This window comes from Exiguobacterium sp. s39, from assembly GCF_018618925.1.
GTDB classification, from domain to species: Bacteria; Bacillota; Bacilli; order Exiguobacteriales; family Exiguobacteriaceae; genus Exiguobacterium_A; species Exiguobacterium_A abrahamii.
The window spans coordinates 922,747-978,536 of the sequence record NZ_JACSNA010000001.1; the positions used below are offsets into that span (position 1 = coordinate 922,747).

Consider the following 55,790-nt stretch of genomic DNA (forward strand, 5'->3'; position numbering starts at 1 on the left):
AGAAACGCGGTCCAGGCGACGAAGACAAGGGCTAAGACGCTAGCTACGGGAGAGAGGAAAAACAAGGATCCCGCCACGAGTAACTGTAATCCGATTCGAATCGAACGATGTGGCACGAAGGCGAGTGCCGGAAGAGCGAGCGCGAGATAGAACGGAACCGGTAACAGACTCGCAAGGAATATCCACCAGAGAATCATGCGCTCACTCCTTTCTGCCGGTGACCGAGATGAATCTCCGCCGTCGTCGACGGCACACTACGTTGCAGTCGCTTCGTGAAGTACCGGCGCTCGAGCGGTAGATCGTATTCGGAAATCCGGGCAAGGCATTCCATCGTCCGTAGGAATTGATGTTTTCCCATACCAGACGGAACATGGTACCACTGACCGGATCGATTGACCATCGAAATCCAGAGGCTGTAGGAAGCCCCTTGTTTCTCGAGTTCACGGATGATCGTCGCGGCACGCGATAGTAGTTTCTCGAAGTCCGAGCGGAGGGCGAGTCCGTCTGCGGACAAGCCATCGACGATGACGGCATAATCATGGTTACGTTTCCGATCATATTGATACGAGTACAGCTCATTCGTCTTCGCATAAGCGGACCAGTAGATCGACTTCGCATCTCCGGAGTAGGGAACGACGGAGTGGAAACTCGAGCGATCGGTGAACGGACTCGAGCGATCAATCGTCTCACCGGGAATCATCCGCTCATTCCACTCGACTGACGCTGGTGCAAAGTCAGGGAAGACGTGACCCAGCTCTTGGATATCAAGCGTCACATAGGTTGTGATCAAATGAAACGGATCCGAGATCATGACGTCAAACGACTGAATCCGAATCGTTCCTCGGTGAGCGGCAATGACATCGATTGAAAACGGCACGATCGTCTGTTTGCTGACATATAAGTGTTGACGCCAAAATTGACTACTCGCATCAGGAAGCTTGATCTGATCCCCGAGCAACCCAGAGATCGTGATGCGACCGAGTGGTAACTTCGTTGGGTTCGACAATTCGAACGGTATCTGGATCGTTTCCTCTCGAAAAGCGCGAACCGTCTCAAGGAGGCGGACGCGAATCCGCTTCGCAACGTATTCGAGATAATACGGCATCACCCAGCCATATAATGTATAGGCGAGTAATAAAGCCGCAATCCAGACAGGACCATAGAGTCCCACGATGACGCCGCTTGCACCTGTCATCGTAAGAATGATGAGGTTAAAGCCTTTTGGTATGATCAATTGCATGATTACACCTCAGTCGGAACAGTGAGTGAATCGAGGACCTGCTCGACGAGACGTTCGTTCGATAGCTTCAGCGTCGCTTCGAGCGTTAAGACGAGACGGTGGGCAAGCAATGGCGTCGCCAAGTGCTTGACGTCCTCTGGTGTGACGTACGTCCGCTCCTGCATCCAGGCCCGTGCTTTTGCTGCTTTTAAGAGTGCGAGCGTCGCTCGTGGACTCGGTCCGATCTCAACGTCACGATGGGCGCGGAGTGCGTCACAGACATCAAGTAAGTAGTTTTCGACGCTATCCTCGATTGAGACGGCAACGACTTCCTCTTTCCAGTCATTGAGTTGTTCGAGCGGAATCTGTAGTTCGGCTGCTGTTAAGTGCGCCCCGCGTAATAATGCTTTTTCCGCTTGACGTGTCAGGGGAGCGAACGATAATTTGAACAAGAAACGGTCGAGTTGGGCATGCGGTAATGGGAATGTACCGTGTCCATCGAACGGATTTTGTGTCGCGATGACAAGAAAGTGTTGCGGTAACGTATAAGATGTATCCCCGATCGTCACTTGCCCTTCCGCCATTGCCTCGAGCAATGCTGACTGTGTCCGTGGAGTCGTCCGGTTGATTTCATCGACGAGGACGATGTTCGCGAACAGCGGACCAAACCGTTGTTCAAACGATCCTGTCAGCGGGTTGAACAGCTCCATCCCAAGTAGGTCGGTCGGTAACGTATCCGCTGTACATTGAACACGTGAGAACTTCGCTTCGAGTGTCTGCGCCAGTGCTTTTGCTAATGTCGTCTTACCGGTCCCCGGACGGTCTTCGAGCAACACATGACCTTCTGCGAGCAAGCCCATCAATAAATGATCAATCACATCGTCCTGACCAAGGACAGATTGTTTGAGTGATGTACGTAACGTTTGAAACATGGATGATTCCCCCTTTAAGATGCATCGTATTTCTAAAGTGTACGAAAATTCAGAAAAAACTGCTAGTGATTTTCCAGGAATCACGCATAAAGAAATACGTCTATCTTTTATACTACCAGTTTCATCCAAAAGTTTCGTAAAATATCAAAAAAATTGAAACAGGATTATGAAGTTACTTAGCGAATAGAAGGATATAGTCATTGGAATAGAGAGGATGGACAGATGAAACCACATACTACCGAATCGAACTCTACTCTAAACCAGCAACAGGATGTTGCTCACAGTCCTATTGACGAGTATCAACGTATTGTTGCCGGAGGACCTCCGAATCGCCGAGCCTTTGCCGCGATTCGTCGGCTCCCATTCGGATTACGTTTGCTGACGTATACGCTCGGTTCCTTATTCACAGCAGGCATCATCGCTGGTCTCGTCATCAGTCTACTGGGTTAAAAAAGACTCCCTCAGCGTTCTAAGGGAGTCCCATCATTCTTCAAAGAGATCATCCATCAAATCGGTGATCTCTTTTTTACGTGCGTTCGTCTCATCGCGTAAGATCCGAATCGAGCGCCCGGTCCAGTCGAGTCGGTCGCCAATCGTCGCCTGGCGCGGCAAACGACTTTTCGGTAATGTGATCGTCTCGCGGTCGTCCGTCTCGCAAATCGCTAGATCGTCTTCAAAATCAGCTAGGGTCAATCGCATCTGATGCACCTCCACGTCTTGTTATTCCGGTCGTAAGTCGGTCCGGTTCGATTCCTTGATGCCGTCACCAGTCGAGATATACTGGATCGTTCCGCTTTGATCGGTTCGATCAATCGTAATCCGTTCTGTCTTCAGCTCCTGTAAGACGGAGGGACGTGGGTGACGATAGGCATTGTCCTTCCCGGCTGAGATCAACGCTCGCTTCGGATCAACGGCTTGTAGGAAGGGCAGGGAGGACGATGTGTCTGCTCCGTGATGTCCAAGCTTCAAGACATCGGCGCTAAGATCGGCATCTGACTCGAGCAATTGTCGTTCCGTCCGGATCGGTGCGTCGCCCATGAAGAGGAACCGGTCCTGTCCATGTTCGACCCGCAGGACGGCACTCCAGCTGTTGAGATCCTGTGTCCCGTCCGTTAGGGGAGCAAGGAACGTAAAGCGTGCAGCTTCACTCGGTATCTCAAGACCTGCCTTAACCGACTTGATCGTCACCCCTTCGCGTTTGACGGCAAGGAGGAAATCGCGGTATGTCTCTGTCGTATGCGTGACACGCGGGGCATAGACGCTGTCGACTGGAAAGGCATCGAGGACGGTATCAAGTCCACCGATATGATCGGCGTCCGGATGTGTCGCAATGACTGCTGTTAAGCGTTTGACACCCAATTCTTGCAGGTAGCGGACGACATCCTCGCCTTTGCCGTTATTCCCGCCGTCAATCAAGATCGCGTCTTCCTTCGTCCGGATGAACGTACTATCTCCTTGACCGACGTCAAAACCATAGACCTCCATTTGTCCCGCGGTTGGGGCTGGGGGCTCTTCGTCCCGTGTCGTATAGAAGATGACGATCAGGCAGAGTGCTAACAGAATCGTTGATCCCCATTTCAACATGTCGGTTCCTCTTTCTCGAACAGATACAGCATGCCGTTACGCGGATGACCGAACCGTGGCCCCCGGTAACCGCGCCGTTTCAAGGCAGCACGCATCAAAATCATCATACCGCCATGCCCGACGAGTAAGACCCGTTCATCATCCTCGAACATCAGTTGATTCAACAGGACCTCAATCCGTTCATTCGCTTCCTTGATCTCCGCTTGAATCCGTTTGCTGAACGGGGCTGCGAGTCGACCGAGGACCGCCCAGCCAAGAAACGGTAACCGTAGATTCGACTGAATCGTCGGAAACGGTACTTCCCGTAGTAGATCCGTCACGATGATCTCTTTATCGTAGACACTCTTCGCCGTCTGGACGGCGCGTGGCATGCTACTGGCATAACAGACTGTCCAGTCGATCTGACCGAGCTCGACCGGTTGAATATCGATGTCTGACGTATCATACCGTTCAATCCATTTTTCAATATCGCTGGCGCTGATCCAGCCTTTCGTCGGGTATCCTTCCGTCACCCGGTGATGTCTCACTAATCCAATTTGTTTCATACTTCGTGCGACGGTCAAGACCGTCTCCCTCACTTTCATTCATCGTTTAGAGTGCGACGCGAATCGCGAGTCCACATAAAATCGCACCTAAGATACTGAGCAAGCTCCCGATGATGTAATATTCCGCAAAGCGGCGATCTTCAAACTGTTTAAAACGTGCCAGTGCCTTCAAAGCAATGATGAACCCGATGGCTCCGGTTGCGTTCGTGACGACGAGCAGGGTAATGATCGCCCGTTCGACGAGACCGATATAACGCCCGATTCCGTTTAATTCCGTCGTATAACTGCGCGCAGAATCTTCGACTTCATGTGTGACGGTCCGCGAAACGCCGTCTAATTGCTCCTTACGTGTCACTTTTCGCTCGAAATGCGCTTCGATCAAGCGCGGAGCAAATGGTGCGAGCATTAAAGCAATCCCGTGACCGAGTAACTCCGTCGTCACTAAACTAAAGCACAGAATCCACAAGACCTGCTCGGGTCGCGCGAACGACAACGACCAATCGATCGGGATGAATATCCATGTCAAAGCGATGATGGCAGCTATATGTAACGCTTGATCGATCCAGTACGCCGCCGCTTGCTTGACGCGACGTTTGAGCGGGGAGGCATCGAGTAGGGCGTGAAACACGAGAATACTTCCTCCAAGCCATCCGGCGATGTCGATGGTTAATACCCCTCGGATGACGAAGAACGCAAGGACAAGTAGCATCAGAGCCGCATGAACGGCAAGATGTTGGAATAAGATGCGTTGGTGTCGGTGTTTCAGTAGCGCCATCCGTCTCGTCTGTAATGGGAAATCAGCAAGTAGATGGACAAGTATAAGGCTAAGTAAGACGGTCACCGAATCGCCTCCCAGACTTGGAATTGCTCCAGTGCCTGTGTCAAGGCAGCTTCAAGTCGCTTCCGTTGCTTACGCTGCGAGCGGGAAACGAGTTTTGCGACATTCGCGCGGGCATCCTGTTCCTTAAAGCCCATCTTCAAACCGATCTCTTCATACGTATCATCCGGATATTGATCCATCAACCGGTGCAGTTCAATCTGACGGTCCGTCTTCCCGAAATACGCTGGATAGAGCATCTCGAGATAGCCATTCAGCAGGGCGGTCGGTAAGTAGGGCGGTCCAGCAAAGGCGATCCGTGACGGAAGCGTCTTCGCCAATTCCTGTGCTTCAAAGGCATGAATGATCGCACTGCCATTGGCTTCTTCGGCTTGGGTCGTTGAAATCGTCTCATATTGACCAAATCCGATCCCGATGTAACCTGGCAATTCTTGATTCAATAAGTGCAGCATGACCGGATAACTAACCGGATAATCCGCAAATACCGCCAGTAAGCTATCACCGGATTTGATTTGGAACGGAACGATACTCGTAGGAAATGCCGTATTCAGATCGTTCGCGAGTTCTCGGAGCGCTTGAAGTAATGCTTCTTTGCTCGGATAATCGCGGGAGCCTTTGACATCAAACGACAAGGCAACAGCTTGCATGACGATTCCTCCTGTTCATTTGTTGCCACAATCATGGAAACATTTGATTTGTTACCGTTAAAAAGGTAACATTCGCGGTGTTACTGTTATTAGAGTAACAAAGAATGAGGAGGAAGACCAACAGGACGATAGACCGATTTTTACACGACAGGGGGAATGGATGAATCTGACTAAAAGATCATTTTTTTATTCAAGTTAACATAACATATATTATCAATAGTTATAAGATTTTGTCTCATAATCAGGGTAAACTTAAGATAGTGAGACAAAACAAAAAAACACGGAATTAACCGTGTTTTCGACAATCATACGGACGTGTCCGTTCCAATCGATGAATCAAACGATCCAGGAATATATGATGGCGGCGTTCAAGTTGCGTGATCCGATCAAGTGGCAACCACGCGAAATCAAAGAAATCACCGCAATCCTGACCGTCACCAGCCACACAATGCGTCCAGCGGTTCTCTTGGCATTCGATGTGCGCATGGTAGAAATACGTGTAATGCACCCGCATTCGCTCCGGATAGCGCATCTCTTCTTCGCCGATGTACTGGACGGATGCTAACGAGAGACCACTTTCCTCAAGCGTCTCACGGACAGCCGCTTCTTTTGCGATTTCAGCATCTTCGATCGTACCTGCGGGGATCTGCCAATCACTCTCAGGAGCCGATTGTGGATGAAAAACAAGTAGTTCCCATCCGTTAGGTTTTTCCCGAGTGATATAGATTGCTACTTTTTCGCGACGTCTGAATTTCATCTTCATCACCTCTCCAAGGTCGGCAGATTGCACAACAAGCAGCTAAAGGGACGGTCCCGTAGCTGCTTGATCAATTGACGCTATAAGCAAAGCTGCGGAGACGCGTGACCCGACGCTTGTTCGTGACGAATCGTGACCTGACTATTTCTTCTATTGTAGCCGTTATTGGTCAGTGTTTCAATTTGTAAACGATATTTATAGCGATAAATCTCAAAATTCCGAGCATTCGTCTCAAAATTCCCCCTCTCCTGCCCCGCTAGATCTAAAAAAGCTCCCCCGTTATCCGGAGGAGCCTCGTCTTATCGTGTATACCAGTCGAGTAAGGGACCGAATTTCTCTTCATCGTAGGCAAATGAACCGTTCGATAAGCGGTCGAGGAACGATAACGAACCGATTTGGATCGTTTTCTCCTGCTCTTTTCCGCTGAGGACCAATTCTTTCGCTTGTGTGACGTCGATCAATGCTGAGACTTGGTGTGGTTTCGATTTCAAATCACGGAGCAACTGTAAGCCACGGAGCGCACGGCTCGAGACTTGGAACTGATCCGCGAGACGCATCTTCTTCAAGGCACCCCGTTGCGTCAAGAGGACGATTTGTGGTGCTTCCTTGAAGCCAATTGCACCCGCGACGACATCTTGATCCTTCAGGTTGATCGCTTTAACACCGGCAGCCCGGACACCAACGACAGGAACGTCGTCTTCCGTGAACCAGAGACCGAAACCGTTCTGTGTTGCAAGGAACAGCTCCGTTTGACCCGTTGAGACCTGAGCATACAAGACTTCATCGTCTGCCTTCAAACGAACACCTTGAAGTGGTTTTGACTTCCGCTGGGCGTTGTAGTCACTCAGTTTCGAACGTTTGACCATCCCTTGACGGGTGACGAACAAGCAATGGTGCGCTTCGTCGAACGAACGGACGAGATCTGCGGAGAGGACCCGGTCACCCGGTTCGAGTGGGACGAGGTTCGCGACGTGTTGACCGCCATCCTTCCATTTCGTATCCGGTAATTGGTGGACCGGAATCAGCAAGTAATTCCCGCGAACGGTCCAGACGATCAAGTGATCCGTCGTCATCGCTTGCCCTTGGAGCAACGGACGATCCTGTTCCTTCAAGTCCGGCAAGTCGTTCGAGGCACCGAATGAACGGAGCGACGAACGTTTGACGTAACCGTTTTTCGACAGGAAGACCATCGTTTCTTCGACAGCGATCATGACTTCCGTCTTCAGCTTCAGTTCTTCAACTTCCGCTTCGATCGTCGAGCGACGCTTGTCCGCGACTTGTTCCTTCAAGACTGTCAATTCCTTGATGATGAGACGATTCCGTGTCTTTTCATCGTTGAGGATCTTCTCGAGACGAGTGATTTCCTTCTCGAGTTTCGCAGCTTCTTCCTGCAACTCGACGATATCGGTATTCGTTAACCGGTACAGCTGGAGCATGACGACGGCTTCTGCTTGGCGATCCGTAAAGTTGAAGCGCGTGATCAGCTTCTCCTTCGCGTCCGCTTTGTTCGACGCAGAACGGATCAAGGCAAGTGTCTCATCGAGGACAGAGATTGCTGTCATCAAGGCAGAAACGACTTCCTGACGGCGTTTCGCTTGTTCGAGATCAAACGCTGTCCGGCGGATGACGACTTCCTTGACGTGTGCAAGATACGCATCAAGCAACGTCAAGACACCCATTTGCCGCGGTGTCCGTTCATGGATCGCGACCATGTTGTAGTTATAGGCAATTTGTAAGTCAGTCTGTTTGAGGTAGAAGTGTAAGACACCTTCTGCGTCCGCTTCCTTCTTCAACTCGATGACGACCCGTAAGCCGTCGCGGTCGGTCTCATCACGGACTTCAGCAACCCCTTCGACCTTTTTATCAAGACGGAGTTCTTCCATCCGTTTAACGAGATTGGCTTTATTGACCTCATACGGGAGCTCCGTGATGACGATTTGCTGACGACCACCCCGCAGTGTCTCAATCGTTGAGCGCGAGCGGATGATGACTTTCCCGCGTCCTGTCTCGAACGCCTTCTTGATGCCGTCAAGCCCTTGGACGACACCACCAGTCGGGAAATCAGGACCTTGCATGTGCGTCAACAAGTCATCGACGTTCTGGACCGTACCGGAAATCCGACCAATCGCAGCATCGAGGACTTCTCCCGCGTGGTGCGGTGGAATCTCGGTTGCATAACCAGCGGAAATCCCCGTCGAACCGTTCATCAGCAAGTTCGGCAGTAGTGACGGTAAGACGAGCGGTTCTTCCGTCGTATCATCGAAGTTGAGCGTGTAATCGACGGTTTGTTTGTTGATCCCGTCGAGAATCAGACTCGAAACTTTTGATAAACGGGCTTCCGTATACCGCATCGCTGCCGCGCTATCGCCGTCGATTGATCCATTGTTCCCTTGCATATCGATCAACGGGTAACGCAGTTTCCACTCTTGGCTCAAGCGGACCATTGCTTCATAGACCGATGAATCACCGTGCGGGTGGTAGTTACCGATGACGACACCGACCGTCTTCGCCGATTTCCGGTAAGCACGGTCGAACAGGTTGCCTTCCGTATGCATCGCATACAAGATACGGCGTTGAACCGGTTTCAGACCATCCCGGGCATCCGGTAAGGCACGATCTTGGATGATATATTTCGAATAACGACCAAACCGGTCGCCGACGACTTGCTCGAGCGACAGGTTCAGGATGTTTTGTAGATTAGACATGTTCGTTCACACTCTCTTTCGTCACGTGCTCATTCTCGATGATCGAGAGGTCTTCCGCGAGACCGAAGGCGACATTGTCCTCAATCCACGTCCGGCGGTGACCAACGTTATCGCCCATTAAGACCGAGACACGTTTTTCCGCAACAGCAGCATCGTCGATCGTGACCCGAATCAATGTCCGTGTCTCGGGATCCATCGTTGTTTCCCAGAGCTGTGGTGCATTCATCTCCCCAAGTCCTTTGTAACGTTGGATCATATAACCTTTACCGAATTTCTTCGTCGTTTTCTTGAGTGTCTCTTCGTCCCAGACATATTCGAACTTCTCCGATTTGCCTTTCCCTTTGGAGACACGATAGAGCGGTGGTAAGGCAACGAAGACCTTCCCGGCATCGATCAACGGACGCATGTAGCGGAAGAAGAACGTCAACAGCAAGACTTGGATATGCGCGCCATCGGTATCGGCATCCGTCATGATGATGACTTTGTCGAAATTACAATCCGACAAGTCAAAATCGGCTCCGACACCGCCACCAATCGCATGAATGATCGTATTGATCTCTTCATTTTTCATGATGTCAGCGAGTTTCGCTTTTTCCGTGTTCAAGACCTTACCACGGAGTGGCAGAATCGCTTGGAACGTCCGGTTTCGTCCTTGTTTCGCAGAACCACCGGCAGAATCACCCTCGACGAGGAACAATTCATTCTTGTCTGCGTTTTTCGAAGCAGCAGGTGTCAGTTTTCCGTTCAAGATGCTCGAACGTTTCTTCTTTTTCCCATTTCGTGCTTCTTCGCGGGCTTTGCGTGCTGCTTCACGAGCTTGCGCTGCGCGGATCGCTTTTTTGATCAACAGCGTCGCCGTTTGCGGGTTCTCTTCCAAGTACGTCGAGAGACGACGACTGATGACAGCGTCACAGCTCGTCCGCGCTTCCGGTGAACCGAGTTTCGACTTCGTTTGTCCTTCGAACTGAAGGAATTCTTCCGGAATTCGGATCGAGACGATCATGGTCAACCCTTCGCGGATATCATTTCCGTCAAGGTTCTTATCCTTTTCCTTCAAGAGCGTGTTCTTTCGGGCATATTCATTCATGACCCGTGTCATCGCCGTCTTCGCACCAACTTCGTGTGTTCCACCGTCGCGTGTCCGGACGTTGTTGACGAACGACAGGACGTTTTCCGAGTACGCATCCGTGAACTGGAAGGCGATATCGACTTCGATCTCGTTTTCCGTTCCTTCGAACGCGACCGTCGGATGAAGCGTATCTTTATCATCGTTCAAGTACTGGACGAATTCGCTGACACCGTCTTGGTACTGGAAGATATCTTGTTTATCAGACCGTTCGTCCGTCAGCGTAATCTTCAGACCTTTCAGCAAGAAAGCTGATTCGCGTAAGCGTTCCGCGAGCGTATCGTAGTTGTATGTCAACGTACTGAAGATCGAGCCATCTGGTTTAAAGTAAACGCTCGTTCCTTTTTGACGCGTCGTACCCGTTTCAAGCAACGTCGTCTTCGGAATCCCACCGTTTTCAAACGTTTGCTCATATTGTTTCCCGTCACGGAAGATCGTTACTTTCAAATCCGTTGATAAGGCGTTAACGACCGACGCCCCGACGCCGTGTAAGCCACCGGACGTCTTATAGCCACCTTGACCGAACTTACCGCCAGCGTGAAGGACCGTGAAGATGACTTCAGCAGTCGGCTTTCCCGATGCATGCATCCCCGTTGGCATTCCACGTCCATGGTCACGGACGGTGATTGCATTATCTTTATGAATCGTGACGTCAATTTGTTCCCCGAATCCTGCAAGTGCCTCATCGATTGCGTTATCGACGATCTCGTAGACGAGATGGTGAAGTCCACGGTGATCGGTTGAACCGATATACATACCTGGGCGCTTTCGGACTGCTTCGAGTCCTTCGAGCACCTGTATGGCATCATCATTGTAGTTATTTAAGTCTGTCGCCATTCATTTCACCTCAAAATTCGAAATTACGACGTCGTTTTTACAAACGTTCGTTCGTTATTTCGAGTAGTCTGTCTCTAATTGTAGGCATCTTCTTGCTTCCTGACAAGCATAACCTGTAAAGCGCATGAAAAAAGACACCTTCACGAACGGGTGAAGATGCCTGAAATCGTGCGGTGACTCACAGATATTGATGCTCGATTTTGATGCAACGATTCTCAATATATGGAATACCAGCACCAAGTGCGAGACTTTCTGCTTCGACACTCGAGAGACCAAGCTGATTCCAAATCATCCCGACGTCACCGTGAGCAACAGCATCTTTGGCGACATCCGCTAAAAACTCAGACCGACGGAAGACGTCGACGATATCGATGTGTCCTGGAATGCTTGCGACGCTCGGATAGACTTTTTGACCGTTCCACTCGTTTAACGTCGGATTGACTGGAATGACTTCGTATCCATGTTGGACTAAGTAGTCCGCAATCCAGTTCGCGGTCTTTCCGGAATCACTCGAGACACCGACGACGGCAATGCGTTTGGCATCCTTCAAATACTGACGTGCTTGTTGATCGGTAATCATCTAGAACTCCCCCTTATGAAAATAACTCTTACCTAACACTCTATACCCGAACCAAGATGAAGTATGCGAAATCGAGCACGTTTTCGACGTTTTTCAGAAATCGTCTTGAAATCAAATGAGTCGACCAATGACCCGTCGAACGACTTCTCGATGCAACTGAGAGCGAAATTGAATATTCATTCTTTTTTGATGATTTAGGTGACATAATACTATTATTGTTATTAAAGAGAATGTTGTAGCTCAAAAACCATAAAAATAGGCTAAATTCTCACGTGCATCGAGTTGATCAACGACCCGTCTGATGCGTTGTCGATGCAACTGAGGGCTCCCTGTCTGACAATTTAACGTTGCGTGAAATAACTATTTCACGCAAACAAGTGTCTGACGTACCAACGTTTGGTATACTACTACTAGAGGGGTGATTGTCGGATGAGTTTATTTAAAAATCTAGGAAAAACGATACATAAAACGACCGTTTCGGCTACAGCACCAGCGATTCCTGGTTATGAGCGGATGCCACGCTTCATTCAGTCCTATTTGGATCAGTTAGCAGCAAAACATTTCTCATTAGCAACGATGCGTCGCTACGTCTACGACTACGAAGCGTTCTTTCAATTCGTCGCTGCGGCGTCCGGTGAAAAAGTAACGGCGCGAGATATTCCGCTTGAAGCGTTCGTCGAGATCGATGCATCAGGAATCGAAGCCTATGCCGAATACCTTGCCTTAACGAAACAAAATGCACCAAGCGTGATCAACCGAAAGCTATCGGCGTTACAGTCGTTGTTCCGTTATTTGGTCGATACAGGTCAGCTGTCAGAAAACCCGGTCGCAAAAGTCAACCGACCAAAACAAGCGAAACGGGAACCGGTCTACCTGACGAAACGCGAGTGGGACGAATTGATTCAGTTGTTACCGTCGAACGTCGAGATGAATGCCCGGGAAGCGTCGCATTATGAACGTGATCGCGTCCGCGACGTGACGTTATTCCAACTACTCGGCTATAGCGGGATGCGTTTGAGTGAGATGACCCAATTGGTCTGGAATGATGTCGATTTCCATGAAAACACGCTCCGTGTCATCGGAAAAGGCAATAAAGAGCGGCTGATTCCACTCGCGAAACCAGCACGGATCGCCTTACGCAAATACGCGATTCATTATCAGATGCCAACGAGTGGCGCCGTGCCTGTCTTCCAAAAACACGGGAAACCACTCAGTCCACGGGCAGTCCAGCATATTTTGCAGCGGCACACCGAACGATTAAAACCGGTCCTACCCTTTTTAGAGCGCAAAAAAATTACACCGCATAAATTGCGGCATACGTTTGCGACACGTCTTGCGACCGGTGGGGTCGATGTTCTGACGATCCAGCAGTTACTTGGTCATGAATCCGTCGCGACGACACAAGTCTATGCCCATATCGGCGATTCGGAGAAAAAACGCGCCGTCGATTTATTCGATGGTGAACGATAATAACATTATGTCAACTAAAGGAGGAATAGCATGAATTATGGGCTCAGTGAACGCAAAATCAAACAAATGTCTGATGCCTATGCCTTTCGACGGGGAAAGAAGTATGTCGCCGCCCGCAAGGTCACGTTGCACAATTACCGAATGGGTGACGAGCTGATCGAAGCGAGTGTCGACGGTGAGGAACGATTCACGGTGACGGTTCGCGTCAAGGCGCACGGTGTCGACGCCGGCTGTAATTGTCCGTCGCTTGCGATGGATACGTCATTTTGCGGACATATCGTCGCCGTTTTACTGGCGATGCATCATGTACAGGCGCACGGTACACCGACGCCGCTATCGCCGCAAATCCGTCCCTTCACGGCGTTTCAAGTCGATGACGCTGGCGCGCGCCATTATTTACGCAGTCTCACACCTGATCGTCGGGTGGCAATTCATTTCGAACTGACTGGACCTGTCGTGACGCTCAAACGATTGACGGACAATCAGCAGCATCAACTGTCCCTGCCCTACTTCGATCGTCTGCTTGGACAGACCGAGTATTTGCAGCGAGTCGCCGATGTTTCGTTCAGTCCTGATTTGCAAGAACGAATCGTTTCCGGGACACCAATCGCCAAACTCCATCTCGACCGAACGCCTCAAGAAGTCGAAGTCCGCGTGTCGTTTGATTATCAAGGGATTCAGCTGAATCCACTCGATGAGACGATTTACGCTGGACGGGATCAAGTAACGGAGCAAAGTGTCTTACGCTTCTTACGTGAATTCCAAGCAACGCCACGTGACATGCGCTACATCATCACGCGTGACGCCGCACAGTATGCCTTTTTGCGGAGTCTGCTTGACGAACGGGTTGCGCTCGGTCAACTGGAGTTATTTGCAACACAAGCGATCCGGACGACGTTACCAAAAGGTCCGTTCCATCCGCGAATCGAAGTCGACGTAACGGACCGCCTCGACTGGCTCGTGTTCAACTTTTCAATGGACGGGATTCCGGAAGATGAGCTGAAACGTGTCCTGAAGTCGCTCGTCTTACAAAAACGGTACCACCGCTTGAAATCCGGACAGTTCGTTTCTTTAGAAACAAGGGCTTTTCAGCAGTTACAACGGGTCCTCGCCCAGATGGAAGCAAGTGAACGCGACTTACGCGACGGACGGATCGTCTTACCTGCTGTCCGGAACATGAAGCATCTAATTGGCGCTTCCGTCCTCCATCTTCACGCCGATTTGCTCGAGAAATGGCTTGAATTGAAATCCGGACAAGGATTCCAGCTCGACTTGCCGAATTCTTTAGAGTCACGACTCTATCCGTATCAACGAACGGGCATTCAATTTCTGAAGAATTTAGACGCGCTAGGATGTCACGGGATTTTAGCCGATGAGATGGGGCTCGGGAAGACGATTCAAGCGATTGGTTATGTCGCGACGATTCCTGACCGTCGCGCGCTCATCGTCGCACCGGCATCACTGCTCCGAAACTGGGAGGCAGAACTGAAACGCTTTTTACCCGGTCGATCGGTTCATGTCGTCACTGGTTCTCAAGCCAGCCGACTCCGCGAACTGGAGCACTTACCTGACGATACGGTGACGATCGTCTCCTATACGACGCTTCGGACCGACGTCCGTCGCCACCCTGTATATGACGTCATCTTCTTTGATGAAGCACAGCATTTGAAGAATCCGCAGTCACAAACGGTCAGTCAACTGCGGCATCTGCAAGCAAAACGACGGTTCGCCTTAACGGGCACACCGCTCGAGAATCGACCGCGCGACATCTGGTCGATCTTCCATGTTCTGTTTCCAGAATTACTGCCGGATTTAGCGACGTTTGAGAAATGGTCGTTTGATGACATGCAACAGTTCATCCAACCGTTCTTATTACGGCGCGAGAAACAAGATGTCTTACAGGACTTACCGAAGAAACAGATCGAGCATCATTATGTCGAGCTCGGTCCGAACCAAAAACGGTTATATGCGTCGTATCTCGCCAAATTGCAACTCGAGACGCTGCAACACTTAGACGAGACGAAACGCGAAGATCGTTTGAAGTTACTGGCTGGATTAACGCGGTTGCGGCAAATTTGCAACGATCCAGGTTTATTCGTTGAGGGATACACAGGGGAAGCAACAAAACGAACGCGTCTGCTCTCATTAATTGCCGAAAAACGGGCAGCCGGAAAGCGGATCTTGATTTTCTCGCAGTATACACAAATGCTCGAACGCATTCGCTCGGATCTCGCGCAACGTCACCTCCCCCACTTCCTGTTGACGGGTGAGACACCACTCGAAGACCGGTTGGCGTTATGCGATCGGTTCAATGACGGTGAAGTCGATCTCTTCTTGATTTCCCTGAAAGCGGGTGGGACGGGATTGAATCTCGCAACTGCTGATACCGTCATCCTCTTTGACAGCTGGTGGAATCCGGCCGTCGAACAGCAAGCTGCCGATCGTGCTCACCGGCTTGGACAACAGTCCGACGTGACGGTCATCAAATTGCTGACACGCGGAACGATCGAAGAAAAGATGACGGAATTACAAGATCGAAAAGCTCAGATGGTCGATGCCGTCCTGACGGCTCCAGACAGTGATGCCCTGACCGTCAAGGAACTCGTACATCTCGTAGAAACAAAGGAGGAACATCGGTGATCCTTGATCTCCTGCTTGGTTACCTTATCGGTAGTATTCTTGGCGGTACGCTCTGGAAGTACGTCAGTCGTACCGATTTGGCACAGGTCGGTTCCGGAAACATCGGTGCCCGCAACGCCCATCGCGCTGGTGGGCTCCCGGCTTTTTTATTCGTGTACCTGTTTGATGCCGCGAAGACGGTTCTTGCACTACAGCTAACAGACGCATTTTATCCCGTCGCTCTTGCCGTACTTATCGGTCACTTGTTTCCGTTGTTTCATCCGCGACGCGGCGGTAAAGGGTATGCCGTATTTTCCGGAATCGTCTTCGCCATAACGCCGTGGGCATATCTTGCCGGACTAGGCATACTCGGTCTGTCTTATCTCGTAACGAAAGATAGCGTCAAAGCGGGGCTGATTCCGGTTGTTCTGCTCCCGTTACTCCCTGTCTACTTTAACGCGGGACCCATCAATATCTTGTGTACCGTTGCTGTAAGTCTACTTGTCCTGTGGGCTCATGATGCACTTCACAAGCCAGTCATTACATAAGGAGGACGTCTCATGATCGACTTTTCCATTGCTACCGCTTCGGACGCGGAAGCAATCCATGAACTGAACTACCTCACCTTCACGGAAGAGATTCCGCAACATCAACCGAACACCGAACGGAAACGGATTGACCGGTTTCATGATCAAAATACCTATCTGATCGGCAAGGAAGACGATCGACTCGTCGCGATGATTGCCATTCGGAAGCATCGCCCTTTTTCACTTGAAGAAAAAGGCGTGACGTTAGATGAGACACTGACGGACCCAGCGGAAATCCGCTTACTCAGCGTTCGTCCCGAGTACCGCAATAGTCGTACGTTCATGCAATTGATGCGCTTTTTGATGGTCTACTTGGAGCGGGAAACGATTGATCATGTCTATATCAGTGGTACGACACGGGAAGCTAAACTATATGCGCGGTTCGGCTTCACACCAATCGCAGCAACGCTTGGTAGTGGCGATGCCCAGTTCGTACCGATGTTGTTGTCGCGCGCAACATATGAACGATCCGTCATCGCGGACGTTTTACGTCCTCTGCATTTTCTAGCCGGTCCAGTCGAGGTTGCACCAACAGTCCGCCAAGCGGCACAACAAGCACCGCGTCCGCATCGGACGGCCTCGATGCGTCAGCTCGATCAAGATTTACGTGGTCGGATGTGTCAGTTGCTGGATTTGCCATATGTCTCGATGGCTGTTGGCAGTGGCACCCTCGCCAATGATATTGTCGCACAACAACTGAGTGGACATGGATTGATTCTAAACGGTGGCGAGTTCGGTCAACGCTTGATCGATCACGCGGCACGAGCAGGAAAGTCATTTGATATCCACCTGCTTCCGTCCGGTCACCCGATCGACTTGGAACAACTCGCAAGTCAACTGCATCAAACGGAGTACGACTGGATTTGGTTGACGCATTGTGAGACGTCTACGGGCGTTCTCTACGATCTCGATGCGGTAAAATCGCTATTAGATCAACGAACCGCACTCATCGTCGATGCGATCAGCGCCGTCGGGACCGGACGTTTCTCATACGCTGGCTGCAGATTCGTCACGACCGTCTCCGGAAAGGCAATTGGGGGTTTACCGGGTCTTGCGTTCATCGGTCATACAGACTGCATCCTACCTTCTCCACGTGTTCCACGTTATCTGGATCTCGGACTCTATGCGGAAGGCGTCGCCTTTTCCGGCTCATCGAACTTGTTGCTGGCTTGTCAGGCAGCGCTCGATGCCCTTGATCTCGATCAAGCAGCCATCAAGATGACCTATCTCGAACAAGCCGTTCGCGCTACTGGTTTCAACCTGCTTGCGACTCAAGAAGCGCAAGCGCCGGGAATTCTGACGATCGTTCATCCGTCGGCAACCGCTTTAGGAGACGCTCTTCGGATTCAGGGCTATCACGTCCAGTATGAAAGCGACTATCTCGTCCATAATCAATGGCTCCAAATCTCAACGATGGGACAGACGACGATGCGGCACATCGAACGTCTCATCCGTGTATTAGTCCGTGAAAACCAACGCATCACCATAAAAAATGAAAAAAATGAAAGACCTCTTAACCCTTGATTTCAAGCGGTTTGGAGGTCTTTCGACTTTAAAAAATAAAAATTAGAGGTTTAAGGATTTAAAACATAGGGGTATAAACTCACTAGCACCGCATCAAACCGGTGACTTACTCACACATGTTTCTCAATATCAGCGTAATGACCTGGGAGAGAAATGCAAAGTCACGAAAGCGTCAGATTCAAAAGAGTCTGAAACCGATTGTCTTAGCATATTTAAATTGTTCAGGACTTGTCCTGCTCCTACATTCATTACCTTTTGAGGGCTATACCAAATTCAAGGGGGAAATGAACATGTCAGTTAAATTAACAGCCGAAAAACGCGAGGTACGTCCACGCTCACTCCGTAAACAATTACGTCATGAAGGAAAAGCTCTTGGTGTCGTGTATGGTTACAAAGTGGAAAGTACACCAATCGCATTTGAAGAAAAAGAATTGCTTAAAATCGTTCGAGAAAACGGTGAGAACGTCTTGATTTCACTGAAACTCGACGGTAAAAATATTAACGTCTTGATCAACCGTCGTGATATGGATGTCTTCACACCAACTGTCGATCACGTTGAATTCATCGCCGTTAAAATGGATGAAGAGACAGAAGTTGAAGCAGATGTCGTACTCGTCGGCGAAGCAGCTGGCGCTAAAGTCGGTGGATTCCTGTCACAGACACTCTTTAAAGTAACAGTCGCAGCTACACCAGATAAATTACCAGAGAACGTCGAAGTCGACGTCACGAACCTCGAAATCGGCGATTCGATTTCTGTTGCTGATCTTCCAGAACAAAAAGATTTCCGTATCGTCACAGAAGGCGACATTCAAGTCGCAGCTGTCGTCGAATCAACGCTTGAACAAGAGCTTGAGGAAATCGAAGAAGCAGAAGCTGAGGCACAAGCGGAAGCTGGTGAAGACAACGAAGCGGAAGCTACGGAAGAGTCTTCAGAAGAAGCAAAAGAAGAGAACGAAGACAACAAATAAGTCGTTTGACGATACGCCCTTCGTGGCGTATCGTTTTTTTGTGTCTTGACAATAGACAGAAGATTGCCTAAAGTGAACAGCGTATCACCTATTACCATATCCACTAGGGGAGCCCATTTGGCTGAGACGATTCACTTCGGACCCTTCGAACCTGATCTAGTTCATACTAGCGTAGGAAAGTGGAGCGATCACATCCAATGACTCCTGCTGCGCGCAGTTTTTCTGAGGACCGCTCTCTTTTTTACGGAGGGCGGTCTTTTTGGCGTCTCCCCCATTCTAAGGAGGACGTACCTAATGCAAAACTGGAAAATGAAAGAAATCATGGTCATGATGATGCTCGCCGTCGCTTGCGGGGTCATCTATCTCGGTTGGTCAACACTCTGGTTACCGATGTCTGCGATCTTCGGACCTGTCGGTGCCAACTGGATGTTTGGGATCTGGATCATCGCGAGCCCGCTCGTCGCAGCAATCATTCAAAAACCAGGTGCCGCTCTCATCGCGGAAATCGTCGCGGCAGCCGTCGAGCTGTTCACGGGTAGTCACTTTGGTTTATCGGCTCTTCTCATCGGGGTATGCCAAGGGCTTGGTGCGGAACTCGTCTTTGCGATGACGCGTTATCGCCGTTATGACACCTGGACATTGATGTTATCGGGTGTTGGAGCCGCGATTGGTAGCATTGTCTATAGTCTGATCGCGAACGGATTCGGTTACTACACGACGACGACGTTGCTTGCGACAACTGGCTTACAATTGATTAGTGGCGCATTACTGGGCGGCTTGCTTGCAGCGATTCTCGTCCGTCGCCTTGTTGCGACCGGTGTCTTGAACGGGTTTGCGGCCGGACGTGCGAAACGGGAAGTCGCATGATTACTGTCGACGATCTCAGCATCCGCTACCCCGGTCAGATGAAGTCGGTGCTCGATCATGTATCGCTGACGATCGAACACGGAACGACCCTTCTGCTCGGACGAAGCGGGAGTGGCAAGACGACACTGCTTCATGCCCTAGCCGGACTGACACCAGAGACGATTGAAGTCGAACAGACGGGAACCGTTACCCGGTCCGGTTCGGTCGGAGTGCTATTCCAAAACCCAGAAGAACAGTTCTGCATGGAAACGATCGGACGCGAAATCGCTTTTAGCTTAGAAAACCGGTCGATTCCACGCGAAGAGATGGAGGAACGAATTGAACGCTTACTCGCACTCGTTGGTCTCCCTCTCCCCTTCTCGACACCAATCGCGAGTCTATCCGGGGGGATGAAACAACGCCTCGCGCTCGCTGCGGTCCTGGCACTTGAGCCGACGATCTTATTACTCGATGAACCAACGGCTCAGATTGACCCGATCGGGCAACACGAGCTGATGGCGTTGATCTTTCGGATTCAGAAAGAACACGATTTAACGATCGTCTTGATTGAACACCAACTCGATGTCTGTTTGCCATATATCGATCAGATCGTCTTACTTGAGGACGGATCGGTGACTGCAACGGCACATCCACAGGATTTGTTTCCGCAAGCTTATGAACATCTTCAATCGAAAGGGGTCGCTGTTCCATCTTTGTATCCGTATACGTTAGAGACGTTACCCATAGATGGACCACAAGCGGCGCGACTTCACGTGCTTCCCTCAGTCGCTACAGCAGGCACTCCCTTGTTACACGTCGCTGCATTATCGACGAAAGCACCTTATCCGCTGACCGATGCGACATTTTCCCTGAAGACGGGAGAATGGGTGATGCTGCTCGGGGCAAACGGATCCGGGAAAAGTACGTTGCTTGCAACACTCGGTCGGTTGCTCTCGCATCAAGGAACATATCGGTTCCAAGAACGTCCGGCTCAGCGTTACTCCCGGCGACGCTTTTATGAGCACGTTGGCTATGTCTTTCAACAACCGGATCTGCAGTTTCTCAAACTGACAGTCGAAGCGGAAATCGACTGGAGTCACCGGGCAGCGACGAGTGATGAGCGCACAGCGTTGCTCGAACGACTGGAACTCGCATCTGTCAAACAGCAGTCACCGCTTGCGCTTAGTACGGGGCAACAACGACGGCTCAGCGTCGCGACGATGCTCGGGCAGACGAAGGATGTGTTGTTGCTCGATGAACCGACGTTCGGACAGGACGGATTGACGACACGGCGGCTCATGGAACAGTTGTTGACGGAACAACAAAACGGAACGACACTCGTCATGGCAACACACGATATGGAACTCGTCGCCCGATACGCGGATCGTGTCCTCGTCATGGAGCAAGGCCGAATTGCCTTTGACGGAAGTCCGAGCGAGTTATTCGCTGATGTTCCGTTACTCGAACGCTGTCAGCTACAACGTCCACTTTCGTACCAATTCCAGGAGGTGAAGCGCCATGCAGACGAACGCGTCACCGTTCGCTAAACTCAATCCTGTCATCAAGGGTAGCGGATTGTTTTTGATCATGTTTGCCTTGATTGCAACGAACGACTGGATCAAGACGTTGGTGTTCCTGAGTTTTGCTATCGCGCTGCTACTCCTCTCCGGGTGGGGTCCTCGCGATTTCTTGAAACGACTCGCACCTTACAGTCTATTATTCTTATTGACGTTCTGGATGATGGCAGCCTTCGGCAAAGGAACGAATCCTCTATGGTCGTTTGGTTGGTTTCATGTCACATCGGAAAGTGTCATGCACGGCTGGTTACTTGCCTTACGGATGGCAACGTTCGTCTGCTTAAGTTTCGCTTTCGTCACGACGACCGATGCGACCCGGTTCGTGATGAGCTTGATTCACCAAGCAAAGGTGTCGCCTCGCTTCGCGTACGGATTTCTTGCCGGGATCCGCTTTCTTCCACATTTGATCGAAGAAGTTCGCGTCTTACGGCAAGTCCGGATGATTCAGAACGTTCACAGTCGCTTTCCTGGTGATGCGTTCCTATCAATCGGCTTACCGCTCTTCTCGCGATCGATCCAGCGGGCAGAACGGATGGCGATCGCTTTCGAAGCCCGTCATTTTTCAGCAGAACGGACATATTATGAAGTGCCAGTCGTTCAGCGCCAGGATGTTATCTATCTCATGGTCATCCTCCTGTTCATCAGTCTTGTCTTTTGGCTATGATTACCGCCACCCGTATCCGGGTACATTCTAGCAAGACAGATTGAAGGAGAACGACATGAAACGAATCCTTTTGATTGGTGCAGGACACGCTCACCTGCATTGCATTACCAATGGACCCACAGAAGACGTCGAGTGGCTGATTTTAAATGCCTCGACGTACCAATATTACTCGGGCATGTACTCCGGACTTGCTGACGGAACGTACGATATCGATGAGATCCGTATCGACGTCGCCGCACTGTGTCGCGCCAATGATAAACAGTTCATCGAAGAGACCGTCATCAAAATCGACCCCGATGAAAAGCTCGTCTTCGGTGCATCCGGCAGACGCTACACCTATGACGTCGTCTCGACGAATATTGGCTCGTTCGATTGGGCGGAAGATACGACACGATTATCGATTAAACCGAACTACCGGTTACCCGATACATTAAAGCGTCTGCAACAAGCAAAGCGTCCAGTCTTGATTGGAAGTGGTGCAGCGGCCGTCGAGATGGCGGCGTCCTTAAAAGCAGCGGGTGTACCGATCACACTGATCACGGATCCAGAGTTACTTTCAAGACACCCCGCAGCGGAAGCGATTGCGAGACGGTTAAAAGAACTCGATGTATATTGGATCCGAGAACGTCCAATAGATGACGAACCACCACTCCGCTTCAAGCATCACTCTCCAATCGAGTCGGATGCGATCATCCGCTTAACGGGTGCGAAAGCACCGGCATTGTTTGCAGACAGCAAGCTCTATACGGAAGACGGGTTCCTACTCGTCAATGAACAGTTGCAAGCGCTCAATCATCCAAGTCTGTTTGCTGCGGGTGACGCGGCGACCCTCGTCGCCTATCCCGATATTCCAAAGAACGGTGTCACAGCTGTCCGGCAAGCACCAATCTTACTAGCAAATCTCTTACGGTACGTCCAGGAAGAGGCACTGCAAACCTATCGTCCGCAAACGAACTATTTGACGATTTTATCGATGGGACCACGTCATGCAGTTTCAATGTATGGCAATCAGTATTCGACTCACCCGTTCGGTTGGTACCTGAAGCGCTGGATCGATCAACGGTTCATGCGGAAGTATCGCCCTTAAAAGTGTGCGCCGGCGCACGCTTTTTTCTGTACACAAAAACAAGCCATGGACGGGTGTCCATGGCTTGTTGGATTAGACGGTTTGATTTCCTTTAACGTACGAGAGTAACGTTTCGTTGAACTTCTCTTGTTCATCAAGCAACATACCGTGCCCACTCTCTTCGAAGACTTCAAGTCGTGCATGTGGGATTCCCTTTTGCATTTCTTCCGCGAACTCGAACGGACAAACTTGGTCTTTTTTACCGTGGATGATCAACGTATCGACTTTGATGTTCTCGAGTTTTCCACGTAAGTCTTCATCACGTAATGCGATTGCTGACTGAATCGTACCGTGGGACGAAGCGGCGATGCTAAGACCATGGAACCATTGTTGAAGTGGTTCTGGATGCTCCTTCGCAAAGAAGATTTCCCCAAATCCTTTGAGCATCGACGGACGATCTTGTTTCGTGTCGGCAATCAACGCATCGACTTCTTCTTTCGTCATCCCGTATGGATAGCCATCTCGCTGTGTAAAGACAGGTGCCGCAGCTCCTGCGAGGACAAGTTTACTAACTTTTGAATCTCCGTATTGCAAGAGATAGGACAAGGCGATTCCTCCTCCCATCGAGAAGCCAAGCAACGTGACATTCGTTAATTTCAGCTGTTCGATGACTTCATTGACGTCAGACGCCATTGTCTTATAATCGTATCCCGTTGCCGGCGCATCTGATTTGCCATAACCGCGATAATCGATTCCGACGTAACGGTACCCCTCTTCGACGAGCAGATTCTTTTGATACTCGAACATGTTGTTGTTTGCCGGCCAGCCGTGTAAAAAGACGACCGGTTGACCCGACCCGACATCCTCGACATAAATTTTCGTGCCATCAACTGCTTGAATGAATGTACCCATCATAAAACCCCCATAGTAATAGATTGACCGTGCATGCATCTAATATTCCCGAGTCAAGATATGTTAAACATCTTAATGTTAAAGTATTATAGAAAATTCTGTCTATTCTAGAAATTATGGTAAAATATAGTCACTAGGATAAAGGAGGTTTTTCATGAGACGCTATATACATACGGGTATTCTCGCAGGCGTAGTCTTACTTGCCGGATGCGGTAAAGAACAATACTTAGACCTTACATACGATGTTAATTACTGGGGCGGTATTTCGACTACCTTTGATGGGCAAGAGATACCGGATCTCCCGAAAAAACAAACCGCTGCTTTGTTGAAGGTTTGCCAGCAAAAACCAGACATGAAGCACTTACCTGATCGATATGTGCAACACGAAGGATTTGACTTATACTTCCTGCCTCCGAGTATCCAAGGGCGTGAGTTCCAACACGTCCGTTTCCTGTCAGACGAAAAAAAGGACTATCTGGCTTGTCAGCCGATTCGCCATGCGGATTATGCGGTCCATCAGATCAAGCGAAGTGATTATCCATTCGTCGATTGGTCAAAACAACCGGTTAAAGCTAAATCGACAGTCGTTCGCTTTGGACCCGTTCCAAAAGAAGTGACAGATCAACAAAAACAGGAAAACGAAGATCGTAAAGAAGTAAAAGAGCTCGGACGGTACCTTTTCCCGTCCTATCAACTATCTTTGCCACCGGAAGGACAACTCGTCGTCTACATGAAAGAGAAAGGCAAAGATAAAGAACAAACACTCTTTGAGACGACCGAGTCACTATCCGGTTCCGAATTGAATTTAGCTTTTCGCGCTAGTCCGGATGGTGGTGTCCAACAATCGTCGATCGAGCTGATGTTCAGTGGTGACCGTGTCGGATTCCCTTCGACGATTCAAGAATATATGAATGGACAAGCCTATCAGATTGAGCGAAAGCAACTGCCGGATACGATTGCGACAGGTCAGACTGTCCAGTTCGCAACCGTTCGGAAACAAGAGGACGGAAAAGTCGTCCAAGAAACATCGATATATTTGCGTTTTAATAAAACCTACACAAAACCAGTGAATTACGATTATGGATTCCTTCAAGCATCCACAAGCGATTATGTCGGTTTCATCCATCAATCACCGAAACAGCTCATCGATAGCGATTATAAGTTCGTCTCAGCAATACCGGATAAACTAGCGAAAAAAATCGCTCAGGAATTAAAAGAGACCGACGTCATGGAGCCACAAGGCACAAAACTAAAGCAGAAAAAATTAACGTTGATGCGCGAAGGGAAAAGCCAAATGTTCGAGCTGTATGAACGCAAACGCGCTAAAAAGCTTGAAATCTATGTCGTCAAACCAGGATCAAAGAACGGTGCCAAGCTGTCGGGTACGACCAGTGAAGCACTTAGTGAGGTGCTTAATCAATGAACAAACGTTACTGGATCGGACTAACACTCGGTGCAACGCTAGCATTAAGCGGTTGCCAAAGTGACGCGCCGAATTTCAAATGGGATTACTTATCGCAAATGTATGACGGAGGGCAATTCAACGAAAAAGAATCTCGCACCTTGTCAGCTAAAGAACGAACTGTCATTCAAAAAACGTGCGCGTCTAAAGTGAGCGATGCACCTACCGATTACGCTGTCGGCGATATCTATTCCGTCATGATGACAAATCCGTTCGAGGATTATGAAGGTCAAACCGTTCGTTACGTTCAATCCGGAAAGAAGACTTACTTATATTGCGAAACGCCATTAAAAAGTGGATATTATCCGCTAGCAAAGAAAGACGATGTCTTCAAGAAGACAGCTCTGACTACACAACGACAGAACTTTAACATGAAGCCTACTGTATTAAAAAAAGACGATCGGTTCATTCGTAATGAGAAGGTTGCCGATCACTCCGCTCGAACATTAGAGCTCCCAGGTTCAGGTTACCTTATCATCGACGCGACGGATGTCACGAAAAAAGATACACGGACGACGATCTTTACGTACACGCATTCACTCACGCCATTTACACGTGACGTCAAACTCTATCTCGTCTACAATCAACAATTCGGTTCGACTTATGACGTGATGGTGCGCTTACCTGAGTTATACGGTGGACGTCATGTGGAACGCCCGATTCATTCGATGAAACAACCGGGCAAGGTCCGGTTCATCCCGGGTGACGGGACACCGGAACATTACGGAACGCTCATCGCAACGGAGAAAAACGGACGCGAATTCCGCTATGAATTATCGATTCGACATACGATGGAACGACCGCCTGAACTTCAAGAGCCGGAACAGACAGCAGACGACGTCGTAGCGGATAACTTGGAAGTGACGCTATTCCATCAAGAGCAGTTCCAGCATGTCCGTTTTGAAGAAGATGATCAAGGAAATCGTATTTCGGAGAAAGGTCTCGATTGGGACAACATGATCATGATGACGAGTGATGAATCCGGAAAATTACAAAAAGCAATCAAGGCAAGTGAACAGGCTGACGTACGAGGAAAACGGGCGAAGTGGAAATATCTGACGTTCCGAGATGGAGTGAAAGGACAACAATACGAAGTTTATCTCGATAAGCGTCTCAAAAAGACCGATGTTTATTTAAAAGATTCGAAGCGTGACGTGTCGATTCACCTATCGGCGACAGGTCGTGACATCCTCCTTCCTTTGTTCGAGCAATACGAAAAATGATTCACGCCATGAAGACGAGATGCTGCAACAAATAAATCAAGGAACACCAGAAGATGAAAGCAATCCCCTCTCTTAACCACTCTGTACGCGTCAACGGTTCACGTAAGAAGGACACGCAAGCGAATAGTAAGACGAAGAAGTAGAGATAAATGAAGCCACCGCTCGTCAAGAAACCAAAGAGCAGGATCATACCCCCGAGGACGGACAGGCTAGAGACGACAGGTTTACGATATACCATACGGTGCCACCTCGTTTTATCTAGTTTGTTAGAATATACCCAGATTACGGAAAAACACTCTAATCTATAGTTACAAACAACACCCCTTGAGAGACTTCCTCCCAAGGGGTGTTGTTGGTTATTCCGTTGCGGCACTGTGATCAGCGACGATCGCATATTCCGTGACGGTATTCGACGTCACGAGCGGTTTGACTTCGGACGTTCCGTTATCCCGCTTATGGTGCACGCCTTTGTACGCTTGACTCTCTTGCCACGCATGGAATGCTGCTTGATTCGACCACGTCGTCATGATCGTGACGATGTCTTCTTCTTCCTGACTGATATCGACGAGGACTTGCATCCGGTGGAACCCTTCCATCCGTTCGATTCCCTTCGTCGTCTTAAAACGCGCTGCGACCTGATCTGCTGCACCTTTGATGACGTGTAACTGGTTCATGACGATCCACATGTTCTTTTCCCCCTTTTTTCGTCTTCAGTATACTAGAAGTCACGGGTCGTAGAAAACACGGATGCGTTATCGCTTGGTAACGTCAAGCGTTGGATCGTCTCTTTTCCGTCTACGCTCGTCGCGATCATCTCGAAGTAGAGCGAATGCGGGAACGCATCCGGTAACGGTTGGACGGTATGGAAACGTTCCTGATCTGCTACAGACAATGAGCGCTGCATTGGACGTAGTGGTGCGTCCCCATCAGCCGTCGTCTTATACGGCTCGAACCGGATCGATTTCATTTGTTGCGAACCATTCATACCGTAGGCGACAAGGTATCGACCTTCGTCCGTCGTCAACAAACGACCTTCGAACCAGTCCGTCTCCCTCGTCTGTTTCGAGCGAATGATTCGGTCGATTCGTTGTGCATCATCGGTTTGTTGCAGGAGCAAAAACAAGCGGTCGTGCTTCGCTTCAAGATACGCGACGGCATAATGGTCAGATAGTCGTTCGACGAAGTAGACGTCGCGCGCTTCGATTGGCGTGTTCGTCATCTGTGTATATAACCGAGCGACTTGCTTCGCCGTAAAAGAAGCGGTCTCTTGACGTGGTTGCATCCCCGTCAGCGTTCCGAGCACGAGACCGAACAATAAGATGAGGAAAAGACGCCGTTTCATCAGTCGACCTGTTTGACGAGCAGATGATAGCTCATCCCTGGTGGATAGTCATCGATTCGTCCGACTTCGACGAATCCTTGCCGCTCATAAAACGGAAGCGCTTGAAACGAGAACGTCTCGACGCGAATTCGCTGAACACCCGCTGCTCGTGCCCATTCCTCCAGTTGACGGAATAACTGAGTACCGAGCCCACTTCCCCGTTCCTCTTCGACGATGAAGAACCATTCAATATGTAACCAGCCCCAGTACATTTCCCCTGAGATGCCACCAATCGGTTGATCATCATGCGTCGCAAGTAATGTGACGGCTTGTGTTCCCTCGGAGCGTTTCGTCGCATGAAGCGGTGAACGCTCGACATTATATTGACGCACTTGCTGCCTAAGCCAGTCCTGTCCGTCCTCATTTTCATTGAGTTGAAATTTCAACATGACTAATCCCCTTTCTTGTTATAGTAGTAGTGGAGGTGAATCATATGGAGCCTACATTCCAGATTGATTGTACGAAGTGTTTTGGTTTATGTTGTACCGCACTCGCTTTTTCGAAATCCAGTGATTTTGGTCATGACAAACCGGAAGCGACACCTTGTCGTAATCTTGACGCGGACTACAGCTGTCGCATCCATGACCGATTACGCGACAGCGGCTACAAAGGCTGTACCGTCTATGATTGTTTCGGTGCCGGACAACATCTGTCACAGCAGACATTCGAAGGCGATGATGCACCTAAGCGACGCCAAGCGATCTATGCTGCCTTCCCGAAGATGGTCCATTTATTTGAGATGATGTGGTACATAACCGACGGGAAACGCGATGTCACGCGTGACATCCACGATCAACTCGATGAGACACTTGCCGCACTAACCCGGTACGCGGCATTACCAGCCGATCAATTTGAACGACTTGACTTGATACCGGTTCGTCAAACCGTCCGACCACTCCTTGAAATGATTGCGTCGCGTGTTCAAGCTCAGTATAGCGGAAGACGCGACCAGACACCACGCGACTGGGTCGGAAAACAGTTACCAAGACGTGATTTCTCAGGTGCCAGTGTTCAGAACCAGTGGTTGCTTTCGACGAACTTATCGCGCAGTAACCTGCGCGGAGTCAACTTTCTCGGGGCGGATTTGCGAGACTGTAACGTCAAAGACGCCGATCTGACGGATGCACTCTTTTTGACACAGGCACAAATCAATGCGGCAATCGGCAATGCAGCGACGCAGTTACCGCGTCGCTTACTCCGTCCGTCCCATTGGCGTTAAACAGAAGCGAACGATAAGGAGGCACGTTTTCGGTCGATTGATCCGAAAGCGTACCTCCTTTTGCTTGTTATCGTTTACCGAGCGTAAAGCCGTCAAAATAACGCCCGCCGAATGGTGCGAGATAATCATCGACTAACGCGACGACCTCTCGTCGGTCATCCGATTGATAATACAACTCGAATGCCATTGTGTGTCGACTGGCATAATCTTCGTCAAACTCCGCAAGAGCACGGATCGCCCACTTCCCTTGCCCAATGAAACGACGATTGGCGCGAAGGACGAACTCGATGCTCTGTTCATATAAACGTGACGCAATCGCTAGACCTTCCGCGCGGTTCGTCACACTCTCGAAGTCGTCGAGCATATCACTTAAAAAATAACGTGCGCGCTCTTGTTCCGAAGTCGTCCACGCAATCGGTCCGTCCGCCAATTGTTGAACGGCTTCCTGATGGATAGATGCAAGTCGCGGATGATCCTCGATCGTCCAACTGTCAGCAATCATTCGTTGCAGGGACGGGCGACCACGTTCCCGATCACTCTCGAAAAAATGTGCAATCGTCTCAAAGGAATGGACGAATGCTTCGACCGGGACACCGTCATGGATGAACGACTCCCGGTACGCCTGACCTCGACTTGCTTCAAAAATGATCACATCGACATCTGATTGTGCGGTCGCTTGCCCTCGCGTATGGCTACCGGCAAGTAAAACAGCACAGTGATTCGGGTACCGTGACGCGACGAGCGGCATGATCCAGTCGCACCACTCCATGCGTGTCCACTTAGTCTTCAACTTGTTCACCGATTCCGGAGAAGACGGCCAGTTCGTCACCCGGTACGGCAACGATCGTCGCGTCGGCTCGGTGTGGCGCGAGACCGATATCGATCGCCCACGATTCATAATATGTATCCGATCCGTTCAGGACGAGCGTTTGTCCGTTGCTAAACGTTAGGAATAAGTGCGGTGCCGTCTTTCCGATCCGGACACCGGTGATGCGTTCCGCGTGAAGCGAGACGATCAAGTGTAACATCTCTTCCTTCGTCGCATGGCGGACGACCCAGTCCTGTGTCGTCTCGACATCGCCATAAAACAGACGATCCGTCTCGATCCGAAGTCGTAGTTCAGGCGCAGTCGTATCGAACAAATTGATGAATTCGAGCGTGACGTAGCCTGCGACATGGACCGTCGCTAACTGTGTGCCGATGAAATAGGTTGTCAAAAGCTGACGGGCGAGTTGATGATCTTCTTTGTTCATGATGAGCACCTCATTTAAAAAGAATGAATGGTATCGGGATGAGTCCGAGAAACTTACTTCCACTCAATTTACCACAAATTAGTCGATACGAACATGAGAAGAAAGGCTTGTTTTCGGTTTTCTGCGGCACGGAGGTGAGAATACGGTATACTGATGAGGAACTGACGTCGATCGTGATCGACAGAGAGGAGCTCCATCCATGCAATATTTCTACATGAGACCCTATCCGGATGATCCAGACTGTTCTACGCAACAAGCGGAAGCCGACAAGATTGATGTGACGACACGTGTCATCGAGACGCATGATTCGGCCAAACGACGGACGGAATTAGAACAGATGCTCGAAACCCTTCAGACGGGAGACGAAGTCATCGTCACGCATCTCTACATCTTAGCAGACTCGACGCGGCACTTGATCGAGATGCTCGAGCACATGGAGACGCGCGGTGCGACGCTGTGGTCACTCCGCGAACAGATTCGGACGAGCGAGCGTGCCTCCTTGTCGTTTCTTGAAACGGCACGCCACCTGGTCCAGCTGCAAAGTGATGTCATCAGCATGTCGACGCGTGCCGGACTCTCAAAAGCAAAAGAACAAGGAAAGCAGACCGGTCGCCCCCGGAAGCCGGATGAAAATGTCCGCCGCGCGATCGCGATGTATCAAAGTAAAAACTATTCACTCGCTGATATCCGCGAACAGACCGGTATTAGTAAAAGTACGTTGTACCGATATCTCGAAAGCGAGACAATCGATGCAACGGATAAAGGCTGACTCCATCATGGAATCAGCCTTTTTTTCAGCTATTTTGCTTTAAGGTGTTGCCGAGCCATTTTTGGAGGGCTTTTCCGCCTTCATAGAACGAGCTGTCTCGTAATTCATACGTATGACCACCTTGTTCAATCAAGTCGAGGAACGTATTCCCGACATCCCGGTTTTCCCATTTCCGCTGATCCGTCAAATACTTGAAACCGAAGTTACATTCGACGTTGAAGATGATGTGGAAGGGTTCCTTGAACGATTGGACGGCACGAATCATCTCAATCAAGATCATCCGTTTCGGTGATGACGCTTCGAACGTATCGAACAGTGTCGTCCGGCGTCCGTGAAACTCGATGACGCGGATTGCGCGACCGGTATCAGCTTTAAAATCATAACTCGTCCGAATCGAGACGATGATCTCGCGTTGGTCTGGTTGTACTGGCATGGTGTATCGCTTCCTTTCTCTCGGTCGATTATAGCATGGACCTGCTTGAATTTAATAGATATCAACGACTCGGTCTCAAGAAGGATTGTCGTAACCCAAAATTTGTCTTATACTAAAATTACCAAATACATAAAGGAGCGTTTTCGTGAAACATCTATTTTCGATACTCCTCTCGGCGAGTCTTTTGTTCACGGGTTGCTACTGCACTCTCGATGAACGGACGGATGAGCCGCACTTCAAATCACGTGCCCGCTCCATCTCCTCGTATCATACCTTCGACATCGAATACGCGAAAGGACTAAGGAAGGAGCAAGTTTCGAACCGAACAGTCACCGTGACGGATTCGAACGGTGAACGGATGCAAACGGAGATTGAAGTCCTTGACGGCAAAGAAATCCGAATCAAACCACCGCGCTCTGGATACAAAAAAGGACGCCGCTACATCATCCACATTCGGGATTCGATCGACGCCCGGAAACAAGTCCATACGAATACGATTCGGGAACGAACCTTCACTGTCGACCGCTGACAGACAAGGTTCGTTTTTTTATTTGGATCGAGCCGGAAAGACGGTGTAACTCATCGAGATGATCCCATCGATCACGAGGACGAGCCCCCACAGTTGTAACGTCCGTAAGAGACTCTCCGTCTGCTCAGCATCTCCCAGCCACAAAATCATCGCACCGAGTAACGTCCCACCAATCAAAAATGCCAGCACGTGCCGATAGAACCCGTTTCGCTCTTTACGTGCCTTTGAAATGCGCTCCCGTGATACTTGTTCTCTCAGGATGAACCGGCGATACATCCCGTCCGCCCAGGCAATCATCTGTTTCCCAAAGGCAAGTGAGACGCCGATATAGATCGCAGCAAGTCCGTGCGCGATCGTCGCTGTGCTGCCGCAACTTAAGTCAAACACCGTTAAGACCAGTAAGACGATATCAATCACCGGTGACATCGCCATCAATCGAAAACCAAGCTTCTCTCGTCTGAATCCATAACGCACGATTAGTCCAGCGACGATGAATACCCAAAATAGAATCTCACAACAGACGATTGCCCACGCGACAAGTTGCATATCAATCCTCTCCTTTTTAATACGACTGTATCATAAAGATAACACCTCTTTTGTAGCTTGACTAGTCTTTTTAATACATTCGTGCTAAAAAGATGATATAATCGAGGTATGCCAAAACAAGTCAATCACGAAGAACGCAAACGCCTCATCGCGGAAGCGACGTGGCGCACGATTTCTCAAGTCGGTATTGAACAAGCCAGTGTCCGGACGATCGCCAAGGAAGCGGGACTCTCGCTGGGTGCCTTGCGGTATTACTTCACGACCCAGGACGAGTTGCTCCGCTTCTCGATGGACCTCGTCCAAGAACGGGTCCAAGCACGCATCACAACCATTTTCGAGAAAGGAGGAACCCCGGAAGAAACGTTATGTGACGTCTTACTTGAGGTCTTACCTTATGCACCCGAGCATCAGCTCGAGATGCAGGTCTGGTTTCAATTCATGATGTCCGCGTATACATCGCAAGCGGCGGAAAATCCGGACGATATCTACCATATGGTTCAAGTACTGTTGACACAGATTCCGGACGGTACACTTCGCGCGGGCTTAGACATTGCGCTTGAGAGTGAACGGCTCGCAGCACTCGTTGACGGGTTAGCCTTTCATGCTCTGTTTCGACCAGAACGATTACCAAAAGAACGCCTGCGTCATGTGCTCGTCCATCACTTGAACGCCCTCTTCGTCCGTCCTTTAGCGATCGACGACAAATAACCCGCTGTTCCCTTTGCGCGCGAGGGAAACAGCGGGTTTTTCATCGTCTTGCTTCTACGAGAATCAACGAGACGGAGCGAATCAAGAAGAACGTCAAAAACGCTGCCCAGACGCCCTGATTTCCAAAAGTCGGTGTCAGCAGGAGGACGACCGCAAAACCAATGCCTGCTTGAATCATCGAATTCCGGACGGGTGTTGCTTCAACCCGTCCGGCAAAGATGCCTTCATAAATCATCGCCCAACCGGCGAGGAGCGGTAGGATGATGATCCAGAAGTAATAATCGCGCGCTGCGTCTAGGATTGCCTCTTCTGAAGTGAACAACTGTAGGAGCGGTGTCTCAAGGAAGAGGAGCACCAGTGACCAGAAGACGACCGAGTAGAATCCAAACGTCCGTGCCAAACGGACACTCGTCCGGTATCCTGCCTGATCTTGATGCCCTCTCGCCCGACCGACGAGAACCGTTGACGCATGACCGAGTCCACCGAACCAGTACGAAATCAGATACTGGATTTGTAGCAGGATCGCGTTGGCTGCGAGGACATCCGGTCCGAATTGTCCACCAGCACGTGTGAACCAGCCGGTGACGAGTAGAAGGAAAATCGTACGAATGAACAAGTCACGATTGACTTGAAAGAATTGACGGTACGCGTGCCATGCCGTCAAGGCGCGCCATTCATCACGCGTCATCGATAAATGACCACGAATCAGGTACAGACTACAGACGACGATGCTGATCTCCGCGATGACGGTCGCAACCGCGATTCCAGCAACACCGGCATCCAATCCGTAGACGAATCCGATATCGAGAACGACATTGACTCCTGTACTAAACAATTGGACGAACAAGGCGTGCTTGACCTGACCGGTACCAATCAACCAGCCGAGTAACGCATAACCCATCAACACGAACGGTGCGCCAATCATCCGGTATGAAATATACGTCTTGACCGCGTCTAGCAAGTCAGCGGGTGGTGCAAGTAAGTACAGTCCGATTTGCTCGAGCGGCTGTCGAAACAACAGGATAAGTAGACCGATGCAGGCTGCTAGAAACAACGGTCGGTAGAGGGACGTCCGTAAGGCGTGCACGTCATTCGCCCCGCTTGCTTGGGCACTGAATCCTGTCGTACTCACTTTTAAGAAACCGAACAACCAGTAAATCGTATTGAAGAAGACGGCTCCGACGGCGATGCCGCCGATCGCCCGCGGATCACCGGATTGACCGATGACGATGGTATCGGTCACACCAAGCAAGGGTGTCGCAATACTTGAGAGAATCAGCGGATACGCGAGTAACCAGTACGTTTTGTGGGTCGGTTGTGCGTTCACCATGTTCCGGCCTCGACGAATCGTTGGGTATACGCACCACCTGATTCCAATCGATCAATCAAATCAACAGCGCGACCGTCACGTAAGACGAGTATTTCCGAACAGAGGCGCCGGATGAAATCAATATCGTGCGAGATCAATACAAGACTGACACCGAGTGTCTGCTGCAGGCGTTCCAGTAGCTCGATGATCTGCGTCCGAGAGACGACATCAAGTCCGGTCGTCGGCTCATCCATCACGATGATGTCGGGTTCAATCGAAATCGCGCGGGCGATCGCGGCACGCTGAATTTGTCCCCCACTCAATTGATGGGGCAATCGATCGAATAACCGTTCCTCCAACCCGACAGCAAGTGCGAGGGCTGTAATGAGATTTTCTTCTGACGTCGCTGGGAAATGCCGCAAGATCGGACGATGCCGACGAAACGGTTCAAGAATCGATTCCCGCACCGTCCATTCTGGATTAAAGGAAGCGAGAGGATGTTGAAAGACGGCTTGAATAGCTCGTCGCTCGTTTCGGTGCCCACTCGGAAATGCCTTTTCATGTAAGGAAATCAAACCATGCGTGGGTTTGAGCAGACCGAGAATCAATCGTCCGAGTGTCGTCTTGCCACTCCCACTCTCCCCGATGATGCCAATCGACGCCTTTTTCGTCACGTGAAATGAGATATTCGACAAGATAGACTGACCCTTTATCTGATAAGTAAGATCTGTTACGGATAAGACTGGTGACATGAACTCTTCCTTTCTTCCAGTGATGTACGATGCGCTTGCATCAAGCTCATCGTGAACGGATGACGACTTTGCTCGATCATCTGTGGTGTTCCCGTCTCGACGATTCGTCCATCCTGCATTAAGACGAGTTGCTCCCCATAATGTAAGGCAGGTCCTAATTCGTGGGTGACGAACAAAATCGTTGCCCCGTACTGGTGTTGGTATTCGGTCAACCAGTCGAGTAAACGACGTGTCAAGACGGGATCGAGTGCCGTCGTTAATTCATCCGCTAAAATCAACCGTGGTTTTAAGGCAACGGCAAACAGGATCGCAAACCGTTGCAATTGCCCACCGCTCAACTCTCCTGGATATCGGTCCAACCAGGTCGGGTCCAACTCAAGTGTTCGCAAGACGTCATCGATATAAGGATGATTGATCTTGCGCCCATGTGCGCGATATGTATCCCGTAACATCTGACGCATCGTTAAAAACGGAAGAAACGCATCGGTATACTGCTGCGGTATGTAACCGATATCGAGACCACGTCGCAGGGGTTCGTCCGAGATGACTTCTCCCTTCGACGACATCCCGTCCGGCAATCGATCCAGTAATCGTTTCAGCAAGAGCGTCTTACCGCTCCCGCTCGCTCCGACGAGACAAATGAATTGGTGAGCCGGTAGCGATAGATTCACGTCATGCAGAAGGACGTGTTTCGCCCGAACGTGTAAGCTCCGAATCTGAATCATTTACGTGTCCTCCTTTTTTCTTCATCCACCGCGTCCATCCCATCGTCGCGACGACGGTCAAGACGATGCACGCACCTGGCAAAAGCATGAGCCGGGGTGCCGAACTGAAATAAGGACGTCCTTCGTTCAACATCGCTCCCCACTCTGGCAGTGGTGCTTGGACGCCAAGCCCGATATAAGAGAACGCCGATAAGAATAAGATGACTTTGCCGACATCCAAACTCATTAACACGACGACTTGCCGAATGATAGTCGGAAGGATGTGGCGTCGTAAGATCATCCTGTCTGTTAACCCGTTGATGCGTGCCATGCTGATGTATGGCTTTTGCATCGTCTCGGTCACGAGTGTCTCACTTAATCGCGCGTAGGAAATCCATTTGATGAGTAATATCGCAAAGATCAAACTTTGAGGACTAGCACCAAATAGTCCGGCAATAACGAGTGCTAGAACGGTGTCTGGAAAAATCACGAGACCATCTTCTAACCGATGAATCCACCGCTTGAGACGTCCATCATAAAAGCCAGCTAGACAACCAAGGCAGGTACCGATGCACGCTGTGAGCAACACAGTAAGTAGGCTGAAACCTAAGGATATCAAACTAGCTAAAAAAAGACGAGCTGCGAAATCTCGTCCTAAACCGTCTGTTCCGAGCCAATGTTCAAATGAAGCGGGCTCAAGTCTTTTTGCTATGTTTGTATTAAACGGATTAATATATACGGTATATGAAATAAATAGTAGGAGACATCCCCTGAAAATAAACCATCTTTTTTTCATGTATGTGTTCCCTTCTGCCAATCTGGTCGTAACGCCCGGTTTAGCGACCGGATACCTTGATGCAGGACAAGAATGATGCCTGTCGTCAGCAAGATGTACCCTTGGATCAGTGGGTAATCGCGTTGCAAAATCGCATCGACCATTAATTTTCCGACACCTGGATACGCGAACAGGACTTCGAGGACGACGACACCCCCGGCAAGACTGCCGAGCGTCAGACCGAATACGGACAGGACCGGTGGCACACTGCCGCGTAACGCATAACGCCAAAGGATCGTTCGCTCGGATATCCCACGCATCCGTGCCAACTCGATGTACGGTTGGTTCAGTTCACGGCGTAGATTCAGTCGAATCAATGGAATATAGACGCTCGCAAGTGGAAAGCCGAGCGATAGAGCCGGGAGGACGAGTGACGTCATCCCTTCCCGTCCCATCACAGGTAACCATCCGAGACGGACGGCAAACAGATCGACGAGCAACAGACCGATCCAAAAACCAGGCACGGCCGCTCCGCTCATGCTGACAAGGTGCGCGAGACGGACGACGCTTCGGCGCGTCGTCAAGGCGCTACCGATTCCTAGGGGTAAGGCGATTAATAAAGCGATCGTAAGACCGCCAAGTGCCAGCTCCGCTGTCACGAGATAACTCTCTAACAACATCTCAATGACCGGTCGTCCCGTCTGTAACGAGTTTCCGAGATGTAAGGTAAATATGTCTTGCAGCCAACGGACGTACTGGACGAGCATCGGCTGATCGTATCCTAATTCACGGCGCGCGGCCTCGATTTGTTCGGGCGTTGCTGATAATTCATCGATATTCAATAACGTCAAGACCGGATCACCCGGCAGTAACCGTAACAAGACAAAACAACTGAACGTGATGAGTAGAGTGAATAGACTCAGCGATAGCAGTCGTTTGACGATCGAACGCATCAATCGGTCACCTGCAACGTGTTCGTGATCATGTAGTATTCACTCTTTTCCGTTTTCCATCCTTTGACGCGTTTGCTGTCATAGGCGACGAGTGTTGAAGGATGGAGCAAGAAGCTATTGTAGCGTTTCTCGTCGACATATCGCGCGATTTGCTCCGCAAGCCGTGAACGCTCCTCGATCTGAATCGTTTCATTTAACGTCTCGATCTGTTTCGTCAACTTCGGATCCGCGACACGACTGAAGTTCAGTCCCCCGTTCGGATGATAGGTCGCGTTCAAATAATATCCAGCATCCCCACGCGGAGCTGTCAGATTGCTGTACGTCGCGATATCCCAGTCCCGGTTACTTGCCATGTATTCTTCTGGGACATCGATCTGTTTAATCGTGATCGCGACACCAATCTTTTTCGCGTCATCTTGAATGACTTGAGCGATCAACGGCAGGTCTGGTCGAGCCGCATACGTCAATAACGTCAGCTTTAAAGGACGACCGTCCTTTTGCATCCGTCCATCTTGCTTCGTATAACCAGCTTGTTTGAGCCATTCCTCAGGCGTCTTCTGCTCTTGTTGCGGATAGTTCGGAGCAAATGGGAATGACGATAGGAATGGACCACGTGCTGGCACCGCATATCCTTGGAGGACGTGATCGACGAGTTGCTTTCGATTGATCAAAGCATCCATTGCCTGTCGGACTTCAAGCGATTGCATCGGACCGTTCGCGACATTCATTGTCAACTGATGGACACGGAACGTATCCGTCGCTTGGACTGTCAACCCTTCAGACTTCAACTGCTTGACACTCTCGATTTCCGGTCGATAGACGATGTCCGCCTGTCCGGCACGCAAAGCGTTCGTCCGTGCGCCAGCATCTTCGTTGAAGACAAAATCAACGGAATCAAGTTTCGCTTGTTCTTGCCAATAGGACTTGAAACGTTTTAACTCGACTTTTGTTCCCGGAGCGAACCGCTCGACTTGGAACGGACCGGTTCCCATCGGTTCCTTCGTCACCCCGCTCGCTTTCGTGTCAATGATTGCTGTGTTCGGATTGACGAGTTCCGAGATGAACTCTGGATATGTCGTCTTCGTTTGAATGAGCAGATCGGGTCCGTCCGTTTTGATCGTCTCGATATTCAAGGCATTCTTGACACCTGGATTTTCGTCGATTGAGCGTTCGAGAGACGATTTGACGGCTGCCGCATCAAGTTGTTTCCCATTATGGAACGTCACGTCTTCCTGTAAGAAGATCCGCCATGTTCGCTTTCCTTCGTAGGACCATTTTTTCGCAAGCCACGGCTCGACCGTCAATCGTTCGTCATCAAGACGGACGAGCGTCTCCGTCACCCCTGCGCGAAGCGGAACATAACTGCTGTCCCGATGCGGATCGAGCGATTGTGTCGCGAAGTTATAGACAAACGTCAAATGGTTTTGCTCTTGTGGCTTATCAGAAGCAGCACAACCGGCAAGTGTCAAACCGAGGAAGACACTGCCGATGAGGCTCGCAGTTTTATATGTAGACATTGTTCTCCACCTTTAATTCGGAATAATTACGTTTTACATCATATCGTAACGATTCCGATTTAACAAGCGTCTTTTCTATTTCTCTATATTGAATTCGCCATCAAAAAAATACCGAATCAACTACAAGCGAACAGCTCGTGTGATTCGGTAGCGGTGTATTTCTTATAAGACGTCGACGAATTGTTTTGCCTGACGCTCGAGTTGTTTCGCTGAATCAGCCAATTGATCGAACTCACTGACCGTATGCTCGAGTTGACCCGTACTGTCCTTGACCTTAGACGAAATCCGCTCGATGCTGTGCGAAACGTCTTCGATTCGTTCTACAATCCCTTCAATGTTGTCCTTGATTTCTCCGATTGAATGCGACACTTTGTTCGACAGGTTTCGGACTTCGGTCGCGACGACATCGAATCCGCGCCCATGTTCACCTGCACGTGCCGCCTCGATTGCCGCATTCAAGGCGAGCAGATTCGTCTGCGCTGCAATATCACGGATCGTCTTCACGACGTCGGTGATCGAGTTCGCATCCTTTCGTAAGGCAACAAGGCTCGACAGATTCTCGACGGATTCCGCCTCGACTTGTTGGACGGTCGCCAGCACGTTCAGACCATCCTGACGACCACTCTCCGATTTGACCGTCAAGAACGCGGATGTCTCGTTGAGTTCAGCCGCCATCCGTAAGACGTCCTGTTGGCGAATCGTAATGTCCGATGCAATTTTTGAGACACCGACGACCCGGCGCCCGTCATCCGAATAGATCGGCATATAGGTCGCTTCGAGCCATTTCTGTTGCCCATCAGCAGCCCAGCGTTCAATCTTGTCCTGATACGTAATTCCTTGCATCAATTTGCGCCAAAACAACTCATAATCCGGACTGTTGACGTACGCTGGAAAGCAAAGATCACGGTGGTATTTACCGATTAGCTCTTCCACTTCATACCCCATCGTCCGGGCAAACAACTCGTTGACATATGCGACTTTCCGTCGATCGTCAAAGCGGATGATTGCCAGATTTTGCTCGATTGCTCGAATGACTTGTGTGTCGGTGACGTGTGCTGCTTGTTCCTGCATCGACATGCCGATTCCTCCCTGGATTCAAACTCAAGGTCATAATGCTCCTATTGTCATATTATCCCTTATATCGACAGGTTCCTGCCATTTTAAACTGTAATCTAGTAAATAAGATACGATTTTTAATACGCACTCCATCCACCATCGGCGACGACGATCGCCCCGTTAATAAAACTCGCCTCGTCAGACACGAGGAACAATGCCAACTTTGCGATCTCATCCGGCTGACCGGTACGTGGATTGAGTGCCATGCCAAGCATCGCGCGGTCCATCCCGAATTCATTCAGGTTCGTCATCGATTGTCCGATGTTCGTCTCGACGGCTCCAGGTGCGATCCCATTACACCGGATCCCCTCTCCGGCGTAGAAGAAGGCGGTATTCTTCGTCAAACCAATGACGGCATGTTTGGAAGCGGTATAGGCTGCTCCTGCTCGGGCACCGTTCAGACCGCCAATCGAGATGTTATTCAGAATGACACCACCTTTTACTTCCTTGAAATGCTTGACCGCTTCGCGCATCAGACGCATCGTTCCCGTCGTATTGACGGCGAAAACATGATCCCAGCGTTCATTGGAGATGTCTTCCACTCCCTCCATTCCGTCCATGATCCCAGCATTGTTGACGAGAACGTCCAGTTTGCCGTAAGCCTCAAGCGCTTGTTGGACGAGTTCTGTTGCTGCGTTAGGTTTGGCGATATCACTTACAACAGCGATCGCTTCTCCACCCGCTTCCTTGATGTCAGAGACGACCCGTTCAACGGTTTCCAACCGAATGTCCGCTGCGACGATCCGTGCGCCTTATTGTGCAAACAATTTGGCCATGGCTTCACCCATTCCTGAGCCAGCTCCCGTGACGATGATCGTTTTACCTGTTAGTCGCATCATGAATCATCCTTTCGTTTATCGTGATACTAATCTATTCCCGAAAAAGGCTCTAGTTTAGTCAAACGTCGTGTCGATTCCATGAAAAAAAGACCCGACGATTTTCGTCAGGTCCTGCAGTTAATGCGTTGCAATTGTTTCAATGCGACATCAACGTTGAGCCGGTTTCCGGATTTCTCCGATTCTCGGAACTTGCTCGGATCAAATAATCTAAATTGATGATTGATCCAGTTTTGTCGATAGATTTCGTGTGCTTGTTTTATGATTTCTTCGTCTGACAACTGTTTCATGTCTATTTCCACGCAGTCGAAATCATCTACACCGAACTCGAAACCACAGCATGGACAAATTTCGTTACTCCCCGCAAAGTGTTCATAATATGGTGGATCTTCAAGTTTATTGCATCCACACACAGGACAGATATAATACGGATCGTTTGGTTTCAAAGATACGATGCCTCCTTAAGATAATGATCATTCTTTTCTTATATCTATCGTAACCCATCCAACCGTTATTTTAGAGAGGAAGTCATGTTATGAACACATGAAAAAAAGACCCGACGAGTTCGTCGGATCTTTTGACTTCCTTATTGCAGTTCGCGGCTCTTTTCTTCTTGTTCGTTGTTCGATTTATTTTTTGCTTCAAATTCAGCGCGTGTCATGACGTCCTCGACGTGCATGTTGACTTCGACGACTTCAAGTCCTGTCATGTCACTGATCGATTTTTTAATTTTAGCGACCGTCTCTTGGAAGATCGACGGAATGTTTTTACCGTATTCGACGATGACTTTCAAATCGAGTGCGACTTGGCGTTCGCCGACTTCTGCTCCGATTCCTTTCGTAATGTCTTCCGAACTCCGGAGACGATCCGTCAGTCCACTCATGAATCCACCACTCATTGACAAGATGCCTGTCACTTCATTCGACGCAATCCCTGCGATTTTTTTGATGACTTGATCTTCGAACGTCAATTTATTCTCGCGTACCACTTCGTTTTCAGTTGTTGTGTTTACTTCGTTTGCCATTTGAAATCTCTCCTTTTGAATGTGTAGTTAGATATATATGAATCAGTCCCGTTGAAAGAACTGAATCCACCCTTCGATATCGAGCGCACCATCGCGCCACTTCCCAATCAAGAATCCGATCGCTGCGAAGGCAACGATGAGAATTGTCGGACCAAAGCCAATCGTCAAGAATAAGATGGCGAGGATTAGACCGACAAGTCCTCCGATCAGTCGGAACCGATACGGGTAAAGTGCTTCCCTTGTCTTCATGTTCCCTCTCCTCTCTTAGACGACACGTTCCGATGTTTTTGTTTTCGTGTCACTGATTGTGACCTTCGTACTCGTGACCGGCAACTCGAGTAAGGATTCGACGGCTTGTTTAGCGCGTTCTTGGATATCCTTCGCGATCGTCGGCAGTCCCTCTTGTCCGAAGACGGAGCAGTCGACTTTTAAAGCAACCGTCTCTTTTTTCGAATGGATATCGGCATGGACACGCGGTGTCCGTACGCCACCAACCCCACGAATCGACTCCAGTGCCGTCCGTTCGATCGTTTCCTTCGAAATCGTGATCGTTCCGTCACCCGTTTGAATCAACAGACGTTGACCTTTCGAGCGGCTGAATAATCCTGTGAATAATAGAATGACGAATACGAATGCTAAAAATCCTCCGATGGATAGAACGGTATAGCTATACCATTGCTGATCCTGCCACTGCTCAATCAATGAACTGAGCCGTGGAACATCATACACACCGAGCACAAGCAGCCCGACACTGACGAGTCCGAGTATGCCTATGATGACGAGTAAGAATCGATTGAACCCATTCATCTGCACCTCTCCTTTACGATTGTTAACTTCTTTCACCCAGGTGATTCAACACATGAACTATTATGTGTATGGTGCTTTTATTCCCGTTCATTCGAACCCGAAACATTTAAATACACTTTTGTTAAAATGTTCATATATTCTGATTATTCAGACTATAATTAACGAAATAAGTGGATTATTTACTATATTTAGCGAAAAAAGACCTCTTTCAACTAAAAAGAGGTCAACAATCTAATTCATTTATCATTTCCCGTATACTTCGTCAATATGTTTTTTGAAAAATGATCATTCTACTTCAATCGGAATGGCAAAATAACCGTTTCCTTCTTCTCACCCTGCTCTAATCTGATAGACATATTTTCCACGGGTCGTTGGTAAAGTGATATTTTCTACGTCCTGAAACGTTTTAAGCTTTTTTCCATTTGCAACGGACCATAACTCAACGGCAACAGTTTTTGGATGCGGACCATTTCGAAAAAGAATCGACATCTGTTCTTCCGGTGCAACGCGTTCACCTTGTTTATCTTCTACTTGCTCAACTGGTCCGATCTTTGTATCAGCCGTCTCCCCTAAAAAAATTCCCGACCACGTATACGTTCCTAAGTACACCTTTGCTTCACGATTTTCAATCGTCACGTCAGGTGCTGGTGGTTGATGGCGGAAAGGATCCAGCGAGAAGAGTAACCCTAAACTAATCAGCACTATACCAATAAACGTTTGTTGTTTCACGAGGCAACCTCCTACAAAATGTTTTTAAATCAATAAAAGCGGCAATACCTTTCAGGGAGTACGTTATTCAAAAGGAGGAGTTCAGATGATTCAGGATAAAGTCGTCATCATTACAGGAGCATCAAGCGGGATTGGGGAAGCAACCGCTAAAGAACTTGCAAAACAAGGGGCAAAACTTGTTCTTGCTGCACGCCGGGAAGATCGTTTGCAAGAACTCGTCAAAGCCGTTGAAGCAGAAGGTGGTCAAGCCGTCTATCAAGTGACGGACGTCACGGATCGCGAGCAAGTCGATGCACTCGCTAAGCTTGCGAAAGACAAGTTCGGCTCAGTTGATGTCATCGTCAATAACGCTGGATTGATGCCACTATCACACCTCCACAAGAATCAACAGGATGAATGGAATACGATGGTCGACGTCAACATCAAAGGTGTTCTCCACGGAATCGGAGCCGTCTTGCCGTACATGCGCGAACAAAAAAGCGGACATGTCATCAACATCTCGTCCGTCGCAGGTCACGAAGTCATGCCGTCAAGCGCCGTTTATAGTGGTACGAAATTCGCCGTTCGCGCCATCACGGAAGGTCTTCGTAAGGAAGAATCCGTTGACAATCACATCCGTGCAACGATCATCTCACCGGGAGCGGTCGATACAGAACTGAAGGACCATATCTCGGATGACGAGATCAAACAAGGAATTGGTGACTTAAAAGCCATCGATGCGAGCGCGATTGCGCGTGCCATCGCCTATGCCGTTAACGAACCAGAGGATGTTGCGATCAACGAGATCTTGATTCGTCCAACGGCTCAACGTTAATTATTTGTAGATTTGTAGATTTGTAGATTTGTAGACAGGACCCCTCATTAGCCAAACAGCTAACGAGGGGTCCTGTTATGTTTAGAGTAGTCGCTCCGCGATGAGCTGGTACGACTGCAATCGTTTTTCTTGATCAAAGGCATTGTTAATCAGTAAAAATTGATCCGTTTGATAACGGGTTGCTAATGCCTCAAGCTCTTGCGCAACGACATCCGGTGTTCCGACAATCGTCCGTCGGCGATCTTTACGAATCCGTTCTACTTGAACGTCATTCCAGACCTTTGCTTTTGTCGTCGTAAACGACGGAACGATCGAATTCCCGAGTCGGACGCCTTGAATCCAAGCATCTTGCGTCCGAGCGAGCCGTTCGGCCTCTTCTTGTGTCGGGGCACAGATGACGAAGACACAGACGATGACGTTCTTCCCACCTGCCTCGCGATATGTCGAGAGCGTCTCTTCCCAACGATCCGGATTGATGAAGTGACCAAAAACGAGACCACGATCTTGTTCTGCTGCAATTCGCGCACTACGTGGCGACAGACCCAAGATCGAGATCGGCGACGGTTTCCGGTCACGTGGTGTCGTCTTGACAATCCGGTATGGGTGTCGATTCGATAGACTGTCTGTTAAGAAGCCCGCCGTTTCATCGACGAGTCGACTAAACTCCGCTGCCCGGTTTTCTTCTCCATCCGTCAACGCAAGTCGTGTCCGTTCGCTCCCGCCCGGCGAATTACCGATCCCGAGTTCGATCCGCCCCGGATAAAAGGCATCGAGCGTCGCAAAGCTCTCGGCGACTTTCAGCGGATGATACTGCGGCAACAACACGCCACCTGAACCAAGCTTGATTTTTGACGTCTTCGCACCCATTCGGGCGATGAACAACTCCGGTGCCGCACTGAGCAAACCGTTCGTATTATGATGTTCGGCGAACCAGTACCGTTCGTAACCGAGTCGCTCGGCTTCTAAGACGAGTCGTTCCGTCGCTTCCATCGTCGCTTCGACCGTATCGCCCTCATGTAACGGTACTTGATCCAGTATTCCTAGTCGCATCACGCATTCCTCCTCTACCCTTTCAGTGTAAAGGGTGGAGGAACGGAGTTCAAAAACGAGGCTCAGACACGCACGAGACGATCTTCGATGATGACGCCATCTCGCATCTCGATCGTTCGGTTCGCCCGTTCGGCGAGTGCCGGATCGTGGGTGACGAACAAGACGCCGCAGCCTTTTTCTTCGTTTAATGACCGTAAGAGATTGAAGATGATTTCTCCCGTATCCGTATCGAGGTTCCCTGTCGGCTCATCGGCAAGCAACCATTTCGGTTCATGAACAAGTGCTCGGGCAACGGCGACCCGTTGTTGTTGTCCACCGGAAAGTTGCGACGGCAAACTGCCTGCTTTATCAGCAAGACCGACTTGTGCAAGTAACTGCTCGGCGCGTTCTTTTTTATCATATGGTACTTTTCGACCGAACAAAGGCGCCATGACATTCTCAAGCGCCGTCAGCGTCGGAATCAAATGAAACTGCTGGAAGATGAAGCCGATGTTCTCGAACCGGAAGTCGGATAGTTCTTTGCTGTTTAATTTGTTGATTGGTTTTCCGTCGTAATGCAACTCCCCGCTCGTCGGACGATCAAGCGTTCCGATTAGACTGAGTAACGTCGACTTTCCAGAACCTGATGGACCGATGATTGAGATGAAGTCACCTGCTTCAAGCGTCACTTCGATGTCTTGTAACGCATGTGTTTCGACACCGTCTCCCGAAAATGATTTTCCCATCTGTTTGCATTGAAATGTTCCTTCCATATGTAACCCTCCAAAATTCGTGATAACGTATAATTCAAGAATTTATTGGGAATTCCTTCTAAATGAAAGGAAATAAAAAACAGCACTCTTGAGGAACAAGAATACTGTCAAGAAACACGTGGTTGAATGGAAACGAAATTTTTACGATAGACGATCTCATACGGTAAAACGAATAATAGACAGGCAAGAGCCGTGAACTGAATCATGCTTCCGGTTGGTGGTAGCGGAGACAGCGATGCATCATGCCACGCTTCATATAGACCGATGAATAGAAATAAGACGACAGCACTCGTCGTCACGTAGATGAGTAGACGAAGGGTTAACGGATAGTGGCGAACAATCCACAACATTGGTAAACCAAAGATAAAATAGGATAACGTCATCGCAAACGTTCCGAACTGATAGACGATCTCAAAGTCGATCGTCGTCAAGAACGAATACGCTGTGAACGCTAAGAACGAAAGAATCGTCACAACAGCCGCATAACTGATCCAGCGCATACGGTTGGGCTCCTCTCCTGAATGTCGTTCCTGTTCGCGCAATCGCGACAGAAACCGAATATGTACAATTAGTGTAGGCAGTCCGATTTCATTTGTCAATTGTCTTCAGATTGACTTATTCAGTCACTAAACGATTGCACTGGAAGCGGATTCATTGAATAATGGAAAAAATGGACTAGGAAAGTGAGGTTTTACCGATGGAGGACCAATTCACGAATTTTCGTGATCGTTTTGAAGCTACTCCTGATCGCCACGAGGGTCTTTCGTATGACGAGGTCGAGTCACGACTGACGTCTTCGAAACAAGCAGCCCTCGCTTGGATGGAACAGACAGGCGGAGAGCCGAATGTCGTAACCCTTGATGGACGATTCGTCATCGTCGACACTGTCAAAGAGAGTCCGTCTGGTCGTCGAAGTGTCTGTTTGGACGAATCCGCTCGGCTTGGTCGAAAGAAAAATGCGCCTGTCGCAAGTGTCGAGTCGATGATTGAGGCGCTAGAGGTGCACCTCTTAACACCTGAACAGTATCAAACACTGCAGACGCAGTTTTCGTTTGACGAAAAAACCTCCAGTTGGCTTGCGACGCCGGACGTGATTCGTCAAAAAGGTGGCGCTTTATTCGGAGATCGTCGTTATCAGACGACGTTCATCTATCACAACGGGGCGGATTCCTATTATGCGAGCCGAGGATTTCGTGTCTGCATTGAGCTAGACTAATCCAAAAACACTCTACGATTAAAGTAGAGTGTTTTTTGTAAATTATAGGTAATAAAACCCAATTATGATATGATGGTCGATGAATAGAGGAGGTGGACGTCATATTTGTATTGGGATTGATTGTGGGTGGTCTTCTCATGTTGATCAGTTTCCGGTTATTCCGCCAGCAACAGCCGGATACGATCGCATTGTGTAAAGATATCTTCTACGTGTTCGAGGTGCAGCCGGAATATCGGTTTCGTTATATCAGTCCTTCCCTCGATGACCATATGGGGAAAGGCGTGGCAGCAGCCAGCTACATGGATCCAGACGAGTGTTTCGCGCGGATTCATCCGGAAGACATCGAAGTCTTGATGTCGAAGATTTCGGGCGACTGTGACTACGATCAGCCGTTTCGGCAACGCTGGCGGACGAATGACGGAACGTACATCTGGTTCGAAGAATATGCGACACCAATTCGTGAAAATGGACAGATCGTTGCCATCCAAGGGGTGATCCGTAACATTGACGAGCAGTTGAAATCACAACAGGCATTGCTTGATCAATACCGGATCGATGCTTTGACACGTCTTGGTAATCGCCATGCCTTCAACGAGGCTGTCCGCACGCTCGATCAAGATAAGACGACTTATGGGTTGATTCTGCTTGACTTGAATGAACTAAAAGAACTCAACGATCGGTTCGGTCACGCGGTCGGTGATGCCTTGCTTGAACAAACTGGACTTTGCATCCGCCGCTTGACAGATCATGGCTACCGGATCGGTGGCGATGAATTCGTCTTGATTGATGAGAGTCCGTCGATTGAGACGTTTGAGGGATTCGTCGAACACGTTCGCTCGACGTTCGCGACGCACGAAATCGGGCTCGCAATCGGTGCCGTTCATACAACAACAGGACGCCGTGTCGACGACGTCCTGCATGAGGCAGATGAACAGATGTATCAAGAGAAGATAAACGAACGCTTAAGTCGTCAGCATGGATTGATGCGCTTGAAGCAATAAGGTGTTAAAGCGTTCCGGTTGATCGAGATTCGCTGTATGCCCCGCTCCCTCGACTGGTAAGACGATGACGTTTGGCACATGTTCCGCAACGAACGCGGTTGCGTCGACTTCGTATGTTTCATTCGTTCCATTTAGGATGATGACCGGCAAGGTGATCGACTGCAGCATCGTTTCCGTCAGTGCCGGGAAACGGAACGTCATCAAATCCAGAACTGCCCGCGCCGTCGTTTTCCAGGCAGGACCATGCAACTGCTCGAATTGGTCGGCAATCTCCGGTGCCTGCTGTTCGAGGTTAAGGAAAAACTCCCGTTGTTCGCGCATCAGCGGTTCCATCGCTTTAGGAATGAATGGTGAAAAACCCGTGATACATACACCTTCGAGTTCGTCCGGTGGGTCGAGCGCCAGTTTCATCGCAAGCGTCGCGCCGAGCGACAACCCGAGAATCCATCCTGGACCTTCCTGTGCCATCCGTTCGCGGATGGCACGTGTTGCTTGTGATAAGTAATCCTCCGTTGCCGGCTGCGTCGTCATTCCGTGACCAGGCAGATCAATCGGAATGAACGTAAAATCATCCGCTAAAGCGGATAGCTGTGGTGCAAAGTGTGTTGCTGCCGTCCCCATTAAACCATGCAATACGTACATACGTGTCATACGGTAAACTCCTTAAATTGATGTAGTGTCAATATCGCGTTTGCGATGACGTCCGGACGATCGCGATGCATCAGGTGCGATGTTCCCGGAACGAACGTCACGTTCGCCTGATAGGATAGATTCGCCTGTCGCTGAATCAATTCCTGCCATTTCTCTTCCATCCGCTCCAGTTCGTCTTTTGGAAAACCAGCAGCAATCATCGTCTCGATTGACTGCGCTTTGTCCCGTCCAAGAACGGTCAACGGAACACCGAGATCGCGCATGCGTGGTTGAAGATCTTTCGCATCAGCTTTCCACTGCGAGATGATCGCATGCATCGACCGGTAATACGCCGGGTTCCAATCCGTGCGGTCATCCCCGTCCGGGAAACGGTCACGTAAATCAGTTGCTTTTGATAGTTCTTCGAACCGATCGATCCAGACAGCGTCATCCCCTTCTCGGTCGAGCACTGGTGTATCAAGCTGATCGAGTTCTGCTAAATCAATGGACGTCGCATCCACGAGGACGAGACCGGCGACGCGTTCTGGATGATGTAAAGCAAAAGCTTGAGCGACGAGTCCACCATAGGAATGACCGACGAGTGTGACTGGAGTCGTGATATCTATCACGTTAAGGAACTGGTCGATTTGGCGTAAGATGCCAGTCGTCCCGTCGATGTAATCATTCGACCATTCGTGCGGATGAAAGCTGACGACGCGGTAGTCCGGTGTCAGTTTAGTCAGAATGTCCGCCCAGTCCTGATACGTCCCACCGAGCGAGGGTAGGAGTAACAACGGTCGACCTGTCGAACCGTCATCATAATACGTCACTTGTTTTCCCTGATGTTGCATAATTCGTTCCATTATAATCACTCCTCTATACTTTGAAAGATGGTGTTTACCTTGATTCGTGCTTTATTGTTTGATTTAGACGAGACGTTACATGACCGGTCCGGTTCTCTTCCCTGTTTCCTTCGGGATCAGCATCAACGTTTTAGTGAAGTTGCGCATGTTCCGATCGACGACTACATCACGACGTTCTTATTGCTTGATCAAGACGGTCGGGTCTGGAAGGACGTCGTCTATGCCGAAATGATTCGTCGCTTCGAATTGTCGCTTTCTGTTGAAGTACTGCTACATGACTACATGACGCGTTACCCGATCTTCGCCCGGAGCTTTCCGGGAGTCGACACCTTTTTTGCGCAATTACCGCCTGAGCTACCCATCGGCTTACTGTCGAACGGTCGGACGACGTTCCAACGTGCCGTCTGTGACGCCATCGGACTGTCTCCCTCCTTTACGCAGATTGGGATTTCGGAACAAGAAGGCGTCCGTAAACCGGTTCCGATATTTTTCTTGCGCTTAACGGACCGTTTAGGTGTTCGCCCGGACGAAGTCCTTTATGTCGGCGACAATTACGACCACGACATCTTACCGGCACGCGCCCTCGGCATGCAGGCGATTTGGAAGCGCACAGGCGATGTTCCATTGACCGACACCCAATTTTCGGACTGGCGCCAGTTACCTGCTCCACTCCAAGACCTGATACGAAAGGAGAACCAGCCATGACGGAACAGATTCGCCGTTTCCAACCTGACGATTTTGAGCAGATTCATCGATTGAACGCATTAGAAGGGTGGCAGGATCTCGTTGCTGATCAAGAGCGGACCCGCAACGCGTGGATGAATGCGAATGCCGCTTTCGTCCTTGAGTCTGACGGAGAAATCCTTGCCTATGTCCGCGCTTTAACGGACGGTTCAGTGACGACGTTCGTCTGTGAGCTCCTCGTCAGCCGAAACGCACGCAAGCGTGGGTACGGACAACAGTTACTCGATCACTTGCAACTCACCAATCCGACGCGGATCGATCTCCTGGCAACCCGTCAATCTGCTTCCTTTTATGAACAACAAGAATTTCGTGCTTTCCATGGTTTCCGTAAATTACGATGAAGCCAACGACTTCGAATAACTCGTGCTCGTTACGCTGTAGCCCATCGCGTTATAAAAGTGATGGGCTGCTTCGCGTTCTGGTCGATTACCACTGTTCAGCAAGACGGCAGTTGCTCCTCTTTCGTGCGCCCAGTCTTCCGCTACTTGGATCAAGTGGCGACCAATTCCCCGCCGACGATGTTTTGCGTTGACGACGAACGCGACGATTCGGACATAGGTCGTATCATGCTCGAACGCTTGCGCCTGAAACAGACCGACGCAGCCGAGAAGGATGTCGTCGTCTTCTAGCACAAGCAAGTCATAATCCGGATGACGGGTGACCCGCGAAAATCGTTCGTGTAAGACGTCCTCTCTTGCCGGATAACCAAGTTGCGTCATCAATCCGACCAATTGCGGTAGATCGTCTGTTGTCCAAGACCGGATGTTCATATTTCTCTACCTCCTTATCGTGTGGGCGACAGAATCATCACCCGTTCCCGACCTTCTTCCTCACCGACGACCAGCACGTGCTCAGATACCGGATCGTCCTTGACTTGATAGACGGTAAACGCATCGAGGTTCGACGCAAAATCAGATGTGTCCTGTTCTAGTTTCGTATCTGTCAAAACATCATCCGTGACGCCAAGTCGTTTCCCTCTCAGCTGTTGCCAGTCTGAATTCGTGATTTTTTTTGCTACCGTGTACAACTGTTCATCATAATACATGCCGACCACCATCGATTGCGACGATTGCTCGGGAACGGTCTCATGCAAGGAACTAAAGCCGATGATTGTCAGACCGGCAGCGAGACAAGCAGCTTGTAACGAGCGCCGGCGCCGTTTCGCTTTGCGGATACCTTGCATTGTCCGTTGCCTGACGGATGACGGTACGTCGATCAAGATTTTTGGCTCGTGATTCATAGACTCATCCCCTTCTGTCGTCGTACTTTCTCGAGTGCGCGGTACAACGTGCTTTTGATCGTACTCAGTGGCACATTGAAGGTTTGCGCAATCTCTTGCAATGACAAATCTTCTTCATACCGGAAGTAGACGATTGATCGCTCGGTCGGCTCGAGGACATCCAGTAAATCGTCCAAGTACAAGCGATCGACGAGACGCTCTTCAAACGACGTCGTTTGACTGGGTTCGATCGCGAGCGGCTGAAACGACGCTCGATGTTGCTGGAAAGCGCAATTCATCGTGATGCGCGTCAACCACGTCTTAAAATACGAAGCATCCCGTAAACTCTTTCGCCCACGCCATGCCCGGTACGCGACCTCTTGGACATTCTCAAGCGCTGCCGCCTCCTCTTTCAGATAAATGAAGGAAATACGGTACACATAGTCTTCTTCTGCGAATAAAGCTGCTTCAAAAGCAGCGTCGGATAATGCTGCACCTGACTTTCGAAACACATCGGCATCCTCCTTTTTTACAATCACTCCCCTATTAGATACGCGACACGATTAAAAAGTTTCATTTTTTTCAAATTTTTCTTATAATTCCCTTTTCTTGCATGAATGAATTCGATAGGATGGGAAGCAGAGAGGGTGATGAACGTGTACAAGAAACTCATTGCTTTACCGGAGCTTACGCATCTCGAAGGGGCAGTCTCCATTCACCAGCAAGGTGAACAAATCTTTAGTCATGCTGACGGATTCGCGCATCGGGGCTACCGTGTATTGAATAAAGAAATGACACGATTCGGAATTGCCTCAGGTGCGAAACTCTTCACGGCGGTCGCCATCTTGCGATTAGTCGAGGTAGGAAAGGTTACACTCGACGAACGCGTCGCGACGATTCTACCGGACATAGGAATCGATCTAGACGGTGTGACCGTGCATCATCTGTTAACCCATACGTCAGGCATCGGTGATTATTTTGACGAAGCGACGATGACCGATTTCGAGGAGGTTTTTCAAGATTTCCCGATGTACCGTTTGCGTCGTCCCATCGATTTTTTACCGTTGTTTCAGGGCCAAAAAAGACAGTTCACTGCGGGCGAACGTTTTCAATACAACAATGCGGGATACATCCTGCTCGGTCTCGTGATCGAACAATTGACGAAACAAGCCTTCGCGGATTACGTGACGAACGAATTATTCGCTCGTGCGCAAATGACACAGTCTGGTTACTTCCGACTCGACTCCCTACCGGCAGATACAGCCACCGGTCATATCGAGAATAAAGACGGTACGTGGCGAACGAACCACTATGCGTTACCGATCATTGGCGGACCAGATGGCGGCGCCTTCCTCACAGCATCAGATATGGAACGTTTCTGGCGAAGTCTTCTGACGCATCAGTTGCTGTCTGAATCGATGACCGCACAACTGTTTCATCCCCACGTCAAAGTCAACGATGTTGCGTCTTATGGTTACGGCGTCTGGCTAAAACGACTCGATGCCTTGCACGAGAAGTGGCACATCATGGGTTACGACCCGGGTGTCAGCTTTCATTCCGCCTATTATCCACAATCGGAAACGATCGTCACCGTCTTATCGAATACGTCTGACGGAGCCTACACGCTCGTTCAGGCTATCGAACAACTTTTACTTGAGAAAGGAATCCATACATGAACCTTTATATCGCTTCTCGCTTTGATCACACGTTGACCGTCCGCTGGCTCCGCGATGAACTCCGCTTGCGTGGACACGATTTAACATATGACTGGACGATGAACAATCGGGCAGAGGATCCCGAAGCATTACGAAAGATTGGTCTTGCTGAATTCGAAGCCGTACAACAAGCGGACGCCTTCGTGCTCGTGTTACCAGCAGGAAAAAGTAGCCACGTCGAACTCGGGATTGCGCTCGCGACGAATCGTCCGATTTACTTATGCATGCCGGATGCGACCTACTTCACCGGACCATTGGCCAGTACGTTTTATCATATCGGACGGACGACCCCTTGCTTCGGAGCGAAAGAAGATTGGCTCGCGCAGATTCTCGCCGATCGCTTACCGGAAGAACAACTGACGTCATGAGGACCGTCCTGTTGACGATTGGACCGACCCATGCCGGGAAAACGACGTTCGCACGACAGCTTGCTCAACGTCTACCAGCAAGCCTTGTCATCGATCAGGATCTTCAAGCACGCTTTTTGCTCGAACATTATCCGGACCTCGTTCCAACAGAAGGACCGAATCAGATCAAACATGACTTGACGGGATGGTTGATCGAACAGGCAATCACGTCTTCCGTCGAGACGATTATCTTATGTAATGCCAACACCTCGCGGATTGGTCGGAAACAATTATTAGATCCATTCTCTCGTTCGACGTTCCGCTCGATCCTCGTCTGGTTCGATTTACCCGAAGTGACAATTGCAGACCGACTGACTCACTCCAAACGCGATGGACGAGAGATTCGTGGCGACTCGTCGTACCACGACATCTATCAGCGGCAACGAATCGAGCCGCCAGTTTCCAGTGAAGCGGACAAAATCGTTCGTCTTCGTTCGACGGAAGACGTTGACACATTCCTCGACCATGTCACGGATCCGTCGCTTGATGCTCTTTTCGATGAGATGTTGACTGATTGAAGAACATGACAATCGCGTGTAAAGCACCCGCATGAGATTCGACCTTCTTTCGGTATTTTGATCGTCGCCTCCCGTCTCGCAGCAATGACCACCCGCTTCTTCATAAACGCATTCAAAAAGACCAGCGAATATGTAACCGATTACAAAAGAAAGAAGGAACACTCATGTCTGAAGAACAACGACTGACTGGTGGAAATGTCTCTGCTGTCTATCAAAAAGGTGAGCATGTCTATCGCTCACAAAAGGAGAACAGCAACAACGTCCAACGGTTATTATGCCACTTAGAAGCTAAACGTCTATCCGGTGTTCCGCGTTTCGTCGGCATCGACGAACAAAATCGAGAGATCCTGACCTTCCTCCCTGGCGAAACGGCCGATTATCCGCTAAAAGCATACATGTGGCATGACGACATATTAGACGATGTTGCGCATCTGATGCGCCAGTATCATGACGCGACAGTCGACTTCGACGTCTCACCGGACTGGGCACCGTTGCTCAATACACCGACTCCACACGAAGTCATCTGCCACAACGATTTTGCCGTCTACAATACGATTTTTCAGAATCAAAAACTGAGTGGCGTGATTGACTTTGACCTCGCAGCACCCGGTCCACGTGCTTGGGACATCGTCTACACGCTCTATACGTTCGTTCCGCTTAGCAGCAGACGACAAGCACCTGACGGATCCGTTCTTGCTTATTCACCGGAGCAAGATGACACACGTTTCGCCAAGCGAGTGAGTCGGTTCCTTGATGCGTATGGCTATGAAGGACCGCGTTCCGAACTGCGATCCATGTTATTGTTGCGCATCG

At 49.8% G+C, this 55,790-nt stretch carries 65 protein-coding genes, 1 pseudogene and 1 riboswitch (2 of these 67 only partly in view); of the genes and pseudogenes, 25 read left to right on the plus strand and 41 right to left on the minus strand.

Annotated features, from left to right (window positions below; translation table 11 throughout):
- The 3 genes in view from KNQ11_RS04890 to KNQ11_RS04900 are tightly spaced (at most 2 nt apart) and all read right to left on the minus strand, a layout consistent with a single transcriptional unit that may run on beyond the window.
- Positions 1–197, minus strand: partial view of a hypothetical protein gene (locus KNQ11_RS04890; RefSeq protein WP_214770105.1) — the 5' portion only. Its footprint begins 778 nt before the window's first position; only the first 197 of its 975 coding nucleotides appear in the window; its start codon is at positions 195–197; the stop codon falls past the left edge of the window.
- Positions 194–1,240: a DUF58 domain-containing protein gene (locus KNQ11_RS04895; protein WP_133207292.1), complete on the minus strand. Its 1,047-nt coding sequence runs from the start codon at positions 1,238–1,240 to the stop codon at positions 194–196. The genes KNQ11_RS04890 and KNQ11_RS04895 overlap by 4 nt, the downstream gene beginning before the upstream one ends.
- Positions 1,241–1,242: 2 nt before the next feature.
- The gene (locus KNQ11_RS04900; RefSeq protein WP_058265957.1) at positions 1,243–2,151 is read right to left on the minus strand and encodes an AAA family ATPase; all 909 of its coding nucleotides are present in this window, start codon (positions 2,149–2,151) and stop codon (positions 1,243–1,245) included.
- A 222-nt stretch (positions 2,152–2,373) separates the two neighbouring features.
- Between KNQ11_RS04900 and KNQ11_RS04905 the strand changes: the two genes are divergently transcribed.
- Positions 2,374–2,601, plus strand: a complete 228-nt coding sequence (locus tag KNQ11_RS04905) for a hypothetical protein (RefSeq protein WP_050677949.1) — start codon at positions 2,374–2,376, stop codon at positions 2,599–2,601.
- Between the two features lie 33 nt (positions 2,602–2,634).
- On the opposite strand, the gene KNQ11_RS04910 is transcribed toward KNQ11_RS04905, so the two are convergent.
- The 9 genes from KNQ11_RS04910 to KNQ11_RS04950 form a co-directional block, all read right to left on the minus strand.
- Positions 2,635–2,850, minus strand: coding sequence for a DUF3006 domain-containing protein (locus KNQ11_RS04910; RefSeq protein ID WP_050677950.1), 216 nt, complete (start codon positions 2,848–2,850; stop codon positions 2,635–2,637).
- Positions 2,851–2,871: 21 nt separating this feature from the next.
- A complete protein-coding gene (locus KNQ11_RS04915) occupies positions 2,872–3,732 on the minus strand; it encodes a ComEC/Rec2 family competence protein (protein WP_149428137.1) in 861 nt (286 codons plus the stop codon).
- Positions 3,729–4,280, minus strand: coding sequence for a histidine phosphatase family protein (locus KNQ11_RS04920; RefSeq protein WP_035398499.1), 552 nt, complete (start codon positions 4,278–4,280; stop codon positions 3,729–3,731). The genes KNQ11_RS04915 and KNQ11_RS04920 overlap by 4 nt, the downstream gene beginning before the upstream one ends.
- 46 nt (positions 4,281–4,326) lie before the next feature.
- Positions 4,327–5,121: a DUF3307 domain-containing protein gene (locus KNQ11_RS04925; protein WP_214770107.1), complete on the minus strand. Its 795-nt coding sequence runs from the start codon at positions 5,119–5,121 to the stop codon at positions 4,327–4,329.
- Positions 5,118–5,765, minus strand: a complete 648-nt coding sequence (locus KNQ11_RS04930; protein ID WP_214723219.1) for a hypothetical protein — start codon at positions 5,763–5,765, stop codon at positions 5,118–5,120. Before KNQ11_RS04930 ends, KNQ11_RS04925 begins: the two co-directional genes overlap by 4 nt.
- Before the next feature lie 286 nt (positions 5,766–6,051).
- The gene (locus KNQ11_RS04935; RefSeq protein WP_231681758.1) at positions 6,052–6,522 is read right to left on the minus strand and encodes an NUDIX domain-containing protein; all 471 of its coding nucleotides are present in this window, start codon (positions 6,520–6,522) and stop codon (positions 6,052–6,054) included.
- Between the two features lie 299 nt (positions 6,523–6,821).
- Entirely contained in the window at positions 6,822–9,227 is a 2,406-nt protein-coding gene (gene parC / locus KNQ11_RS04940) for a DNA topoisomerase IV subunit A (RefSeq protein WP_214770110.1), read from the minus strand.
- Complete coding sequence (parE, locus tag KNQ11_RS04945) at positions 9,220–11,190, minus strand: DNA topoisomerase IV subunit B (RefSeq protein WP_035407952.1); 1,971 nt, start codon at positions 11,188–11,190, stop codon at positions 9,220–9,222. The genes parC and parE overlap by 8 nt, the downstream gene beginning before the upstream one ends.
- Positions 11,191–11,368: 178 nt before the next feature.
- Positions 11,369–11,770, minus strand: coding sequence for a CoA-binding protein (locus KNQ11_RS04950; RefSeq protein WP_023468336.1), 402 nt, complete (start codon positions 11,768–11,770; stop codon positions 11,369–11,371).
- Between the two features lie 429 nt (positions 11,771–12,199).
- On the opposite strand from KNQ11_RS04950, the gene KNQ11_RS04955 reads away from it, so the two are divergent.
- From KNQ11_RS04955 to KNQ11_RS04995, 9 genes are all read left to right on the plus strand, one after another.
- On the plus strand, positions 12,200–13,240 hold the full coding sequence (locus KNQ11_RS04955) for a tyrosine-type recombinase/integrase (protein ID WP_214770111.1): 1,041 nt from the start codon (positions 12,200–12,202) through the stop codon (positions 13,238–13,240).
- A gap of 30 nt (positions 13,241–13,270) precedes the next feature.
- Positions 13,271–15,880, plus strand: a complete 2,610-nt coding sequence (locus KNQ11_RS04960; protein WP_214770114.1) for a DEAD/DEAH box helicase — start codon at positions 13,271–13,273, stop codon at positions 15,878–15,880.
- A complete protein-coding gene (locus tag KNQ11_RS04965) occupies positions 15,877–16,407 on the plus strand; it encodes a glycerol-3-phosphate acyltransferase (protein WP_214770128.1) in 531 nt (176 codons plus the stop codon). The genes KNQ11_RS04960 and KNQ11_RS04965 overlap by 4 nt, the downstream gene beginning before the upstream one ends.
- A gap of 12 nt (positions 16,408–16,419) precedes the next feature.
- On the plus strand, positions 16,420–17,970 hold the full coding sequence (locus KNQ11_RS04970; protein ID WP_214770130.1) for a GNAT family N-acetyltransferase: 1,551 nt from the start codon (positions 16,420–16,422) through the stop codon (positions 17,968–17,970).
- 290 nt (positions 17,971–18,260) lie between these two features.
- Positions 18,261–18,938, plus strand: coding sequence for a 50S ribosomal protein L25/general stress protein Ctc (locus KNQ11_RS04975; protein ID WP_023468341.1), 678 nt, complete (start codon positions 18,261–18,263; stop codon positions 18,936–18,938).
- Between the two features lie 95 nt (positions 18,939–19,033).
- A riboswitch (TPP riboswitch) is annotated at positions 19,034–19,133 on the plus strand.
- A gap of 99 nt (positions 19,134–19,232) precedes the next feature.
- Complete coding sequence (locus KNQ11_RS04980; protein WP_023468342.1) at positions 19,233–19,805, plus strand: ECF transporter S component; 573 nt, start codon at positions 19,233–19,235, stop codon at positions 19,803–19,805.
- Positions 19,802–21,331: an ABC transporter ATP-binding protein gene (locus KNQ11_RS04985; protein ID WP_251139632.1), complete on the plus strand. Its 1,530-nt coding sequence runs from the start codon at positions 19,802–19,804 to the stop codon at positions 21,329–21,331. Before KNQ11_RS04980 ends, KNQ11_RS04985 begins: the two co-directional genes overlap by 4 nt.
- The gene (locus KNQ11_RS04990) at positions 21,303–22,025 is read left to right on the plus strand and encodes an energy-coupling factor transporter transmembrane component T family protein (RefSeq protein WP_214770134.1); all 723 of its coding nucleotides are present in this window, start codon (positions 21,303–21,305) and stop codon (positions 22,023–22,025) included. Before KNQ11_RS04985 ends, KNQ11_RS04990 begins: the two co-directional genes overlap by 29 nt.
- Positions 22,026–22,080: 55 nt before the next feature.
- Complete coding sequence (locus KNQ11_RS04995) at positions 22,081–23,112, plus strand: NAD(P)/FAD-dependent oxidoreductase (RefSeq protein WP_214770137.1); 1,032 nt, start codon at positions 22,081–22,083, stop codon at positions 23,110–23,112.
- Between the two features lie 72 nt (positions 23,113–23,184).
- On the opposite strand, the gene KNQ11_RS05000 is transcribed toward KNQ11_RS04995, so the two are convergent.
- Complete coding sequence (locus KNQ11_RS05000; protein ID WP_055968162.1) at positions 23,185–24,003, minus strand: alpha/beta fold hydrolase; 819 nt, start codon at positions 24,001–24,003, stop codon at positions 23,185–23,187.
- Between the two features lie 154 nt (positions 24,004–24,157).
- Here KNQ11_RS05000 and KNQ11_RS05005 point away from each other — a divergent pair, with 154 nt between their 5' ends.
- Together KNQ11_RS05005 and KNQ11_RS05010 are read left to right on the plus strand one after the other, a co-directional pair.
- Positions 24,158–25,426, plus strand: coding sequence for a hypothetical protein (locus KNQ11_RS05005; RefSeq protein WP_214770140.1), 1,269 nt, complete (start codon positions 24,158–24,160; stop codon positions 25,424–25,426).
- On the plus strand, positions 25,423–26,688 hold the full coding sequence (locus KNQ11_RS05010) for a hypothetical protein (protein ID WP_214770142.1): 1,266 nt from the start codon (positions 25,423–25,425) through the stop codon (positions 26,686–26,688). The genes KNQ11_RS05005 and KNQ11_RS05010 overlap by 4 nt, the downstream gene beginning before the upstream one ends.
- Position 26,689: 1 nt before the next feature.
- On the opposite strand, the gene KNQ11_RS05015 is transcribed toward KNQ11_RS05010, so the two are convergent.
- The 4 genes from KNQ11_RS05015 to KNQ11_RS05030 form a co-directional block, all read right to left on the minus strand.
- Entirely contained in the window at positions 26,690–26,926 is a 237-nt protein-coding gene (locus KNQ11_RS05015) for a hypothetical protein (protein ID WP_214770144.1), read from the minus strand.
- A gap of 118 nt (positions 26,927–27,044) precedes the next feature.
- Entirely contained in the window at positions 27,045–27,374 is a 330-nt protein-coding gene (locus KNQ11_RS05020) for an antibiotic biosynthesis monooxygenase (protein ID WP_214770146.1), read from the minus strand.
- Positions 27,375–27,406: 32 nt separating this feature from the next.
- A complete protein-coding gene (locus tag KNQ11_RS05025; RefSeq protein ID WP_214770149.1) occupies positions 27,407–28,030 on the minus strand; it encodes a hypothetical protein in 624 nt (207 codons plus the stop codon).
- Entirely contained in the window at positions 28,030–28,458 is a 429-nt protein-coding gene (locus KNQ11_RS05030) for a GNAT family N-acetyltransferase (protein WP_214770152.1), read from the minus strand. Before KNQ11_RS05030 ends, KNQ11_RS05025 begins: the two co-directional genes overlap by 1 nt.
- A 44-nt stretch (positions 28,459–28,502) precedes the next feature.
- On the opposite strand from KNQ11_RS05030, the gene KNQ11_RS05035 reads away from it, so the two are divergent.
- Positions 28,503–29,288 (plus strand): pentapeptide repeat-containing protein, encoded by a 786-nt coding sequence (locus tag KNQ11_RS05035; RefSeq protein WP_075642354.1) that lies wholly within the window; start codon positions 28,503–28,505, stop codon positions 29,286–29,288.
- Between the two features lie 67 nt (positions 29,289–29,355).
- Here KNQ11_RS05035 and KNQ11_RS05040 read toward each other — a convergent pair whose 3' ends face one another.
- Complete coding sequence (locus tag KNQ11_RS05040) at positions 29,356–30,087, minus strand: nucleotidyltransferase domain-containing protein (RefSeq protein WP_353049810.1); 732 nt, start codon at positions 30,085–30,087, stop codon at positions 29,356–29,358.
- Complete coding sequence (locus KNQ11_RS05045) at positions 30,068–30,541, minus strand: hypothetical protein (RefSeq protein WP_029341746.1); 474 nt, start codon at positions 30,539–30,541, stop codon at positions 30,068–30,070. The genes KNQ11_RS05040 and KNQ11_RS05045 overlap by 20 nt, the downstream gene beginning before the upstream one ends.
- Before the next feature lie 199 nt (positions 30,542–30,740).
- Here KNQ11_RS05045 and KNQ11_RS05050 point away from each other — a divergent pair, with 199 nt between their 5' ends.
- The gene (locus tag KNQ11_RS05050; RefSeq protein ID WP_214728686.1) at positions 30,741–31,310 is read left to right on the plus strand and encodes a recombinase family protein; all 570 of its coding nucleotides are present in this window, start codon (positions 30,741–30,743) and stop codon (positions 31,308–31,310) included.
- 25 nt (positions 31,311–31,335) lie between these two features.
- Here the strand turns inward: KNQ11_RS05050 and KNQ11_RS05055 are convergent, their stop codons facing one another.
- A complete protein-coding gene (locus tag KNQ11_RS05055; RefSeq protein ID WP_023468357.1) occupies positions 31,336–31,743 on the minus strand; it encodes a hypothetical protein in 408 nt (135 codons plus the stop codon).
- Between the two features lie 145 nt (positions 31,744–31,888).
- Between KNQ11_RS05055 and KNQ11_RS05060 the strand changes: the two genes are divergently transcribed.
- Positions 31,889–32,272, plus strand: coding sequence for a hypothetical protein (locus tag KNQ11_RS05060; protein WP_029341748.1), 384 nt, complete (start codon positions 31,889–31,891; stop codon positions 32,270–32,272).
- Between the two features lie 18 nt (positions 32,273–32,290).
- On the opposite strand, the gene KNQ11_RS05065 is transcribed toward KNQ11_RS05060, so the two are convergent.
- Entirely contained in the window at positions 32,291–32,818 is a 528-nt protein-coding gene (locus KNQ11_RS05065) for a hypothetical protein (protein WP_214770155.1), read from the minus strand.
- A 108-nt stretch (positions 32,819–32,926) separates the two neighbouring features.
- Between KNQ11_RS05065 and KNQ11_RS05070 the strand changes: the two genes are divergently transcribed.
- Positions 32,927–33,526 (plus strand): TetR/AcrR family transcriptional regulator, encoded by a 600-nt coding sequence (locus KNQ11_RS05070; protein ID WP_214770158.1) that lies wholly within the window; start codon positions 32,927–32,929, stop codon positions 33,524–33,526.
- 40 nt (positions 33,527–33,566) lie between these two features.
- Here KNQ11_RS05070 and KNQ11_RS05075 read toward each other — a convergent pair whose 3' ends face one another.
- The 12 genes and pseudogenes from KNQ11_RS05075 to KNQ11_RS05130 all read right to left on the minus strand — a co-directional run bounded on the left by KNQ11_RS05075 (position 33,567) and on the right by KNQ11_RS05130 (position 44,048).
- Positions 33,567–34,856 (minus strand): MATE family efflux transporter, encoded by a 1,290-nt coding sequence (locus KNQ11_RS05075; RefSeq protein WP_214770162.1) that lies wholly within the window; start codon positions 34,854–34,856, stop codon positions 33,567–33,569.
- Entirely contained in the window at positions 34,850–35,587 is a 738-nt protein-coding gene (locus KNQ11_RS05080; RefSeq protein ID WP_251139633.1) for an ABC transporter ATP-binding protein, read from the minus strand. The genes KNQ11_RS05075 and KNQ11_RS05080 overlap by 7 nt, the downstream gene beginning before the upstream one ends.
- Complete coding sequence (locus KNQ11_RS05085) at positions 35,566–36,312, minus strand: ABC transporter ATP-binding protein (RefSeq protein ID WP_064299852.1); 747 nt, start codon at positions 36,310–36,312, stop codon at positions 35,566–35,568. Before KNQ11_RS05085 ends, KNQ11_RS05080 begins: the two co-directional genes overlap by 22 nt.
- Complete coding sequence (locus KNQ11_RS05090) at positions 36,260–36,880, minus strand: ABC transporter permease (RefSeq protein ID WP_214770168.1); 621 nt, start codon at positions 36,878–36,880, stop codon at positions 36,260–36,262. The genes KNQ11_RS05085 and KNQ11_RS05090 overlap by 53 nt, the downstream gene beginning before the upstream one ends.
- 203 nt (positions 36,881–37,083) lie before the next feature.
- A complete protein-coding gene (locus KNQ11_RS05095; protein ID WP_214770170.1) occupies positions 37,084–38,019 on the minus strand; it encodes an ABC transporter permease in 936 nt (311 codons plus the stop codon).
- The gene (gene nikA / locus KNQ11_RS05100) at positions 38,019–39,536 is read right to left on the minus strand and encodes a nickel ABC transporter substrate-binding protein (RefSeq protein WP_214770173.1); all 1,518 of its coding nucleotides are present in this window, start codon (positions 39,534–39,536) and stop codon (positions 38,019–38,021) included. Before nikA ends, KNQ11_RS05095 begins: the two co-directional genes overlap by 1 nt.
- A gap of 162 nt (positions 39,537–39,698) precedes the next feature.
- Positions 39,699–40,613, minus strand: a complete 915-nt coding sequence (locus tag KNQ11_RS16895; RefSeq protein WP_285801330.1) for a methyl-accepting chemotaxis protein — start codon at positions 40,611–40,613, stop codon at positions 39,699–39,701.
- A gap of 116 nt (positions 40,614–40,729) precedes the next feature.
- Positions 40,730–41,488, minus strand: a pseudogene (locus KNQ11_RS05110) (SDR family oxidoreductase).
- Positions 41,489–42,074: 586 nt separating this feature from the next.
- Complete coding sequence (locus KNQ11_RS05115; protein WP_023468370.1) at positions 42,075–42,512, minus strand: Asp23/Gls24 family envelope stress response protein; 438 nt, start codon at positions 42,510–42,512, stop codon at positions 42,075–42,077.
- A 42-nt stretch (positions 42,513–42,554) separates the two neighbouring features.
- Positions 42,555–42,761, minus strand: a complete 207-nt coding sequence (locus KNQ11_RS05120; protein WP_035397250.1) for a DUF2273 domain-containing protein — start codon at positions 42,759–42,761, stop codon at positions 42,555–42,557.
- Positions 42,762–42,776: 15 nt separating this feature from the next.
- On the minus strand, positions 42,777–43,319 hold the full coding sequence (gene amaP, locus KNQ11_RS05125) for an alkaline shock response membrane anchor protein AmaP (protein ID WP_064299846.1): 543 nt from the start codon (positions 43,317–43,319) through the stop codon (positions 42,777–42,779).
- Between the two features lie 330 nt (positions 43,320–43,649).
- Complete coding sequence (locus tag KNQ11_RS05130; protein WP_214770176.1) at positions 43,650–44,048, minus strand: hypothetical protein; 399 nt, start codon at positions 44,046–44,048, stop codon at positions 43,650–43,652.
- A gap of 85 nt (positions 44,049–44,133) precedes the next feature.
- Here KNQ11_RS05130 and KNQ11_RS05135 point away from each other — a divergent pair, with 85 nt between their 5' ends.
- Positions 44,134–44,862: an SDR family oxidoreductase gene (locus KNQ11_RS05135; RefSeq protein ID WP_023468374.1), complete on the plus strand. Its 729-nt coding sequence runs from the start codon at positions 44,134–44,136 to the stop codon at positions 44,860–44,862.
- Positions 44,863–44,943: 81 nt separating this feature from the next.
- On the opposite strand, the gene KNQ11_RS05140 is transcribed toward KNQ11_RS05135, so the two are convergent.
- The 3 genes from KNQ11_RS05140 to KNQ11_RS05150 form a co-directional block, all read right to left on the minus strand.
- Positions 44,944–45,912 (minus strand): LLM class flavin-dependent oxidoreductase, encoded by a 969-nt coding sequence (locus tag KNQ11_RS05140; RefSeq protein ID WP_214770179.1) that lies wholly within the window; start codon positions 45,910–45,912, stop codon positions 44,944–44,946.
- Positions 45,913–45,974: 62 nt separating this feature from the next.
- Entirely contained in the window at positions 45,975–46,664 is a 690-nt protein-coding gene (locus tag KNQ11_RS05145; protein WP_023468376.1) for an ABC transporter ATP-binding protein, read from the minus strand.
- A gap of 107 nt (positions 46,665–46,771) precedes the next feature.
- Positions 46,772–47,164, minus strand: a complete 393-nt coding sequence (locus tag KNQ11_RS05150) for a hypothetical protein (protein ID WP_064299842.1) — start codon at positions 47,162–47,164, stop codon at positions 46,772–46,774.
- A 197-nt stretch (positions 47,165–47,361) separates the two neighbouring features.
- Between KNQ11_RS05150 and KNQ11_RS05155 the strand changes: the two genes are divergently transcribed.
- Together KNQ11_RS05155 and KNQ11_RS05160 are read left to right on the plus strand one after the other, a co-directional pair.
- Positions 47,362–47,880 (plus strand): DUF4256 domain-containing protein, encoded by a 519-nt coding sequence (locus KNQ11_RS05155; protein WP_214745859.1) that lies wholly within the window; start codon positions 47,362–47,364, stop codon positions 47,878–47,880.
- A 137-nt stretch (positions 47,881–48,017) separates the two neighbouring features.
- Entirely contained in the window at positions 48,018–48,881 is an 864-nt protein-coding gene (locus KNQ11_RS05160; RefSeq protein WP_214770182.1) for a sensor domain-containing diguanylate cyclase, read from the plus strand.
- On the opposite strand, the gene KNQ11_RS05165 is transcribed toward KNQ11_RS05160, so the two are convergent.
- Both KNQ11_RS05165 and KNQ11_RS05170 read right to left on the minus strand, forming a co-directional pair.
- Positions 48,843–49,532 carry an alpha/beta fold hydrolase gene (locus tag KNQ11_RS05165; protein ID WP_214770185.1) on the minus strand — a complete coding sequence of 230 codons (690 nt, stop codon included), beginning with the start codon at positions 49,530–49,532 and terminating at the stop codon, positions 48,843–48,845. The genes KNQ11_RS05160 and KNQ11_RS05165 overlap by 39 nt on opposite strands.
- Positions 49,529–50,374, minus strand: coding sequence for an alpha/beta fold hydrolase (locus tag KNQ11_RS05170; RefSeq protein ID WP_214770188.1), 846 nt, complete (start codon positions 50,372–50,374; stop codon positions 49,529–49,531). Before KNQ11_RS05170 ends, KNQ11_RS05165 begins: the two co-directional genes overlap by 4 nt.
- A 39-nt stretch (positions 50,375–50,413) precedes the next feature.
- Here KNQ11_RS05170 and KNQ11_RS05175 point away from each other — a divergent pair, with 39 nt between their 5' ends.
- Both KNQ11_RS05175 and KNQ11_RS05180 read left to right on the plus strand, forming a co-directional pair.
- A complete protein-coding gene (locus KNQ11_RS05175; protein ID WP_214770191.1) occupies positions 50,414–51,079 on the plus strand; it encodes an HAD family hydrolase in 666 nt (221 codons plus the stop codon).
- The gene (locus tag KNQ11_RS05180) at positions 51,076–51,459 is read left to right on the plus strand and encodes a GNAT family N-acetyltransferase (protein ID WP_214770193.1); all 384 of its coding nucleotides are present in this window, start codon (positions 51,076–51,078) and stop codon (positions 51,457–51,459) included. The genes KNQ11_RS05175 and KNQ11_RS05180 overlap by 4 nt, the downstream gene beginning before the upstream one ends.
- Here the strand turns inward: KNQ11_RS05180 and KNQ11_RS05185 are convergent.
- The 3 genes from KNQ11_RS05185 to KNQ11_RS05195 are packed head-to-tail and all read right to left on the minus strand — an operon-like array spanning position 51,451 to position 52,849.
- Positions 51,451–51,888 carry a GNAT family N-acetyltransferase gene (locus KNQ11_RS05185; protein WP_214770196.1) on the minus strand — a complete coding sequence of 146 codons (438 nt, stop codon included), beginning with the start codon at positions 51,886–51,888 and terminating at the stop codon, positions 51,451–51,453. The genes KNQ11_RS05180 and KNQ11_RS05185 overlap by 9 nt on opposite strands.
- A gap of 14 nt (positions 51,889–51,902) precedes the next feature.
- Entirely contained in the window at positions 51,903–52,358 is a 456-nt protein-coding gene (locus tag KNQ11_RS05190) for a hypothetical protein (RefSeq protein ID WP_149427404.1), read from the minus strand.
- The gene (locus KNQ11_RS05195; protein ID WP_058713127.1) at positions 52,355–52,849 is read right to left on the minus strand and encodes a sigma-70 family RNA polymerase sigma factor; all 495 of its coding nucleotides are present in this window, start codon (positions 52,847–52,849) and stop codon (positions 52,355–52,357) included. Before KNQ11_RS05195 ends, KNQ11_RS05190 begins: the two co-directional genes overlap by 4 nt.
- Positions 52,850–52,993: 144 nt before the next feature.
- On the opposite strand from KNQ11_RS05195, the gene KNQ11_RS05200 reads away from it, so the two are divergent.
- From KNQ11_RS05200 to KNQ11_RS05215, 4 genes are all read left to right on the plus strand, one after another.
- Positions 52,994–54,013, plus strand: a complete 1,020-nt coding sequence (locus KNQ11_RS05200) for a serine hydrolase domain-containing protein (protein ID WP_353049811.1) — start codon at positions 52,994–52,996, stop codon at positions 54,011–54,013.
- Positions 54,010–54,420, plus strand: a complete 411-nt coding sequence (locus KNQ11_RS05205) for a group-specific protein (RefSeq protein ID WP_214770199.1) — start codon at positions 54,010–54,012, stop codon at positions 54,418–54,420. Before KNQ11_RS05200 ends, KNQ11_RS05205 begins: the two co-directional genes overlap by 4 nt.
- Entirely contained in the window at positions 54,417–54,977 is a 561-nt protein-coding gene (locus tag KNQ11_RS05210; protein ID WP_214770201.1) for an ATP-binding protein, read from the plus strand. Before KNQ11_RS05205 ends, KNQ11_RS05210 begins: the two co-directional genes overlap by 4 nt.
- A gap of 164 nt (positions 54,978–55,141) precedes the next feature.
- Positions 55,142–55,790, plus strand: the 5' portion of a protein-coding gene (locus KNQ11_RS05215; RefSeq protein WP_214770204.1) for a phosphotransferase. The gene runs 158 nt beyond the window's last position; only the first 649 of its 807 coding nucleotides appear in the window; it begins with the start codon at positions 55,142–55,144; its stop codon lies off the right edge, out of view.

What these genes read in the sequence shown, in the direction of transcription:
- KNQ11_RS04895 (WP_133207292.1), bottom strand. Translation starts at nt 1,240, where the DNA reads ATGCAATTGATCATACCAAAAGGCTTTAACCTCATCATTCTTACGATG.
- KNQ11_RS04900 (WP_058265957.1), bottom strand. Translation starts at nt 2,151, where the DNA reads ATGTTTCAAACGTTACGTACATCACTCAAACAATCTGTCCTTGGTCAG.
- KNQ11_RS04905 (WP_050677949.1), top strand. Translation starts at nt 2,374, where the DNA reads ATGAAACCACATACTACCGAATCGAACTCTACTCTAAACCAGCAACAG.
- KNQ11_RS04910 (WP_050677950.1), bottom strand. Translation starts at nt 2,850, where the DNA reads ATGCGATTGACCCTAGCTGATTTTGAAGACGATCTAGCGATTTGCGAG.
- KNQ11_RS04920 (WP_035398499.1), bottom strand. Translation starts at nt 4,280, where the DNA reads ATGAAACAAATTGGATTAGTGAGACATCACCGGGTGACGGAAGGATAC.
- KNQ11_RS04930 (WP_214723219.1), bottom strand. Translation starts at nt 5,765, where the DNA reads ATGCAAGCTGTTGCCTTGTCGTTTGATGTCAAAGGCTCCCGCGATTAT.
- KNQ11_RS04935 (WP_231681758.1), bottom strand. Translation starts at nt 6,522, where the DNA reads ATGAAATTCAGACGTCGCGAAAAAGTAGCAATCTATATCACTCGGGAA.
- parC (WP_214770110.1), bottom strand. Translation starts at nt 9,227, where the DNA reads ATGTCTAATCTACAAAACATCCTGAACCTGTCGCTCGAGCAAGTCGTC.
- parE (WP_035407952.1), bottom strand. Translation starts at nt 11,190, where the DNA reads ATGGCGACAGACTTAAATAACTACAATGATGATGCCATACAGGTGCTC.
- KNQ11_RS04950 (WP_023468336.1), bottom strand. Translation starts at nt 11,770, where the DNA reads ATGATTACCGATCAACAAGCACGTCAGTATTTGAAGGATGCCAAACGC.
- KNQ11_RS04955 (WP_214770111.1), top strand. Translation starts at nt 12,200, where the DNA reads ATGAGTTTATTTAAAAATCTAGGAAAAACGATACATAAAACGACCGTT.
- KNQ11_RS04960 (WP_214770114.1), top strand. Translation starts at nt 13,271, where the DNA reads ATGAATTATGGGCTCAGTGAACGCAAAATCAAACAAATGTCTGATGCC.
- KNQ11_RS04970 (WP_214770130.1), top strand. Translation starts at nt 16,420, where the DNA reads ATGATCGACTTTTCCATTGCTACCGCTTCGGACGCGGAAGCAATCCAT.
- KNQ11_RS04975 (WP_023468341.1), top strand. Translation starts at nt 18,261, where the DNA reads ATGTCAGTTAAATTAACAGCCGAAAAACGCGAGGTACGTCCACGCTCA.
- KNQ11_RS04980 (WP_023468342.1), top strand. Translation starts at nt 19,233, where the DNA reads ATGCAAAACTGGAAAATGAAAGAAATCATGGTCATGATGATGCTCGCC.
- KNQ11_RS04985 (WP_251139632.1), top strand. Translation starts at nt 19,802, where the DNA reads ATGATTACTGTCGACGATCTCAGCATCCGCTACCCCGGTCAGATGAAG.
- KNQ11_RS04990 (WP_214770134.1), top strand. Translation starts at nt 21,303, where the DNA reads ATGCAGACGAACGCGTCACCGTTCGCTAAACTCAATCCTGTCATCAAG.
- KNQ11_RS04995 (WP_214770137.1), top strand. Translation starts at nt 22,081, where the DNA reads ATGAAACGAATCCTTTTGATTGGTGCAGGACACGCTCACCTGCATTGC.
- KNQ11_RS05000 (WP_055968162.1), bottom strand. Translation starts at nt 24,003, where the DNA reads ATGGGTACATTCATTCAAGCAGTTGATGGCACGAAAATTTATGTCGAG.
- KNQ11_RS05005 (WP_214770140.1), top strand. Translation starts at nt 24,158, where the DNA reads ATGAGACGCTATATACATACGGGTATTCTCGCAGGCGTAGTCTTACTT.
- KNQ11_RS05010 (WP_214770142.1), top strand. Translation starts at nt 25,423, where the DNA reads ATGAACAAACGTTACTGGATCGGACTAACACTCGGTGCAACGCTAGCA.
- KNQ11_RS05015 (WP_214770144.1), bottom strand. Translation starts at nt 26,926, where the DNA reads ATGGTATATCGTAAACCTGTCGTCTCTAGCCTGTCCGTCCTCGGGGGT.
- KNQ11_RS05020 (WP_214770146.1), bottom strand. Translation starts at nt 27,374, where the DNA reads ATGTGGATCGTCATGAACCAGTTACACGTCATCAAAGGTGCAGCAGAT.
- KNQ11_RS05025 (WP_214770149.1), bottom strand. Translation starts at nt 28,030, where the DNA reads ATGAAACGGCGTCTTTTCCTCATCTTATTGTTCGGTCTCGTGCTCGGA.
- KNQ11_RS05030 (WP_214770152.1), bottom strand. Translation starts at nt 28,458, where the DNA reads ATGTTGAAATTTCAACTCAATGAAAATGAGGACGGACAGGACTGGCTT.
- KNQ11_RS05035 (WP_075642354.1), top strand. Translation starts at nt 28,503, where the DNA reads ATGGAGCCTACATTCCAGATTGATTGTACGAAGTGTTTTGGTTTATGT.
- KNQ11_RS05045 (WP_029341746.1), bottom strand. Translation starts at nt 30,541, where the DNA reads ATGAACAAAGAAGATCATCAACTCGCCCGTCAGCTTTTGACAACCTAT.
- KNQ11_RS05050 (WP_214728686.1), top strand. Translation starts at nt 30,741, where the DNA reads ATGCAATATTTCTACATGAGACCCTATCCGGATGATCCAGACTGTTCT.
- KNQ11_RS05055 (WP_023468357.1), bottom strand. Translation starts at nt 31,743, where the DNA reads ATGCCAGTACAACCAGACCAACGCGAGATCATCGTCTCGATTCGGACG.
- KNQ11_RS05065 (WP_214770155.1), bottom strand. Translation starts at nt 32,818, where the DNA reads ATGCAACTTGTCGCGTGGGCAATCGTCTGTTGTGAGATTCTATTTTGG.
- KNQ11_RS05070 (WP_214770158.1), top strand. Translation starts at nt 32,927, where the DNA reads ATGCCAAAACAAGTCAATCACGAAGAACGCAAACGCCTCATCGCGGAA.
- KNQ11_RS05075 (WP_214770162.1), bottom strand. Translation starts at nt 34,856, where the DNA reads ATGGTGAACGCACAACCGACCCACAAAACGTACTGGTTACTCGCGTAT.
- KNQ11_RS05080 (WP_251139633.1), bottom strand. Translation starts at nt 35,587, where the DNA reads ATGTCACCAGTCTTATCCGTAACAGATCTTACTTATCAGATAAAGGGT.
- KNQ11_RS05085 (WP_064299852.1), bottom strand. Translation starts at nt 36,312, where the DNA reads ATGATTCAGATTCGGAGCTTACACGTTCGGGCGAAACACGTCCTTCTG.
- KNQ11_RS05095 (WP_214770170.1), bottom strand. Translation starts at nt 38,019, where the DNA reads ATGCGTTCGATCGTCAAACGACTGCTATCGCTGAGTCTATTCACTCTA.
- nikA (WP_214770173.1), bottom strand. Translation starts at nt 39,536, where the DNA reads ATGTCTACATATAAAACTGCGAGCCTCATCGGCAGTGTCTTCCTCGGT.
- KNQ11_RS16895 (WP_285801330.1), bottom strand. Translation starts at nt 40,613, where the DNA reads ATGTCGATGCAGGAACAAGCAGCACACGTCACCGACACACAAGTCATT.
- KNQ11_RS05115 (WP_023468370.1), bottom strand. Translation starts at nt 42,512, where the DNA reads ATGGCAAACGAAGTAAACACAACAACTGAAAACGAAGTGGTACGCGAG.
- KNQ11_RS05120 (WP_035397250.1), bottom strand. Translation starts at nt 42,761, where the DNA reads ATGAAGACAAGGGAAGCACTTTACCCGTATCGGTTCCGACTGATCGGA.
- amaP (WP_064299846.1), bottom strand. Translation starts at nt 43,319, where the DNA reads ATGAATGGGTTCAATCGATTCTTACTCGTCATCATAGGCATACTCGGA.
- KNQ11_RS05135 (WP_023468374.1), top strand. Translation starts at nt 44,134, where the DNA reads ATGATTCAGGATAAAGTCGTCATCATTACAGGAGCATCAAGCGGGATT.
- KNQ11_RS05140 (WP_214770179.1), bottom strand. Translation starts at nt 45,912, where the DNA reads ATGCGACTAGGAATACTGGATCAAGTACCGTTACATGAGGGCGATACG.
- KNQ11_RS05145 (WP_023468376.1), bottom strand. Translation starts at nt 46,664, where the DNA reads ATGGAAGGAACATTTCAATGCAAACAGATGGGAAAATCATTTTCGGGA.
- KNQ11_RS05150 (WP_064299842.1), bottom strand. Translation starts at nt 47,164, where the DNA reads ATGCGCTGGATCAGTTATGCGGCTGTTGTGACGATTCTTTCGTTCTTA.
- KNQ11_RS05155 (WP_214745859.1), top strand. Translation starts at nt 47,362, where the DNA reads ATGGAGGACCAATTCACGAATTTTCGTGATCGTTTTGAAGCTACTCCT.
- KNQ11_RS05160 (WP_214770182.1), top strand. Translation starts at nt 48,018, where the DNA reads ATGTTGATCAGTTTCCGGTTATTCCGCCAGCAACAGCCGGATACGATC.
- KNQ11_RS05165 (WP_214770185.1), bottom strand. Translation starts at nt 49,532, where the DNA reads ATGACACGTATGTACGTATTGCATGGTTTAATGGGGACGGCAGCAACA.
- KNQ11_RS05170 (WP_214770188.1), bottom strand. Translation starts at nt 50,374, where the DNA reads ATGGAACGAATTATGCAACATCAGGGAAAACAAGTGACGTATTATGAT.
- KNQ11_RS05180 (WP_214770193.1), top strand. Translation starts at nt 51,076, where the DNA reads ATGACGGAACAGATTCGCCGTTTCCAACCTGACGATTTTGAGCAGATT.
- KNQ11_RS05185 (WP_214770196.1), bottom strand. Translation starts at nt 51,888, where the DNA reads ATGAACATCCGGTCTTGGACAACAGACGATCTACCGCAATTGGTCGGA.
- KNQ11_RS05190 (WP_149427404.1), bottom strand. Translation starts at nt 52,358, where the DNA reads ATGAATCACGAGCCAAAAATCTTGATCGACGTACCGTCATCCGTCAGG.
- KNQ11_RS05205 (WP_214770199.1), top strand. Translation starts at nt 54,010, where the DNA reads ATGAACCTTTATATCGCTTCTCGCTTTGATCACACGTTGACCGTCCGC.
- KNQ11_RS05210 (WP_214770201.1), top strand. Translation starts at nt 54,417, where the DNA reads ATGAGGACCGTCCTGTTGACGATTGGACCGACCCATGCCGGGAAAACG.